Origin of the sequence: Acrocarpospora corrugata, assembly GCF_009687845.1 — a bacterium.
Classification (GTDB): Bacteria; Actinomycetota; Actinomycetes; order Streptosporangiales; family Streptosporangiaceae; genus Acrocarpospora; species Acrocarpospora corrugata.
Map to the genome: position 1 here is coordinate 1 of NZ_BLAD01000051.1, position 57,671 is coordinate 57,671.

At 70.3% G+C, this 57,671-nt stretch carries 47 protein-coding genes (1 of these 47 running past the window's edge); 22 read left to right on the forward strand and 25 right to left on the reverse strand.

Features of this window, described 5'->3' with window-relative positions; genetic code table 11:
• The first annotated feature begins 391 nt into the window (after nt 1-391).
• Nucleotides 392-1,675, forward strand: a complete 1,284-nt coding sequence (locus tag Acor_RS17570) for an FxsB family cyclophane-forming radical SAM/SPASM peptide maturase (protein ID WP_155337752.1) — start codon at nt 392-394, stop codon at nt 1,673-1,675.
• On the opposite strand, the gene fxsT (Acor_RS17575) is transcribed toward Acor_RS17570, so the two are convergent.
• Entirely contained in the window at nt 1,591-4,128 is a 2,538-nt protein-coding gene (gene fxsT, locus Acor_RS17575) for an FxSxx-COOH system tetratricopeptide repeat protein (RefSeq protein WP_155337753.1), read from the reverse strand. The two genes, Acor_RS17570 and fxsT (Acor_RS17575), sit on opposite strands and share 85 nt — an antisense overlap.
• A gap of 389 nt (nt 4,129-4,517) precedes the next feature.
• Between fxsT (Acor_RS17575) and Acor_RS17580 the strand changes: the two genes are divergently transcribed.
• Nucleotides 4,518-6,545 carry a tetratricopeptide repeat protein gene (locus Acor_RS17580; RefSeq protein ID WP_155337754.1) on the forward strand — a complete coding sequence of 676 codons (2,028 nt, stop codon included), beginning with the start codon at nt 4,518-4,520 and terminating at the stop codon, nt 6,543-6,545.
• A 262-nt stretch (nt 6,546-6,807) separates the two neighbouring features.
• A complete protein-coding gene (locus Acor_RS17585; RefSeq protein ID WP_218034343.1) occupies nt 6,808-7,677 on the forward strand; it encodes an alpha/beta fold hydrolase in 870 nt (289 codons plus the stop codon).
• On the opposite strand, the gene fxsT (Acor_RS17590) is transcribed toward Acor_RS17585, so the two are convergent.
• The 6 genes from fxsT (Acor_RS17590) to Acor_RS17615 form a co-directional block, all read right to left on the reverse strand.
• Nucleotides 7,646-11,548 (reverse strand): FxSxx-COOH system tetratricopeptide repeat protein, encoded by a 3,903-nt coding sequence (gene fxsT, locus Acor_RS17590; protein WP_155337756.1) that lies wholly within the window; start codon nt 11,546-11,548, stop codon nt 7,646-7,648. The genes Acor_RS17585 and fxsT (Acor_RS17590) overlap by 32 nt on opposite strands.
• Nucleotides 11,538-12,794: a TIR-like protein FxsC gene (locus tag Acor_RS17595; protein WP_155337757.1), complete on the reverse strand. Its 1,257-nt coding sequence runs from the start codon at nt 12,792-12,794 to the stop codon at nt 11,538-11,540. The genes fxsT (Acor_RS17590) and Acor_RS17595 overlap by 11 nt, the downstream gene beginning before the upstream one ends.
• A gap of 41 nt (nt 12,795-12,835) precedes the next feature.
• On the reverse strand, nt 12,836-13,666 hold the full coding sequence (locus Acor_RS17600; RefSeq protein WP_218034344.1) for an AAC(3) family N-acetyltransferase: 831 nt from the start codon (nt 13,664-13,666) through the stop codon (nt 12,836-12,838).
• Nucleotides 13,663-15,879 carry an FxsB family cyclophane-forming radical SAM/SPASM peptide maturase gene (locus Acor_RS17605; protein ID WP_155337758.1) on the reverse strand — a complete coding sequence of 739 codons (2,217 nt, stop codon included), beginning with the start codon at nt 15,877-15,879 and terminating at the stop codon, nt 13,663-13,665. The genes Acor_RS17600 and Acor_RS17605 overlap by 4 nt, the downstream gene beginning before the upstream one ends.
• Before the next feature lie 510 nt (nt 15,880-16,389).
• A complete protein-coding gene (locus Acor_RS17610; protein WP_155337759.1) occupies nt 16,390-16,869 on the reverse strand; it encodes a hypothetical protein in 480 nt (159 codons plus the stop codon).
• A gap of 24 nt (nt 16,870-16,893) precedes the next feature.
• Nucleotides 16,894-18,159, reverse strand: coding sequence for a M20/M25/M40 family metallo-hydrolase (locus Acor_RS17615; RefSeq protein WP_155337760.1), 1,266 nt, complete (start codon nt 18,157-18,159; stop codon nt 16,894-16,896).
• A gap of 154 nt (nt 18,160-18,313) precedes the next feature.
• Here Acor_RS17615 and Acor_RS17620 point away from each other — a divergent pair, with 154 nt between their 5' ends.
• On the forward strand, nt 18,314-19,411 hold the full coding sequence (locus Acor_RS17620; protein ID WP_155337761.1) for a lipase family protein: 1,098 nt from the start codon (nt 18,314-18,316) through the stop codon (nt 19,409-19,411).
• Here the strand turns inward: Acor_RS17620 and Acor_RS17625 are convergent.
• Entirely contained in the window at nt 19,349-20,464 is a 1,116-nt protein-coding gene (locus Acor_RS17625; protein ID WP_246238705.1) for a DUF5925 domain-containing protein, read from the reverse strand. The two genes, Acor_RS17620 and Acor_RS17625, sit on opposite strands and share 63 nt — an antisense overlap.
• Nucleotides 20,465-20,633: 169 nt before the next feature.
• Here Acor_RS17625 and Acor_RS17630 point away from each other — a divergent pair, with 169 nt between their 5' ends.
• From Acor_RS17630 to meaB, 6 genes are all read left to right on the forward strand, one after another.
• Entirely contained in the window at nt 20,634-21,755 is a 1,122-nt protein-coding gene (locus tag Acor_RS17630; protein WP_155337762.1) for an amidase family protein, read from the forward strand.
• 11 nt (nt 21,756-21,766) lie between these two features.
• Nucleotides 21,767-22,720 (forward strand): S-methyl-5-thioribose-1-phosphate isomerase, encoded by a 954-nt coding sequence (gene mtnA, locus Acor_RS17635; RefSeq protein ID WP_155337763.1) that lies wholly within the window; start codon nt 21,767-21,769, stop codon nt 22,718-22,720.
• Between the two features lie 83 nt (nt 22,721-22,803).
• Nucleotides 22,804-23,574 (forward strand): peptidoglycan recognition protein family protein, encoded by a 771-nt coding sequence (locus Acor_RS17640; RefSeq protein WP_155337764.1) that lies wholly within the window; start codon nt 22,804-22,806, stop codon nt 23,572-23,574.
• Nucleotides 23,575-23,634: 60 nt separating this feature from the next.
• A complete protein-coding gene (locus Acor_RS17645; RefSeq protein ID WP_155337765.1) occupies nt 23,635-25,368 on the forward strand; it encodes a methylmalonyl-CoA mutase subunit beta in 1,734 nt (577 codons plus the stop codon).
• Nucleotides 25,365-27,473: a methylmalonyl-CoA mutase gene (gene scpA / locus Acor_RS17650; RefSeq protein ID WP_155337766.1), complete on the forward strand. Its 2,109-nt coding sequence runs from the start codon at nt 25,365-25,367 to the stop codon at nt 27,471-27,473. Before Acor_RS17645 ends, scpA begins: the two co-directional genes overlap by 4 nt.
• A complete protein-coding gene (meaB, locus tag Acor_RS17655) occupies nt 27,470-28,408 on the forward strand; it encodes a methylmalonyl Co-A mutase-associated GTPase MeaB (protein ID WP_155337767.1) in 939 nt (312 codons plus the stop codon). Before scpA ends, meaB begins: the two co-directional genes overlap by 4 nt.
• 1 nt (nt 28,409) lies before the next feature.
• On the opposite strand, the gene Acor_RS17660 is transcribed toward meaB, so the two are convergent.
• The 4 genes from Acor_RS17660 to Acor_RS17675 are packed head-to-tail and all read right to left on the reverse strand — an operon-like array spanning nt 28,410 to nt 32,643.
• Nucleotides 28,410-29,003, reverse strand: coding sequence for a hypothetical protein (locus Acor_RS17660; protein WP_155337768.1), 594 nt, complete (start codon nt 29,001-29,003; stop codon nt 28,410-28,412).
• Entirely contained in the window at nt 28,990-30,483 is a 1,494-nt protein-coding gene (locus Acor_RS17665; RefSeq protein WP_155337769.1) for a VWA domain-containing protein, read from the reverse strand. Before Acor_RS17665 ends, Acor_RS17660 begins: the two co-directional genes overlap by 14 nt.
• Entirely contained in the window at nt 30,480-31,571 is a 1,092-nt protein-coding gene (locus tag Acor_RS17670; RefSeq protein WP_246238706.1) for a toxic anion resistance protein, read from the reverse strand. Before Acor_RS17670 ends, Acor_RS17665 begins: the two co-directional genes overlap by 4 nt.
• Nucleotides 31,572-31,581: 10 nt before the next feature.
• A complete protein-coding gene (locus Acor_RS17675) occupies nt 31,582-32,643 on the reverse strand; it encodes a hypothetical protein (protein ID WP_155337770.1) in 1,062 nt (353 codons plus the stop codon).
• A 216-nt stretch (nt 32,644-32,859) separates the two neighbouring features.
• On the opposite strand from Acor_RS17675, the gene Acor_RS17680 reads away from it, so the two are divergent.
• Complete coding sequence (locus Acor_RS17680) at nt 32,860-34,821, forward strand: CehA/McbA family metallohydrolase (protein ID WP_155337771.1); 1,962 nt, start codon at nt 32,860-32,862, stop codon at nt 34,819-34,821.
• 76 nt (nt 34,822-34,897) lie between these two features.
• On the forward strand, nt 34,898-35,890 hold the full coding sequence (locus Acor_RS17685; protein ID WP_155337772.1) for an aldo/keto reductase: 993 nt from the start codon (nt 34,898-34,900) through the stop codon (nt 35,888-35,890).
• Here Acor_RS17685 and efeB read toward each other — a convergent pair.
• From efeB to efeU, 3 genes are read right to left on the reverse strand one after another with little or no spacing between them, the layout of a single operon-like run.
• Nucleotides 35,883-37,157 carry an iron uptake transporter deferrochelatase/peroxidase subunit gene (gene efeB / locus Acor_RS17690; protein WP_155337773.1) on the reverse strand — a complete coding sequence of 425 codons (1,275 nt, stop codon included), beginning with the start codon at nt 37,155-37,157 and terminating at the stop codon, nt 35,883-35,885. The genes Acor_RS17685 and efeB overlap by 8 nt on opposite strands.
• A 32-nt stretch (nt 37,158-37,189) precedes the next feature.
• A complete protein-coding gene (gene efeO, locus Acor_RS17695; protein ID WP_155337774.1) occupies nt 37,190-38,335 on the reverse strand; it encodes an iron uptake system protein EfeO in 1,146 nt (381 codons plus the stop codon).
• Between the two features lie 16 nt (nt 38,336-38,351).
• Nucleotides 38,352-39,188, reverse strand: coding sequence for an iron uptake transporter permease EfeU (gene efeU, locus Acor_RS17700; protein ID WP_155337775.1), 837 nt, complete (start codon nt 39,186-39,188; stop codon nt 38,352-38,354).
• A 244-nt stretch (nt 39,189-39,432) separates the two neighbouring features.
• Between efeU and Acor_RS17705 the strand changes: the two genes are divergently transcribed.
• Together Acor_RS17705 and Acor_RS17710 are read left to right on the forward strand one after the other, a co-directional pair.
• Complete coding sequence (locus tag Acor_RS17705) at nt 39,433-41,052, forward strand: ABC-F family ATP-binding cassette domain-containing protein (protein WP_155337776.1); 1,620 nt, start codon at nt 39,433-39,435, stop codon at nt 41,050-41,052.
• Nucleotides 41,049-41,987, forward strand: coding sequence for a hypothetical protein (locus Acor_RS17710; RefSeq protein WP_155337777.1), 939 nt, complete (start codon nt 41,049-41,051; stop codon nt 41,985-41,987). The genes Acor_RS17705 and Acor_RS17710 overlap by 4 nt, the downstream gene beginning before the upstream one ends.
• A gap of 57 nt (nt 41,988-42,044) precedes the next feature.
• On the opposite strand, the gene Acor_RS17715 is transcribed toward Acor_RS17710, so the two are convergent.
• Both Acor_RS17715 and Acor_RS17720 read right to left on the reverse strand, forming a co-directional pair.
• Nucleotides 42,045-42,311 carry a TFIIB-type zinc ribbon-containing protein gene (locus Acor_RS17715; protein WP_155337778.1) on the reverse strand — a complete coding sequence of 89 codons (267 nt, stop codon included), beginning with the start codon at nt 42,309-42,311 and terminating at the stop codon, nt 42,045-42,047.
• A 39-nt stretch (nt 42,312-42,350) separates the two neighbouring features.
• On the reverse strand, nt 42,351-43,172 hold the full coding sequence (locus tag Acor_RS17720) for a phosphotransferase family protein (protein WP_155337779.1): 822 nt from the start codon (nt 43,170-43,172) through the stop codon (nt 42,351-42,353).
• A gap of 55 nt (nt 43,173-43,227) precedes the next feature.
• Here Acor_RS17720 and Acor_RS17725 point away from each other — a divergent pair, with 55 nt between their 5' ends.
• Nucleotides 43,228-44,118, forward strand: coding sequence for a TIGR03619 family F420-dependent LLM class oxidoreductase (locus Acor_RS17725; RefSeq protein ID WP_155337780.1), 891 nt, complete (start codon nt 43,228-43,230; stop codon nt 44,116-44,118).
• Here the strand turns inward: Acor_RS17725 and Acor_RS17730 are convergent.
• Nucleotides 44,115-44,987, reverse strand: coding sequence for an ABC transporter substrate-binding protein (locus tag Acor_RS17730; protein ID WP_246238708.1), 873 nt, complete (start codon nt 44,985-44,987; stop codon nt 44,115-44,117). The genes Acor_RS17725 and Acor_RS17730 overlap by 4 nt on opposite strands.
• 83 nt (nt 44,988-45,070) lie before the next feature.
• Nucleotides 45,071-46,093, reverse strand: coding sequence for an LLM class flavin-dependent oxidoreductase (locus tag Acor_RS17735; protein ID WP_155337782.1), 1,023 nt, complete (start codon nt 46,091-46,093; stop codon nt 45,071-45,073).
• A 55-nt stretch (nt 46,094-46,148) separates the two neighbouring features.
• Between Acor_RS17735 and Acor_RS17740 the strand changes: the two genes are divergently transcribed.
• The 3 genes from Acor_RS17740 to Acor_RS17750 are packed head-to-tail and all read left to right on the forward strand — an operon-like array spanning nt 46,149 to nt 48,025.
• Nucleotides 46,149-46,556, forward strand: coding sequence for a nuclear transport factor 2 family protein (locus tag Acor_RS17740; protein ID WP_155337783.1), 408 nt, complete (start codon nt 46,149-46,151; stop codon nt 46,554-46,556).
• Between the two features lie 20 nt (nt 46,557-46,576).
• On the forward strand, nt 46,577-47,359 hold the full coding sequence (locus tag Acor_RS17745) for an HAD-IIA family hydrolase (protein WP_155337784.1): 783 nt from the start codon (nt 46,577-46,579) through the stop codon (nt 47,357-47,359).
• Between the two features lie 39 nt (nt 47,360-47,398).
• Complete coding sequence (locus Acor_RS17750; RefSeq protein WP_155337785.1) at nt 47,399-48,025, forward strand: hypothetical protein; 627 nt, start codon at nt 47,399-47,401, stop codon at nt 48,023-48,025.
• A gap of 5 nt (nt 48,026-48,030) precedes the next feature.
• On the opposite strand, the gene arfB is transcribed toward Acor_RS17750, so the two are convergent.
• Nucleotides 48,031-48,453, reverse strand: coding sequence for an alternative ribosome rescue aminoacyl-tRNA hydrolase ArfB (gene arfB / locus Acor_RS17755; RefSeq protein WP_155337786.1), 423 nt, complete (start codon nt 48,451-48,453; stop codon nt 48,031-48,033).
• A 116-nt stretch (nt 48,454-48,569) separates the two neighbouring features.
• Between arfB and Acor_RS17760 the strand changes: the two genes are divergently transcribed.
• From Acor_RS17760 to Acor_RS17770, 3 genes are all read left to right on the forward strand, one after another.
• Nucleotides 48,570-49,403 carry a hypothetical protein gene (locus tag Acor_RS17760; RefSeq protein WP_155337787.1) on the forward strand — a complete coding sequence of 278 codons (834 nt, stop codon included), beginning with the start codon at nt 48,570-48,572 and terminating at the stop codon, nt 49,401-49,403.
• A 168-nt stretch (nt 49,404-49,571) separates the two neighbouring features.
• Nucleotides 49,572-51,077 carry an alkaline phosphatase D family protein gene (locus Acor_RS17765; RefSeq protein WP_246238709.1) on the forward strand — a complete coding sequence of 502 codons (1,506 nt, stop codon included), beginning with the start codon at nt 49,572-49,574 and terminating at the stop codon, nt 51,075-51,077.
• A complete protein-coding gene (locus tag Acor_RS17770; protein ID WP_246238710.1) occupies nt 51,074-52,423 on the forward strand; it encodes an FG-GAP-like repeat-containing protein in 1,350 nt (449 codons plus the stop codon). Before Acor_RS17765 ends, Acor_RS17770 begins: the two co-directional genes overlap by 4 nt.
• Here Acor_RS17770 and Acor_RS17775 read toward each other — a convergent pair.
• The 5 genes from Acor_RS17775 to Acor_RS17795 all read right to left on the reverse strand — a co-directional run bounded on the left by Acor_RS17775 (nt 52,408) and on the right by Acor_RS17795 (nt 57,005).
• Nucleotides 52,408-53,769: an MFS transporter gene (locus tag Acor_RS17775; RefSeq protein WP_155337789.1), complete on the reverse strand. Its 1,362-nt coding sequence runs from the start codon at nt 53,767-53,769 to the stop codon at nt 52,408-52,410. The two genes, Acor_RS17770 and Acor_RS17775, sit on opposite strands and share 16 nt — an antisense overlap.
• 41 nt (nt 53,770-53,810) lie before the next feature.
• Nucleotides 53,811-54,401: a TetR/AcrR family transcriptional regulator gene (locus tag Acor_RS17780; RefSeq protein WP_155337790.1), complete on the reverse strand. Its 591-nt coding sequence runs from the start codon at nt 54,399-54,401 to the stop codon at nt 53,811-53,813.
• A gap of 1 nt (nt 54,402) precedes the next feature.
• Complete coding sequence (locus Acor_RS17785) at nt 54,403-55,041, reverse strand: biliverdin-producing heme oxygenase (RefSeq protein WP_155337791.1); 639 nt, start codon at nt 55,039-55,041, stop codon at nt 54,403-54,405.
• Nucleotides 55,042-55,119: 78 nt separating this feature from the next.
• Complete coding sequence (locus tag Acor_RS17790) at nt 55,120-55,761, reverse strand: response regulator (protein ID WP_155337792.1); 642 nt, start codon at nt 55,759-55,761, stop codon at nt 55,120-55,122.
• A complete protein-coding gene (locus Acor_RS17795; RefSeq protein WP_155337793.1) occupies nt 55,758-57,005 on the reverse strand; it encodes a sensor histidine kinase in 1,248 nt (415 codons plus the stop codon). The genes Acor_RS17790 and Acor_RS17795 overlap by 4 nt, the downstream gene beginning before the upstream one ends.
• 177 nt (nt 57,006-57,182) lie before the next feature.
• On the opposite strand from Acor_RS17795, the gene lon reads away from it, so the two are divergent.
• Nucleotides 57,183-57,671 carry the 5' end (the start) of an endopeptidase La gene (gene lon, locus Acor_RS17800; protein ID WP_155337794.1) on the forward strand. Its footprint extends 1,866 nt past the window's final position, so the window shows 489 of its 2,355 coding nt (coding positions 1-489); its start codon is at nt 57,183-57,185; its stop codon lies beyond the right edge, outside the window.

Genomic DNA, 57,671 nt, shown 5'->3' on the forward strand with positions numbered 1-57,671 from the left:
CCTCCACCTGCCGCAACCCCGCCACCCCCGGCGACGCCACCTCCCTGACCGCCCGCGAACTGACGAACGCCCCCGCCACGAGCACCCCGGCCGCCGCCACCGAAAGCCCCGCGGCAACCCGCACCTGCCGCCCCGGAGGCCCCCAGAACCGCACCCAACCTCCCAGAATCCCACCCACCAACCCGCTTAGGGCACCACACGCCCCCACCAGCCGCAAGCCCGGACCGCTCCACGGACCCGGGAATCTTGGCTTAGGGTGAAAATTCGTGAGAGATAAGAATTGGTGCCAAATGCCCTCCCGGAAATTCGGGGGAAGGTATGTAGAGAACGGCAGGGCTAAAGGGGACCGCGATCACGTTAGAGGTTGCCGGGATTGCTCGAAAACTCTGAAATGGGACAGCCGCCCTTTCCGGCTTCCCTCGATGTCGGGGCACTTCTGGCGTCGGGGTGGAAACCCTATGCCTTCCACCAGTTCATCCTGAAGATTCACAGCCGCTGTGACCTGGCCTGCCGCCACTGCTACGTGTACGAAATGGCCGATCAGGGCTGGCGTGACCAACCCCGCCGGATGTCCGAATCGATCGTCGACCGGGTCGCGCTGCGCATCGGCGAGCACGTCATGGCGCACGAGCTCACCGAGGTCGACGTCATCCTGCACGGCGGCGAACCGCTGCTGGCCGGGCCCGGCTTCATCGCGTACGCGGTGCGCGCGATCCGCCGGGCGATGGACACCGGCAGCCGGGTCAACGTCAGCATCCAGACCAACGGGCTCCGCCTCGACGACACCTTCCTGCGCCTGTTCGACCAGCTCGGCATCCGGGTCGGGGTCAGTCTGGACGGGGACGCCCAGGCGCACGACCGGCACCGGCTGTTCCGCGACGGGCGCGGTAGCCACGCCCAGGTGGTGGATTCGCTGCGGGGGCTCGCCAGCGGGCCCTACCACCACCTGTTCAGCGGGCTGCTGTGCACCATCGACGTGCGCAACGACCCGGTCAGGACCTACGAGGCGCTGCTCGCGTTCGACCCGCCCGCGGTGGACTTCCTGCTGCCGCACGGCAACTGGTCGACGCCGCCGCCGTTCCGGGAGGCCGATTCGGCGGCGACGCCGTACGCGGACTGGCTGATGGCCGTCTTCGACCGCTGGTACGGCCCCGCCGAGACCGAGGTCCGGCTGTTCACCGAGATCCTCCGCCTGCTCACCGGCCGCCCGTCCAGGAGCGAGTCGATCGGCCTGTCACCCGCCCTGATGGCCGTGGTCGAGACCGACGGCAGCATCGAGCAGTCCGACATCCTGAAGTCCGCCTACCACGGCGCCGCCGCCACCCGCCTGCACGTGCTCTCGCACCCCTTCGACGCCGCGCTCACCCTCCCGTCGCTGGTCGCCCGGCAGATCGGAAAGGGCGCCCTTTCCGAAACCTGCCACAAATGCGAGATCGTTTCCGTCTGCGGCGGCGGGCTTTACGCCCATCGCTATGACGACAATGCGGGATTTCTTAATCCCAGCGTCTACTGTCCAGATCTCTACCGGCTCATCGTGCATATCGCCGGGGCGCTCGGCGCGGACTTGGCCCGCCTGAGAGGACGCGTCGCTCAGATCGACTGGGGGTCGAAGTCGCAATTGATCCGCACCCCGCGCGCTGCGAGCACCGCGTCCGGGTGTCCGCTGCCGTTCTGAGCCCGGTAGCGGGCCAGGGTGTCCTGCAGAAGTCGGTCGCCTTCCTCGGCGGCGCCCGCCGCGCGCAGGTCGAGCGCCAGGTTGCCGGCGCACGACAGCGTTAGGAAGTGGTCCGCCCCGAATAGGGTGCGGAGCCGTTCCAGGGTCTCCTCGCCGAGCCGGCGGGCCGCCGCGGTCTCGCCCAGCGCCGCCAGGTCCGATTGCAGGTTCACCGCGGAGCTGAGGGTGTAGTCGTGCGGCCATCCCAGCCGGCGCACCAGCGCGTCCACTGCGGCCTGGTTCGTCTCCCGCGCCTTGGCCGGTTCGCCGCGCAGCCGGTGCAGCACGGCAAGGTTGCCGTTGCAGGCGTGCGTGAACGGGTGGTCGCTGTCGTACACCAAGGAGTACTGCGGCACGGTCTCCAGCGCCAGCGCGAACGCCCTGTCCAGGTTACCCAGCATCCGGTACGCGTTTGACCGGCTGACCGCCGCCGCGAGCGTGTCTGGGTGCTGCTCACCGAGTAGTTGCCGGAGCCGGGTGTGGGTGTCCTCGGCCAGCTCCAGCGCGTCCTCCAGGTGGCCCAGGCGGCGCTTCGCGATGGACAGGTCCTTGGCCGCCAGCAGCGTCTGGTGGTGGTCCGGGGACAGCTGCTGCCGGCCGTAGTCGAAGGCGTCCTGGCCGAGGTCGCAGGCCATCTCGTAGTCGCCGCAGAGCCGTACCGCGCGGGACAGGCCGCTGTAGGTGCCGAGCAGCATCCGCGGGCCGACCCCGTGCCGGGCCGTGCTCAGGTCGCGCAGCAGGTTCTGCAGCAGGTCGCGGGAGCGGGCGTAGTCGCTGGTCAGCGAGTAGTCGATGGCCAGGTTGTGGCGGGCCCGGAACACATTGGCCGGGTCAGGATCCATGCATTCCTGGTAGCTGTTCAGCAGCTCCTCGTGCAGCTCGCGGGCTCGGTGGAACTCGCCCCGGCTGATCAGCGTGAGGCCATAGCTGTTGGTGGCCCACAGCGTCTCGGAGTGGCCTAGGCCGAGCACGGCGCGCATCTGGTCCAGGTTCGCGTGGTCGTTCTCGTACGCGGCCGCGTACATGCCCAGCCCGCGCAGGATGTTGCCGAGATGCTTGCGGGCCACCAGCACGTCGGCGTGGGTGGCGCCGTTGCGCTCGGTCCACCGGGCGATGAACTCCTCCACGAACGTGCGGGCCAGGGGGTAGTTGCCCGCCAGGTAGAGGTAGCGGACCGTGTCGAGGGCGAACTCGCGCACGTTCGGCGACTGGCACTCGGCCAGGTTGGAGTGCACGATGTGCGGGACCAGTTCCTCGAAGCTCTTCCAGTTGTTGTTGTCCTCGGCGTCCCGGGGGGCGCTGTGCGCCAGCAGCAGATGCACCTCGTGTCGGATGTCGTGCTGCTCGGCCTCGTTGAGTTCCTCCCGGAGCAGGGTCTGGATCAGCCGGTGCACCGTGATCGTCCGGGTGGCTGAGTCGATCTTGGCGAGGGCGTACCGGCCGAGCACGCTGAGCGCCTTGGTCAGCATCAGCGGGTCGGCCAGGATCGGCGCGATGCGCGGCGTGTCGGTCTGGGTGCCGCGCCGGAACACGTCCCGCGGGATCGGCTCCGGGCCGAAGAACGCGCAGCAGCGGAGCACCTCGATCGCCTCCGGCAGCCGCCGCCGCAGCTCGTGCACGGACAGGCCCCACGCCGCCGCCATGGACTGCGGGTAGCCTTCGGCCTTGTTCGCCGCCATCAGCCGGGTGGTCTGCTCGTCCAGTAACTCGATGTACTCGTCGATGGACATGGCCGTCTCGAACATGAGCGCGCCCGCCTGCTCCAGCGCCAGCGGCAGGTCCCCCAGCTTCTCGGCCAGCGTGTTCGCGGTCTCGTCGCGGATCTCCCGGCGCACCCGGTTCTTCAGGAAGGTCACGCTCTCCTCCCGGTCGAACACGCTGACCTCAAGGGTGGTGCCGTGACTGGTCCACAGCGTGTTCCGGGAGGTGATCAGCACGTGGCCGGAGCCGCGCGGGATGTAGTCCTCCAGGTCCGTCGGCTGGTTCGCGTTGTCGAAGATCACCAGCCAGCGCCGGTACGGCTCGCCGCGCTCCAGCGCCCGCTTGACCGAGGCCGCGGTCTCCTCGATCCCCATGCCGATGCCCGGCGGCAGCCCGAGGTGCGGCGCCAGCGCCGCCATCGAGGCCGGCACCAGCTCACGCTGCTCAGCCGGGACCCAGTAGATGACGTCGTAGTGGCGTCGATAGCGCCACGCGTACTCGATCGCGAGCTGGGTCTTGCCGATACCGCCCTGCCCCTGCAGGGCCTGCGGCTGCGCCTCCGGCACCACCGCGGTGACCTGGCTGATCCCGTCCCGCAATTTCAGCAGGAGATCCTCCCGGCCGGTGAAGTGCGGATTACGCGGGGGAACACGTTCCCAGATGCTGGGTTGCCGATCCGGAGTCGAATGCACCGCGCCACCTGAAAGTTCCATCTGAAACCTCCACCCCTGGAATCTGGGATATAGCCCAATACTAAAGCTTGATTTCGCACTCATGCTGACTACAGAATCCTAAGGAAGCATGGCCGGTTTTCGGGGTGCCAGGCGGGGGAGAACCTGCCCCAAATAGATCAAGTGGTCGCCCTCGATATGTGGTGCGAGGAAAGTGCCGGGACCGGTTCGATCACGAGGTGATGCCGCTACCTGCATTGTGCTGATTGAGGACGATTACCTGGAGTTCGTCGTCAACCTGACTCACGAACGGGCTGCGGAGACCCGCCTGTGCTTCCGTCCACGACCACGCGGCCGCTCCCGTTCGTCGGCTACAGCGTGCAGGACTGGACCTCCGGTGAGCAGCTTTGCGAGCGGATGGGAACGGTCACGTGAATACGGGAACCGGAAAGGCAAGGGTCGACGGTCGGCCCTACGTGGGGCTGCGGGCCTTCCAGCGCGCTGACAGCCACAAGTTCTTCGGCCGCGAGCGGGAGGCGTACGAGGTCGCCACCCGGTGGCAGGCCAATCGGCTGACGATCATGCACGGCCCGTCCGGCGTCGGCAAGACGTCCCTGATCAACGCGGGGGTGCTGCCGCTGCTGGACCCGGACGCGACCGACGCGCTGCCGGTGGGCCGGGTCTCACACGGCTCTGCCTTCCCAGCCGCCGGTTCCGCCCGCGACCCCGCCGCCGCGCTACCGCCGCAACACAACCCGCACGTGTTCGCGCTGCTGTCCACCTGGGCGCCGCATGAGTCGCCGACCCGGCTGGCCCGGCTCACCCTGGCGAGCTTCCTGCGCGGCCGACCGCCCCGGCAGGACGCGTTCGGCGATCCGGTCCTGGTGCTGCTCGTCATCGACCAGGCGGAAGAGTTGTTCGACGACTTCGCGCACCGGCAGCCATACCGGGAGTGGTTCCTGGAGCAGTTACGGGCTGCGCTCCGCGCGGATGAGAACATCCGGCTGCTGCTGTGCATCCGGGACGATCACCTCGCCTCGATCATGCCGTACAGGTCCATGCTGGTCGGGCATAGCCACAGCCGGTTCTGTCTGGATCCGCTCGCCAGGGAGGAGGCCAGACAGGCGATCGAGGGGCCACTGGCCGGAACCGGGCGCAGTTTCACCCCGCCCGCGCTGCGCAAGCTGCTCAACGACCTGTGCGTGGAGCCCGGCGGGCCGCTGCCCGAGCAGGCGCAGGCCGAACCGGTGCAGCTGCAGGTGGCCTGCTCGATGCTCTGGCGGTCGCTCCCGGCCGGGGTCACGAAGATCACCCAGGTGCACGTGGGCGACGTGGCCGCCGCCGACGAGCAGGTGACCGATTTCTGCGAGGAGATGGTCCGCGAGGTCGCCACCGAGCACCTCAATGGCGACCTGCCCCGGCTGACCGGCTGGCTGGCCCGAACCTTCGTCACCGAGCTGGTCACCCGCCAGCGGGTCGACATGGGTGAGACCGTGACGGCCGGGATGGACAACGCGCTCGTCCAGGCGCTGGTCGACCGGGACATCCTGCACGCCGACCGGGGCGGCTGGTGCGAGCTCTCGCACGACCGGCTAATCCACCCCATTCTTAAGGCCGCCGGGCCGATCGATCTGTCCCGCGAGGTCAGGGACCCTGACGACTTCCTGCGCGCGGCCGAACTCGCGCTCCGCGACCGCGACCTGGCGCTGGCCGAGAACCTGGCCGGTGAGGCGCTCCAGCGGGTCGCCGGGGACATCCGGCTGGAGGCCGAGATCCGGACCTTCCTCGGCAACGTGGCCTACCAGGCCGAGGGGTATGACACCGCGATCGAGCGGTACCGCGATGCGGCCCGCCTGTTCGAGATGCTGGGCGCGATCGACGCGGTCGGGCGGCTGCTGGTCGGCATCGGCCGGCTCCGGCTGGCCCAGGGCCGCCCCGGCGAGGCCGTGAACGAACTGGCCGCCGCGATGCGCAGACTCCCGCACGACCGCAGCGTCAAGATCGCGCTGGCCTGGGCGCTCTGGCACGACGGCGCCCCGCAGATGGCCCGGGACATCCTCACCGACGTGCTCGAACAGGAGGGTGGCTCGCTGGACGCGCTGCAGGCGCGTGGCGAGATCCTGGCCGGTATGGGGCTGAGCGCCGCCGCCCTGCGCGACCTCAATCGCGCCGGACCGCTGCAGTGGCCCTCCACCAAGGCCGCGCACGCGCTGGCCGCCACCCGGCTCGCCGCCCACGAGCCGACCGAGACCGCGCAGGAGATTGACAAGGAGATCATGGAGGCGCTCGCCGACGCGCCGGACAGCGGCCCGGTCCAGCTCTACGCCGCCTGGATCAGCGCCGCCGCGGGCAACCGGGAGGCCGCCGTCGCCCACGCCGAGCGCGCACTGTCAGCCCACACTCCGAGCCTGCCCGGCCACCTCGTCCCGGCGGCCCGCAGGCTGACCTCGGCCGCGTAAACGTGGGCGCTTGATTCCGCCGTGATCACGAATGTAGTTGTTTTCGCTAATACGGGCTGTAAATGAAATGCAGCCGTAGCAACGGGGAACGGAGATCGTCGTCCGATATCCGGCAATGCGGTCCCCGGGGTTCTGGGCCTCCGAATCCCAGTATGGCCCAGGTATGGACTCCGGGTGAAATGTGGGAAAACCTCATATAACGGGTGGTGTCGTGGGGAGGCTTCTCTTGTCGCGGATTGTTGTTGCGCCTGATGGTCGAAGCTTGGCAGTCGAGATATGGGGGAAGCCGGACGGGACGCCCGTCTTTCTGCTGCACGGCACCCCGGGGGGCCGGTTTCAGCCCAGGCCGCGGGAGAAGTCGCTGCACATGCTGGGGATCCGGCTGATCAGCTTCGACCGTCCGGGGTACGGGGGGTCGGCCCGGCGGCTCAACCGGACCGTGGGGGATGTCGCGGCCGATGTGGCGGCCATCGCGGACGCGCTCGGGCTGGGGGTCTTCGCGGTCGTCGGCAGGTCGGGTGGGGCGCCGCACGCGCTCGCCTGCGCCGCGCTGCTGCCCGACCGGGTGACCAGGGCGGCCGCGCTGGTCGGTCTCGCGCCGCGGACGGCCGAGGGGCTGGACTGGTTCGAGGGCATGATCGACGCCAATGTCATGGCGTACACGGAGGCGCGGGCGGGGCATCGGGCCATCACCGCCCGGCTGCGGGTGGCCGCCCGGGAGATCAGGGCCGATCCGGGCAGCAAGGTCCGTGGCATCTACGAGCAGGTGCCGGAGTCGGACCGGCGGGTCGTCGGGGACAACGGGATCCGCCGGATGCTGGAGCGCAACTTCGTCGAGGGGCTGCGGGACTCGGTCGACGGCTGGGTGGACGATGTGATGGCCTTCTCCATCGGCTGGGGGTTCGAGGTGTCGGCCATCACGGCCCCCACCCTGCTCTGGCACGGCGAGAACGACGTGTACTCGCCGGTCGGGCACGCGTACTGGCTGGCCGGCCGCATCCCGCACGCGGACGTGTGGATCCAGCGCGGGGCGGCGCACTTCGGGGCGCTGGAGGTGCTGCCCCGGGTGCTGGCCTGGCTGGTGCGCGGGAGCGGTGAGGTCAGATCGGCTGCGGCTCCAAGTCCCGGTTGACGCGGCGCCACTCCCGCAGCGCCAGGCTGCTGGGGTGGTGCTCGCCGAGGCGCGCGCTGACCGCCGCCAGCGCCTCCTTGTGCACCTGGGCCGACTGCGTGGTCTGCCCGAGGGCGCGCAGGGTGATGGCGTAGTTCGCCTGGCAGGCGAGAGTGTCCGGATGGTCCCGCCCGAGGGTGGTGAGCAGGCTGGTCAGGGCCTGCCGCTCCAGCCGCTCCGCGAGTTCGTTGTCGCCCGTGTCCGCCGCGCAGTTGGCCACGTTGATCGTGCACGACAGCGCGAACGGATGGTTGTCGCCGAGCCGGTCCCGCATGGTGGCGAGCGTCTGCTGGCCGAGGTCCAGCGCGCCGGCCAGGTCGCCGGTGCCCCGCCGGTAGGTCATCAGGTTGTTGGCCGCCACCAGCGTGTACGGGTGCTGCTCGCCGAGCCGGGCCCGGTAGCCGTCGAATACCGACGCCGCCAGATCGCGCGCGCTCTCCTTGTCGTCCACCGCCGACAGGCAGCAGGCCAGTTCGAGCGCGGCCGCGCTGGACTCCGGGTGGAATGGGAACAGCCGCTGGTAGTGATCATGGGTGTCCTGGGCCCGCTTCAGCGCCTCCTGCCGGTCGCCGGCCCGCCGCAGCGAGACCGCGATGCTCTTGGCGGCTCGCAGCGCGTCCGGGTAGTCGTCGAACTGCAGCATCGTGTAGCCATGCAGCGTCCGGGTCAGCAGCGCCACGGAATCGGCGAACTCGCCCGCCTCCCGCATGTCCCTGGCCAGGTTCTGCGCGGTGCTCAGCGTGTACGGATGCCCGGGGCCGAACACCTCGCCCATCCGCCGCAGCGTGTCCTCGTCGAGCTCCTTCGCGCTGCGCCAGTCGCCGACCAGCCGGTAGGAGACCGCCAGGTTGTTGGCCGAGTTCAGCGTCCTCGGGTAGTCCTCGCCGTAGGTCTCCTTCCACTGCTCGTGGTTGTTGCGGTCCATCTCCAGCGCCCGGGGGAACTCGCCCAGCGCCCGCAGGTCGGCGGCCAGCCCGCCGGTCGTCATCAGCGTGTGCGGATGGTTCTCCTTCAGCGTCTTGCTCTGCTGGGCCAGCACCCACTCGTCGAGCTTCAGCGCCTCATCGAAGTTGCCCTGCGAGCGGAGCACATTGGCGATGTTGAACAGCATGTGCAGACGCTGCCGCTCCAACTGCCCGAACTTCTCCTCCCAGTAGTCGGCGAGCCGCTGGCCCAGCTGGATCGCGCTGTCGAACTCGCCGCGCTTCCACCAGTAGCGCACGCGCTCGGTGAGCAGCTGCCTGGTCTCCTCCTCCACGCACTTCTCGGCGTCGGAGGGGAGCAGGTGCGGCCAGATCAGGTCGTACTGCTGCCAGTTCTCCGGGTCGTCGACCTCGCCGGTCTGCGGGCGGGCCGCCACCAGGATGTGGTGCACCTGGTGCGAGATGGTCTCGATGTCGTCGGGCGACATCTGGTCTCTGATCACGGTCTGCACCAGCCGGTGGACCTGGATGGTCTTGCTGCCCTGGTCGATCTTCGCCAGCGCGAACCGGCTGATCTCCCGGATGACCCGGCCGAGCACCAGCTTCTCCCCGCGCAGCGAGTCGTCGTAGGGCAGCAGCGCGCGCATCATGTCGTCGCTGTAGATCAGCGACAGCGAGATCGGGTCCGGCGAGAAGTACGCGCAGAGCTGGAGCATCCGCTCGGCGGCGGGTGACCTGCTGCGCAGCTGTTCGAGCGAGACGTTCCAGGTCGCGGCGACCGAGTTCTCGTAGTCCGTGGGCCGGTTCATGGCCAGGATCCTGGGCGCCTGCTTCTGCAGCTGGGTCACGTACTCGGAGGCGGACAGCCCGGTCTCGCTCAGCCAGGCGGCGGCCTGCTCGACCGCCAGTGGCAGGAAGCCGAGTTCCTCCGCGACGCTCAGCGCGTCCACCGGGGCCAGCCTGGGTACGCGGCGGAGCAGGTGCTCCACGCTCTCCTGCTGGCTGAACACGTCGACTTCCAGCGGGGCGGCGATGTTGGACCAGGTCTGGATCCGGGAGGTGACGATGACGTGCCCGCTGCCGCCCGGCAGGAACGGCTTGAGCTCCTCCGGGTCGCCCGCGTTGTCGAAGATCAACAGCCAGCGGGCGTGCGGCTCACCCCGGCGCAGCGCCTCGCGGGCGGCCAGTGCGCCCTCCACCACGCTGTCGCTGACCGGCAGCCCGATCCGCCTGGCCAGCTCCGCCAGCATGGGGTTGATGAGGTCGGGCTGTTCCGCGGGGATCCACCACACCAGGTCGTAGTCGGCCGCGAACCGGTGCGCGTACTCCAGCGCGACCTGGGTCTTGCCGACGCCGCCCATGCCGTACAGCGCCTGCGGGAGCACCACGGCCTGGCTGCTGCCCAGCAACTGGTTGCGTAGCGTCTCCAGGGCCAGGTTCCGGCCGGTGAAGGAGGCGTTGCGGGTGCCGACGCTCCAGATGGACGGCTGGGTGCCCGGGTACCGGGTGCCGAGCTGGGAGAGCTCGATCATGTCGTGGCCGTGCCCGCCGCGCCCCACCGCCCGCAGGACCGCCTCGGCCGCGTCCTCCGGGCCCAGCCGGACCAGGTCGACCGGCGGCCGGTCGGCGATGGGCATGGTCAGCCGCACCGCTTCGGAGACCCGGAGGGCGACCACCTCGGGAGCCATCCCGGTGGACAGGTCGCCGCTCGGCCACTCGTCGCGATGGAATCCGCGCAGGTACGCCGAGGAGAGGATGACGACGGTGCTGGCCGACTCGGGCAGGTCCTGGGTGGGGGATCGGTCGCCGGTGCCGTACCGGGTCTGCGGGGTGACCCGGAAGCCGGCCTGTTCCAGCACGGCCATCACCCAGTCCGCCCACATCCGATCCTCCGGCGCGTAGCTCAGCCGCACGTCGGGATGCTGGGTCGGCTGCCGCCTGGTGAACGCCTCCAGCCACCGCAGCCGGACGCTCTCCTCCATCGGGGGCATGCCCGTGACGGAGGATTCGGTGATGGCGGCGGTGAGCCGCTCGTACGCCGAGAGCAGCGAGCCTGGCGAGCCGGGGCTGTCGCCGAAGGTGGCCAGCGTCTCCTCGAACGCGTAGAACCGCTTGTACGGAACCTCGATGGTGGCCCAGTAGCTTTTCACCGAGTCGCCGGACAGCCCTTTCGGGAAGCCGATGAACTGGTCCCTGGCGTGCATACGCCCCGCGTCGACCTTCTTCTTCTCCCCGTCGTCGACCCGCATCAGCACCGGCAGAATCCGGATCCGCTGATCTGGATACTGCTTGTCGATGATCCGGGCGACTTCGGCGGCGCCGTCGATGCTCTGGTCGCTCATGGTGAAACAGTCGACCAGCACATCCGGCAGCGCGATCGTGCAAATGTCGGCGATATCGCTGAACCCGGTGCGGCTGTCGATCAGCGTGTAGTCGTAGTGGCGGCGCATGTCGGCTTGCAGGGCGTCCAGGAACTGCCCGCCGCCCCGCTCATAGAAAACGTCGAGGTCGAATGTGGACAGCGAGGAATAGTCCCGGTTGCGGCGCCCGGCGGAGAGGAAGTCCAGCGTTCCGTCACCGGGGAAATCCCATTTCTCCAGGGAGACCGCGTGCCGGGTCACCCGGGCGAAGTCCTTGTGCCAGTCCGGCTCGGCATGCGGCGTCGTGGTGGCCCACTGATAGTCCGCGATCATGTCCACCACGCCTTTCGTGGCGGCGATCACGCTCACGTCCAGGAAGGGGTGAAAGAACCGGTGCAGCCCGGGTGATTCCAGGTCCCAGTCGATGACGAGAACACGCCGCCCCTGACTGGCCAGAATCCACGCGGTGTTGGCGAGGGCCATGGTGCGGCCGGTCCCGCCCTTGAACGAATAGAAGGTGATGATCTTGCCATTCAGGTCACTTGCCATCGGAATCCTCCGTCTTCGTCAGTCGCGGTCGGGTGCCAAGCGGGCCACTCGGGCGATGGATGGGCGCCGACTTGAAGTAGCTCTTGGCGGCGCTGCTGAAAATTCTCGGCAGATCACGCTGAAATGCGGCCAGGGAGGTGATGTGGCTGGCGGCGGGCAGTCCGGGCCGTTCCGGAATGGCGTCCAGGAGCAGTTCGCGCAGGACCGTCTCGGCTTCGGCGGTCTGCTCGTCCCGGAGGTTCCAGGGCACGATCGGCAGCGGCCGCCGGTCCAGCCCGCAGACCCGGCGCAGCACCTCCCGCGACTCCGGGTGCTGGACCGCCCACGGGTCCACGACGAGCACGCTGGGGGCGTCGAGCCCGTCGGTCAGATGTTCCAGGTGGCTGTCCAGCGAGCCGACTTCGAGCAGATAACCGTGCCGCAGCGCCAGCTCCATGGCATAGGACGCCAGCGGCCGATGCTCCCCGGATTCGGGAAATGGATTCCACTCCTGCGGGGTCTGGCCATAGGTCGCCGCCTTACGTCCGCTGGGCAGCCGGGACAGATCCGGAGCGACCATGGTCAGGCGCATCCGCGGGGAGGAGGACTTGACCGCCGGTTCCGCGACGAGGTCGTTGAACGCGCTGGTCAGGCTCTGATAGTCGACGGGTTCCGCCACCGGGACGAGATCCTGCTCCGCCACCTTGATGATCCGGCGCGCGAGAGCTTTGATCGCGGTCTCGTAGTGGGTCCGCATCGACCGGGACTTCATGAGCCCGTAGAAGCCCTCCTGGCGATATCGAGGGCCGAACATCTCGTGATCGAACTGTATTTCCTGTGCGCATTTCGGAAGCTGCTCCGGGTCGAGGAGCGGCGCCCACAGAGCCGGGATGATGGCGGTCATCCGGTTGCCGTGATCAGTGGTCGTATGGAGTCGCTGCGCGAAAGCCGTCCATTCCTTCCCGCATTCTGCGCTGTCGAAGTATCGGGGGGAGTACAGCGGGATGAAAACCCGGCAAGTGGCCAATGCGTTGGCGAGCTGTTCCGGCCATCGATCGCCGGACTGAATGCCGCGATCCATGAAACCCGCGTGCGCGGCCTTGAGCTTGGTCTCGTTTAGCACGATCTCGGAAAGATCGAGAAATAGCTTCGCTACCCACCTGTTCGGATCGGGCCCTCGGTTCGAGTCGAGACCGGGGATGTGCGCATAGCTAAGAAAGAAGCAGGGGCCTTGGACCACTGATCGTGAGGTCGGGTTCGGTGGCATCCGCCTCCTTCCTCGCGGGGGCTTTACCGTAGGAACGCAGATTAGTCCGAGGGAGTGCCTGCAAGGAATATTTCGTTCGGATTTCTCCGGTGTAACAACCAATTTGTGGCGAAATCGACCGCTATGGGCATGGCAAAGAACCGGGATTCCGCGTTTCCGACCATGCCGGCACTGACCGTTACGGCCTGTTCGAAATCAGCACCCAACTGTGCGAAATCGCTGTCGTCGAGGACCATGTCCTGATATTCCCACCAGGTCCGACCGTAGCCGAAATCGACGACGCAGCGGTACGTCCGGATGGGAGGGCTGTCCGAATATCGATATTCGGCGAGGTGGAATGCGGTGCAGATGTCGAATCCGACGCCGAGGAGCAGCACCCGCGCGTCCGCCGCGTAGAGCCTCGCGAGCGGTGACTCCTCGCCGTAGTGGCAGGTCGGGGAATGGCCGGCCATGAGTTCCCCGGCTTGCGCGCCGACCGCCGCGAACGACGTCTGCGGGTGCGCGCTCCGGCGGGCTCCCGGTGTCAGGCGCACCTGCTCGGCCACCCGGCCCACGCCGGTGCTGGGCGTCCGCGCCGGGTCGAAGGCGGGCATGGCGGCCTGGTAGCGCGCGACCTCCTCGGCGCTCATGCCCTCGACGGCCTGCCGGTACAGGGGGGAGGTGTCCGAATTGTCGGCCGTGGAGGTGAGGGCGACCAGGGTTCCGGCCGGGCCCAGCAGCGCCCGAATCACCTCGACCAGGGTGGCCGCGCCGCCGGCCACCCTGCCGATCCGGGAGAGCGAGCAGTGCACCAGGACGGTCTGCCCGGAGTCGACCCCGAGCGCGCTCAGATCACGGAGCAGGTCCGCCCCGGTTACCGGTACGGCGGTCACGCCGGGCTGGAACCGGGCCCGCTTTCCCAGCTCGCGACGGTCTCCCGCATCCGGCCGACGAGGCGCTCCCCGAAGGACGTGAGCCGGCCCGAGGAGGCCAGGGTCTCGATCGCCCGCGCGGTGTGCGCCCGCCAGAGAACGTACTGCTCGTGTGCCCTGACCCGCTCCGGGCCGGTGAGCCGGGCGCGCCAGAAGTCGCTGACCGCGATGTGCGCGTAGGTTCCCTGGAGCAGGCCCTCGAGCGGCCTCGGGTCGTCCCGCCAGGGCGCGTGGTAGAGCGTGCTGTCGGATTCGTCGTACAGATCGAACATGTCGAGCATCGCGCCCAGTTTGACGTGCTGGAACTCGTGGATGAGCAGCAGCGCCAAGGTGGCGGGATCGGCGGGCAGGGCGGCGGCGACGGCGCCGAAGGCGTGCCTGGCGGTGGAGGACACATCCTTCCCGGCCGGGGCGGGCGCCAGCGGCATGATCGTGGACAGGCCCGCGCGCAGCCCGGGGGCATACTCGGGGTAGTCGGACTCGATCAGCTGCCAGGCCAGGCTGAAACAGCCGTGCCAGGCGTCGAAGTCCGTCTTCCCGAGCTTCGCCGCGGCCGGCCACTGATGGCAGTCCCGGCTGGGGTCGCGGTCTTCCAGCAGAACAGAGAAGCCGCCCGCGTCGAGCCGGCGAACCTCGGTCAGCGGGGTGGCCGGGCCGTCGATCCAGGTCGATCCGCCCTCGATGACCAGCGTCGCCGAGTCGCCGGTCACATCGTCGAAGGTGCCCACAGTGGGGAGGTGAACGCTGCCGCCGAGGACCTGGACGAGGATTTTGGCGTCGATGCCGGCACGGTAGGCCGCGGCGGCGGCGACGTTGGCCAGGTATCCGCCATGGGTCCGGCTGGCCGCCCAGACCCGGACGTACGGGTGGGCCAGTACGGTGCGCAGGGCGGCAGGATCGGTCCGGTCGGCCTGGACCAGGAGTTCCCAGGCGGCCGCCGGACGCTCCGGCACCGAGGCGATGATCATGCGCTGGATGCTCGCCTGGGAGCGGGCGAGCGCTTCGATGTCCTCGGCGCCGCCGTACCCGGCCGCCAGGGCGTCGAAGGTGGAGGGAGGGAGGCCGTGGTTGGTCATCGTCGTGTGATCCTGGACGTGGGTGATGAGAGCCAGCAGGTCGGCGCAGTAGACGCTGGGGTGGTCGAAGGAGTCCTCGCGGAACCGGTGCGGGTAGAGCCCGCCGCCGCAGCTCCGGACCACCGGGCATTTCTGGCATGTCGCGGAGAGCCCCTGGAGTCCCCGCTGGCGGGCCTGGACGCCAGGGTGCCGCGCCACTTCGTTCAGTGAGCTTCCGGCCAGGTCGAACCCGGTGGCGGGCGCGCCGTCGAAGGCGACTTTCAGGGAGTCGACCTGCTCGTAGCCGCCGTCGGTCTCGATGACGACGAGCGTGCTGGGTTCGAGGCCGATCGCCTCGCTCAGGCTGCTGCGCTCGTGGGTGGTGTTGATGATCGATTCGAACAGGCGGACCGGGATGGGACGGCCGCCCGCGTGCCAGCGATCGAAGATCGCGATCAGCCAGTCGGCGTAGGCCGTGGCGGACGGGCGCGGCGGGGGGTCTTCCCAGGTCGCGTGCGGGAGCAGGAAGTCCACGCGGGGAGGTTCGAGGGAGAGCAAGGCGTCGTACACCTTGATCGGGTCATTGGCGACGTCGATGGTGCAGAGCAGGCCCGCGTAGATCTCCGGACGGGCCCGGAGCAGGGACACCGCTTGAATTACCTGCTGGTAGCTGCTGCGGCCGTTCCTGAAGAGGCGATGGCGGTCATTCGCGATCTTGTCGCCGTCCAGGGAGATTCCGACTTTAACCCCGTTTTCGGTGAAAAGGTCGCAGAACTTCTCGTCAAGGGTGACGCCGTTTGTATGGATGGCAAGATTGAGGTGGCAGAGCCCGTCGAGTTGTTCCCGCAGCAGGGTGACGATCTCGGCCAGCCGGTCATGCCCGGCCAGCAACGGCTCGCCCCCGTGGAGCACGACGTGAATCGTGCTCACGTCGTGCTGTTTCACGTGCTCGGCGATACGCTTTGCGGCTAATATCGCCGTTTCGACGGACATGACATTGGGGCGGCTGCGCCAGGTCTGATCAGCATGTTCGTAGACGTAGCAGTGGTCACAAGCAAGATCGCACCGACTATGAACCTTTAGTACATACTGATCGAATGGCAGGGTTATCCCACTCACGTCGCCCCGATCCGCCGCTATAGAGACGACTGGAAGGCGGCCACGGCGACTCTCGGGTTGTCCGACGCCATCGGGACGATTCGAGCGAGCGTGGAGCGGTGCGATCCCTGAGCCGCGAGCTCCTCAAGCGAAAAATCATGAACATCCATGACCGCTGAGACCAGGTTCGGCGTGTCTGCCTTAGTGATCATCGTATCCATTCCGGTGTAGGCCGCGTCGGCTCCAGGAAGCGCTCGCGCAGAGTACCAAGACCCTACGCACTTTAACGCTTCGCCACTGCCTTGTTGCGGGAAGTGACAGCTTGCTCTCGGTGTCATTTTCCATTGCGCGCTTCCAGGAGCGGGCAATGGGGATGGGAGGGGTGAGTCAAATTGCCATCCGTGATCGACCGAATATCGAGGTGGCAACACTATCTTAAAGGTAAGTAGTTGGTAAGGATGAAAAGCTGCCGCGATTTTGCTCGATTGCGCTTATTGTCCAAATAGTGTGGATTGTGAGTTTAGTCGTTGTTCAGTCCCCCGCGCGGGTGGCGCCATCGGGCCAGAGAATCTTCACGGGGATGGCCCGGCGTAGCGCCGCGTCCACGACCTCGGCGGTCCCGCCCGGCCCCCGGGCCGGTCCGCCGTCCCAGACGGCCACCAGCACGTCGGCGCTCGCCAGCATCACTTCGTTGGCCGCCGCGTAGACGGCCGGGGTGGGCGCGTCATGGGTGAGGCAGCGTACCGGATCCGCCTGATCCAGAAGTCCCTCGAACCGTTCGCGTTCCTCGGAAGGGAGCACGGATCCGTAGCCGCGGACCGGGAGGATGGCCTCCAGCCTTCCGCCCAGGCTCAGGACCGTCTCGGCGAAGATCTGATCTGCCCCCGGCGCCAGGCAGGAGATTCCCACCACGGCGGTTCCGTGGGGCGTGAGCAGACCTTCCATCGCAGCCCGGACCAGATCCTCGGTCTCGGGGGTCAGGTCCCGGTGCCCGGTGACCGCTACCCGCATGGTCTCCACCTTCACCGCGTCGGTTTAGCCGCCAACGAGATGGTTCAGCACCCGTACGCCGAAGTCGAGGCCCGCGACGGGTACACGTTCGTCCACGCCGTGGAACATGCCGAAGTAGTCGAGTTCCGGGGGTAGCAGGAGCGGGGTGAATCCGTAGCCTCGGATGCCGATGCGGGCGAAGGACTTCGCGTCGGTTCCGCCGGTCATCACGTAGGGGACCGGGTGCGCCGCCGGGTCCTCGCGGCGGAGGGCGGCGCACATGTCGTCGAAGAGGCCGTGGACGGGGGCCGTGGGGGCCTCCTCCAGGTTGAGGAACTCGCGGGTGATCTTCGGGCCCATCAGGCGGTCGATGGTGTCCAGGAACTCCTGCTGGGAGCCGGGCAGGAAACGGCCGTCCACGTGCGCCTCCGCCTTGCCGGGGATCGAGTTGACCTTGTAGCCGGCGTTCAGCATGGTCGGGTTGGCGGAGTTGCGGATCACGCCCTTGAACAGGGCCGCCGCGGACGGGGGGAGGCGGCGCAGTTCGGCGTCGAGGGCGTCGAGGTCGATGGGGGTGCCGAGGGCGGTCCCGAGGCCCTGGATGAGGGTGGCGACCGGCGGGGTGAGGTGGATCGGCCAGGTGTAGTCGGCCAGCCGGGTCAGGGCGCGGGCCAGTTCGGCGACCGGGTTGTCGACGGGGGGTTTGGAGCCGTGGCCGGGTACGCCGCGGGCGGTGAGCTTCATCCACGCCGTGCCGCGTTCGGCGACGGCCACCGGGTAGATCCGGGCGCCCTCCGCGGTGACCGTGAACCCGCCCGATTCGCTGATGGCCTCGGTGCAGCCGTCGAAGAGGTCGCGGTGGTTCTCCGCGACGTAGCGGGAGCCGTACGCGCCGGTGGACTCCTCGTCGGCGAGGAAGGCGAGGACGAGGTCGCGGCGGGGGCGGACGCCGCGGCGGGCCAGGTCGCGGACCAGGGCGAGGGTCATCGCCAGGCTGCCCTTCATGTCGACCGCGCCCCGGCCGTGCACGCTGCCGTCGGCGATGTCGCCGGAGAACGGGTGGCGTTTCCATTCGTCCGGGTCGGCGGGGACGACGTCGAGGTGGCCGTGGATCAGAAGGGCGGCGGGGGAGTCGCCGGGGATCCTGGCGATCACATTGGTCCGGCGGGGGGCCGATTCCAGCACGATTGGTTCGACGCCGACCTCGGCCAGCAGGTCGGCCACGTACTCGGCGGCGGGGCGTTCGCCCGGGCCGGGGTTGGTGGTGTCGAAACGGATCAGCTGGGCGCAGATCTCGGCTACCTCGGTCATCGGTCCTCATCCGGGAGTGGGGGCAGTTCGATCTCCAATCGTGTCGGATCGAGGCCGGAAGATGGCTGACGAATGGTCCTGCCGGTGTGGCTCATCACGTTTTAGGTAGGGGTGTACTCATGTGTCGGCAGCCGGTCCGGGCCAGGCTGCCGCCATGGCAGACAATCTGCTCGTATACGTCCCGGGGTTGGACGGCGACCCGTCGCCATGCGACCGGCTGGCCGCGGGGCTGGGGGAGTCGTGGCGGGCCGAGGTGTCCCCGATCCAGGTCCGGCCCTGGAGTAACCGGGCCGCGGGTGAGCTGGCCAGGGAACTGAGCGAATGGATCGCGCGCGTCTGGTGGGAGATGGGCGGGCTCGGGCGTGTCGTCCTGGTGGGGCACAGTGCCGGCGGGCTGCTGATCCGGCACGCGTACCTGATCGCGCATGGTGACGAGGACAGCAGGCAGGCGCGGGCCTGGGCCCGGCGGGTGAGCAGGATCGTGCTGCTGGCCGCGCCCAACCGGGGGTTCGACGCGCGGCGATGGTCGGTCACCGGGCGGACGCTCTCGGAGCTGCGGCGCGGCGCGCCGTACCTGACGGATCTGCGGCTGCGCTGGCTGGACCATTTCGACCGGGGGGAGCGGACCCAGGTCGTGCAGCTGCTCGGCACCCGCGACCCGCTGGTCACCCGGGACGACAGCCTGGACGTCGAGCAGTTCCCCGGCGGACGGCACGTCACCGTCCCCGGCGCCGGCCACGACACGCTGACCGGCGCCCACCGGCTGATCTGGGCGGCGGTGGCCGGGCCGTTCCGGGCGACCACGCCGATCCTGGCGGTCGAACCCCGGACGGTGGTGTTCCTGACCCGCTCCCGGGACCGGAACTGGCACGCCCTGCGGCGGGCCCTGGCCGGGCGCGCGGAGGTCAGGACCGTGGCGGCGCACGGATTCCTCGACGAGTACGGCCAGGCCTACGCGCGGCACCGGCACGGCGGCATGCACTTCGCGGGGCACGGCCGGGGCGCGCGGATGCTCGGCCAGGCCCTCGCGGAGGTGCCCGCCATGCTGTTCGGGAACGTCTACCTGGCCGAATCCACGCTGCCGGCCGGTTTTCCGTGGAGCCGGGCCATCGACAGGGAGCAGGCCGGGCGGATCCGCGACGACGGCGAGCTGACCGGTGGCCAGGTCGCCGGCGTCGCGGACTATCTGCTAGAGGTACAGCCCGATGCCGCCGACCGGCTCGGGCTCGGGGGCCGGGCGGCCAGAGCGTAGGGCGAACAGTTCGGCCAGGGTTGCCCCGGACGGGCCGATGCCCGTGCTGGTGCCCAGCCAGGCCGTGGCCTGCTCGGTGTCCATCCGGCCCACCTCGATCTGGGCCAGGCAGCGGCCCGGCCGGACCACGGCGGGGTGCAGGCGGGCCAGGTCCTCGTTCGTGGTGATCGCCACCAGCACGTCCCGTCCCTGGCCGAGCAGGCCGTCGGTGAGGTTGAGCAACCGGGACAGGCCCTGCCCGGTGGACGCCTTGGCCTCGGCGTGGATCAGTTCGTCGCAGTCCTCCAGGACGAGCAGCCGCCACTTGCCCTCGCCGTGGTCGGGGCACTCGCACCCGACCGCGACCTCCATCAGGTAGCCGGGGTCGTTGAACAGGCGCTCGGGGTCGAGCACGCAGTCGACCTGGCACCAGGTGGACCACTCCCGGGCGAGCGTGCGCAGCAGGGTGGTCTTGCCGGTGCCGGGCGGGCCGTGCAGCAGCAGCAGGCGGCCGTTCACGTCGTCGGGGCGCACGGCCATCAGCTGGTCGAGCCGCCCGGTCGCGGCGCGCGGATAGTTCGGCCGCACCGACTCCCACGGAGAGGTCGTGATCTTCTTGCCGGAGCGCCGGCGGCCGTGCTCGCTCATCCACCAGAAGCCCATGGAGACCACGTCCGCGTCCTTCGGCGTCTCCTCCTCGGCGTCCTTGACGACCTCGGCCATGACCGCGACGGCCAGCTCCTCGCTGACCGCCGTCACCGCGACGGTGGCCGACTGGTTGGTGTAGCGCACCACCCGCAGCGTCCACCCGTCGCCGCCGAACAGCCGGGCGTCCGGGCCGTCCACCGCGGACGCGGAACGCAGCAGCCGCCCGCGGGCCACGGTGAGCGGGGCGTCGGCGCGGATCCGGTCCAAAGTGACCGTGCGCGCCCACGGCTGCTCGCCGGTGGCGAACGGGGACAGCGCCAGCGCGTCGATCACGTCGGCGGGGCTGTCACTGTCGTCGATCCACACTTTCATCGCCAGTGGATCGGGCGGGGTGGCGAACTGAACCTCCTTAACCACGTTACTCATACCCTCATGATCCTCACCTGGGACGATGATTGTCGACGCATTTTCCGCCTAAGGCCGGGAGCACGTGTAACCTCCTCGAAACTCTGGCACACCGGGTGTGAAATTGGGCTGGCATAGGAGTGGGGAGTAGCCGTAACCGGAACATCGACCTGGCCACTTTGGAGGATAAGTGGGGATCGATCCGTTCGTGTTGTGGGGAACTCCGCCGGAATCGCCCGGTGGAGCGGGGCCGCTCGCCGGGGTCCGGCTGGCCGTCAAGGACGTCTTCGACGTCGCCGGCACGCCCACCGGCGCGGGGCATCCGCGCTGGCTGGAGAGACAGGAACCGGCCGCGGCTGACGCGGCGGCGGTGGCCAGGCTGCGGGCGGCGGGAGCCGTGCTGGCGGGGAAGACGCACACCGACGAGCTGGCCTACAGCCTGGGCGGGACGAACGCGCACTACGGCGCGCCCGATAATCCGGCCGCTCCCGGGCATGTCTGCGGCGGGTCGTCCAGCGGCTCCGCGGCGGCGGTCGCCGCCGGGCGCGCCGATCTCGGGCTGGGCACCGACACCGCAGGCTCCATCCGGGTGCCGGCCTCCTACACCGGCCTGTACGGCTTCCGCCCCACCCACGCCCGCGCCCCACGCGAAGGCATGCTCCCGCTCGCCCCCGCCTTCGACGTCCCCGGCCTGCTCACCCGCGACCTCACCCTGCTCCGCGCGGCGGCCGGCGCGCTCCTGGACGGCGAGGGCGGCGGCCGGGCCACCCGGCTCTGCGTGCCCCCCGACCTGTGGTCCGACCTGTCCCCCCGGGTCGGCGCGGCCCTCGCGCCCGCCATCGCCCGGCTGGGCCTCCCGGTGCACCGCACCCCGCTCGGCCACGACGTCACCGACGCGTTCGCGATCGCGCAGGCGGCCCAGGCGTGGCAGAGCCACGGCGACTGGATCATCAGGGAACGCCCGGAGTTCGGCCCCGGCGTCGCCGCCAGGTTCGCGCGGGCGGAGTCGCTCACCGGCGAGGAGGTCGCCCTCGCCCGCAAGGCGCTGGACGAGGCGGCCGACCGGCTCCGGGTGCTGCTCGGCGACGGCGGCGTGCTCGTGCTGCCCACCGCGCCCGGCGTGGCCCCCGCGTTCGGCCGCCCGGAGAACCGGCGGCCGGCGACCCTGCGGCTGACCTGCCTGGCCCCGCTCTCCGGCACCCCCGCGCTCAGCCTGCCCGCCGGGCTGCTGGACGGGCGGCCGCTCGGCCTGACCCTGATGGTCGCCCGGGGGTGCGACGAGGTGCTCTTCGACCTGGCGGCCCGCGTCTAGGCTGACCAGATATGAGAACGATTGACTGGATCGACGAGGCGATCGTGCTCGTCGACCAGACCCGGTTGCCCGGCGATCTGACGTACCTGCGGATCACCACCGTCGCGGAGCTGATCGACGCGATCAAGCGGCTGGCGGTCCGGGGCGCGCCGGCGCTCGGCGTCGCGGGCGCGCTGGGGGTCGCGCTCGCGGCGCGGACCGGCGAGCCGATCGGGCCGCTCCGGGAGGCCCGGCCGACGGCCGTCAACCTGGCGTGGGGGGTCGACCAGGCGGCGGCGGCCCCCGACCCGCTGGCCAGGGCGCTGCGGATCAGGGACGAGGACATCGCGGCCTGCCTGGCCATGGGCGTGCTCGGCGCGGACCTGCTGGCCGGCCACGGCGCCACCCGGGTGATGACGGTCTGCAACACCGGCGGCCTGGCCGCGGTGGAACGCGGCACCGCGCTCGGCGTCATCCAGACCATGCACGAGCGCGGCACGCTCCGCGAGGCGCTCGCCCTGGAGACCAGGCCGCTGCTGCAGGGCGCCAGGCTGACCGCCTGGGAACTGGCCAGGATGGGCGCGCCGCACCGCCTGATCGTCGACTCGGCCGGGCCCTTCCTGCTGGCCAGGGGCGCGGCCGACGCCGTGCTCATCGGCGCGGACCGGATCGCCGCCAACGGCGACACCGCCAACAAGATCGGCTCGTACGCCCTCGCCCTGGGCGCCCGCAGAGCCGGGGTGCCGTTCCTGGTCATCGCCCCCGAGACCACGATCGACCTGGCCACCCCCGGCGGCGACGTGATCACCATCGAGGACCGCGGCCCCGCCGAGGTCCTCTCCATCGGCGGCGTACGGCTCGCGCCCGAGGGCGCCGGCGCGCTCAACCCGGCCTTCGACGTCACCCCCGCCGACCTGATCACCGCCATCGTCACCGACCGCCGGGTGATTCGCCTGGATCGCGGCGAGACGCCGGATCACGCATAGTCGATGCCGATTCGGGCATTCGGGCACTGCGGTGGAGCGTTCCCCAATACGCTCGGATATTGACACCAGAACGGGAGATCTTCGTGGCTATCGACCTCGTGACCCGCAGTACCTGGGGCGCGCGAGCCCCGAAGGGCTCCTATTCGCCGCTCAGTTCGACGCGCGGCGTGAAGGTGCACTACACGGGCGGGCGAGTGGATCCGGCCATCATCGACGACCACGCCAAATGCGTGGCAATGGTGAAATCAATTCAGGATTTTCACATGGATGGAAATGGCTGGATTGACATCGGCTACTCGATGGTGGTTTGCCCGCATCGGAAGGTTTTCGTGGGGCGTGGGGCCAAGCACGTGCCCGCCGCCAACGGGGCCGGGCTCAACTCCGGTCACTACGCGGTGCTCGGGCTGGTCGGGAACGCCGGGCTGGTGGAGCCCACCGACGAGATCCTGCACGGGATCCTGGACGCGATCGAGTACCTGCGGGCCGAGGGCGGCGCGGGCCGGGAGATCCAGGGGCACCGGGACGGCTACGCCACCGACTGCCCCGGCGGACCGCTCTACGCCTGGGTGCGGCGCGGCGCGCCGCGGCCGGGTGGCGGCGACCCGCCGCCGGTGGTCCCCGGCACGCCGAAGTGGCCCGGGCGGCTGCTCAGATTCCCGCCGGTGATGCGCGGGGACGACGTCAAGGCCTGGCAGGCCCAGATGAAGCTGATCGGCTTCGAGCTCGACGCGGACGGGGCTTACGGGCAGCGTTCGCGGGACGTCTGCAAGACCTTCCAGCGGCGAGTAGATCTTCCTGACGACGGCATCGTGGGCCGTCTGACCTGGGAGGCTTCGTTCACGGCTAAGCCGTGACGCGCCGATAGGGGCCCCCAGGGGCGCGAATGGGGTCTCTGTCGGCTTAGCATCCGGTGCATGACGGTGTCACCACTGGACCTCGCCGCAGAGTTCCCGCCGGGTTCCCGCGAGCGGTGGCGCGAGCTCGCCCTCGGCGTGCTGCGCAAATCGGGCTTCGAAGGCGATGATCCGGAGGCCGCGCTCTCCTCCGTGACCTACGACGGGATCACCGTCGAGCCCCTGTACGACCGGCTTCCCGCCGCGCCCCGGGTGCTGCGCGCCGAGAGCTCCTGGGACGTCAGGCAGCGGCACGCGCACCCGGATCCCGCCGTGACCAGGGAGGCGATCCAGGCCGACCTGGAGAACGGCGTCACCTCGCTCTGGCTGGACCTGACCTCACTCGACCCGGCCGCGCTGCCGGCCGTGCTCGACGGGGTCTTCCTCGACCTCGCGCCGGTCGTGCTGGACGCGGGGCCGCGCACCGAGGAGGCGGCCCGGATCTTCCTGGCGATCGCCGCCGGCACCGCGCTGGCGGGCGGCAACCTGGGCGCGGGCCCGCTCCACCCGGGGCTGCCCGACCTGGTACGGCGCTGCGTCGCCGAACAGCCCGCCGTGCTGGCGGTGACCGTGGACGCGCTGCCGTACCACGACGCGGGCGGCGGCGACGCGGCCGAGCTGGGCTGCTCGATCGCGGCCGGCGTGGCCGCGCTGCGCACCCTCACCGACGCCGGGATCTCCGCCGGGCAGGCGTTCGCGCAACTGGAGTTCCGGTACGCGGCCAGCGCCGACCAGTTCCTCACCATCGCCAAGTTCCGGGCCGCCCGCCGCCTGTGGTCGCGGGTCGCCGAGGTCTGCGGCGTGCCGGAGGCCGTGCAGCGGCAGCACGCGGTGACCTCGTCGGCGATGATGACCGCCCGCGACCCGTGGGTGAACATGCTGCGCACCACGCTGGCCTGCTTCGGCGCGGGCGTCGGCGGCGCGGACGCGGTGACCGTGCAGCCGTTCGACGCCGCGCTCGGCCTGCCCGACGGCTTCGCCCGCCGGATCGCCCGCAACACCCAGGCCCTGCTGGTCGAGGAGGCCGGGGTGGCCCGGGTGATCGACCCGGCGGGCGGCTCCTGGTACGTGGAGAACCTCACCGCCGCCCTCGCCGAACGGGCCTGGACCTGGTTCCAGGAGATCGAGCGGGCGGGCGGCTACGCGGCGGCGCTGGAGACCCTGATCCCCGGGCGCCTGGCCACGGCGCGGGCGGCGCGGGCGCGGGAAATCGCCCGCAGGAAGAGCCCGGTCACCGGCGTCAGCGAGTTCCCCAACCTGGGCGAGCGCGCCGTCGTCCGCGAACCGGGACCCGGCTTGCCGGCCTCCCCCGGCCGGGTGCGGTACGCGGCCGAGTACGAGGCGCTCCGCGACCACGCCGACGCCCAGCCGGAGCGCCCGCTGGTGTTCCTGGCCACCATCGGCCCGGTCGCCGTGCACACCGCGCGCGCCTCGTTCGCGGCCAACCTGTTCGCCGCCGGCGGCATCGCCACCGTCACCAGCGGCCCCGGCACCGACGCGGCCGCCCTGGCGGAGGCCTTCCGCGACGCGGGCACGCCGGTCGCCTGCCTCTGCTCCAGCGACCGCCTGTACGGCGAGCACGCCGAAACCGTCGCGGCCGCGCTCCGCGCCGCGGGGGCGGAGCGGATCTGGCTGGCGGGCAAGGGCGATCACCCCGGCGTGGACGGCAACATCCGGGCCGGCGGCGACGCCCTCGACGTGCTGAGAACGACTTTCGCCGACCTGGGCATCGCACCGAAGGGGGACGCCCGATGAGCATTCCCAATTTCTCCGAAATCGGGCTCGGAATCGGGAAGGACCGCGTGGCCGTCCCAAGCGCCGAACCGTGGGACACCCCCGAGGGCATCGCCGTGAAACCCCTCTACGACGCCGGCGACCTCCCCGGCTACCTGCCGACCTATCCGGGGCTGGCGCCGTTCCTGCGCGGGCCGTACCCGACCATGTACGTCAACCAGCCCTGGACCATCCGCCAGTACGCCGGATTCTCCACCGCCGCGGAGTCCAACGCCTTCTACCGCCGCAACCTGGCCGCCGGGCAGAAGGGCCTGTCGGTCGCCTTCGACCTGGCCACCCACCGCGGCTACGACTCCGACCACCCGAGGGTGGCCGGCGACGTCGGCATGGCGGGCGTGGCCATCGACTCCATCTACGACATGCGCCAGCTCTTCGACGGCATCCCGCTGGACCGCATGTCCGTCTCGATGACCATGAACGGCGCCGTTCTGCCCATCCTGGCCCTGTTCATCGTGGCCGCCGAGGAGCAGGGCGTCGCGCCGGAGCAGCTGCAGGGGACCATCCAGAACGACATCCTCAAGGAGTTCATGGTCCGCAACACCTACATCTACCCGCCCGGCCCGTCGATGCGGATCATCTCCGACATCTTCGAGTACAGCGCCGCCCGGATGCCCAAGTTCAACTCGATCTCCATCTCCGGGTACCACATCCAGGAGGCCGGGGCCACACTCGACCTGGAGCTCGCCTACACCCTCGCCGACGGCGTCGAATACCTGCGGGCGGGCGTCGCCGCGGGCATGGACGTGGACGCGTTCGCGCCCCGCCTGTCGTTCTTCTGGTGCATCGGCATGAACTTCTTCATGGAGGTCGCCAAGCTGCGCGCGGCCCGGCTGCTCTGGGCCGAGCTGGTCCGCGGCTTCGGCGCCCGCAACCCGAAGTCGCTGTCGCTGCGCACCCACTCGCAGACCTCCGGCTGGTCGCTGACCGCCCAGGACGTCTTCAACAACGTGGTACGCACCTGCGTGGAGGCGATGGCCGCAACCCAGGGCCACACCCAGTCGCTGCACACCAACGCGCTGGACGAGGCGCTCGCGCTGCCCACCGACTTCTCCGCCAGGATCGCCCGCAACACCCAGCTGCTGCTCCAGCAGGAGTCCGGCACCACCCGGGTGATCGACCCGTGGGGCGGCTCCTACTACGTCGAACGCCTCACCGCCGAGCTGGCCGAGCGCGCCTGGGCGCACATCAGGGAGGTCGAGGAGTTCGGCGGGATGGCCCGCGCCATCGACAAGGGCCTGCCCAAGCTGCGGATCGAGGAGGCGGCGGCCCGCACCCAGGCCAGGATCGACTCCGGCCGCCAGCCGGTGATCGGCGTGAACCGTTACCGGCCGGAGGCGGACGAGCCGATCGAGGTGCTCAAGGTGGACAACACCTCGGTCCGCGACCAGCAGCTGGCCAAGCTGCGCCGCCTGCGTGAGGAGCGCTCGCCCGACCGGGTCGCCGCCGCCCTGGAGGCCCTCGGCAAGGGCGCCGCGGGGAACGGCAACCTGCTGGAGCTGGCGGTCGAGGCGGCCAGGGCGATGGCCACCGTGGGGGAGATCTCGGACGCGCTGGAGAAGGTGTTCGGCCGGCACGAGGCGCAGATTCGCACCATCACCGGCGTCTACCGGGAGGAGGCGGGGTCCGGCATGGACGAGGTGCGCGCCGCCTGCGACGCGTTCGCCGGGGCGGAGGGCCGCCGCCCCCGCATCCTGGTCGCCAAGATGGGCCAGGACGGCCACGACCGCGGCCAGAAGGTGATCGCCACCGGCTTCGCCGACCTCGGCTTCGACGTGGACGTCGGCCCGCTGTTCCAGACGCCGGAGGAGGTCGCCAGGCAGGCGGTCGAGGCCGACGTGCACATCGTCGGCGTCTCCTCGCTCGCGGCCGGGCACCTCACCCTGGTGCCGGCCCTGAAGAAGGCCCTGGACGAGCTCGGCGCGGGCGACATCATGATCGCCGTCGGCGGCGTGATCCCGCCAGGCGACTTCGACGAGCTCCGCGCCGCCGGCGCCGCCGCGATCTTCCCGCCCGGCACGGTCATCGCGGAGGCAGCCCTGGACCTGCTGCGACAGCTGCGCGGATGAGCTGGCGGGAATACGCGGAGGGCGTGCTGTCCGGCTCCCGCCGGGGCATCGCGCGGGCCATCACCCTGGTCGAGTCCACCCGGCCCGACCACCGGGAGCTGGCCCAGCAGCTCCTGGCCGAGCTGACCCCGTACGCCGGGAAGGCGCGCAGGGTCGGCGTCAGCGGCGTGCCCGGCGTCGGCAAGTCCACCTTCATCGAAGCGCTGGGCACCCACCTCACCGGCCTGGAAAATCAGGTCGCGGTGCTCGCGGTCGATCCTTCGTCGACCCGCTCCGGCGGCAGCATTCTGGGCGACAAGACGCGGATGGCCCGCCTCTCGGTCGACCCCAGGGCGTTCATCCGCCCGTCCCCGACGGCGGGCACCCTCGGCGGCGTCGCCAAGGCCACCCGCGAGGCGATGGTGGTGGTGGAGGCGGCCGGTTACGACACCGTCCTGGTGGAGACCGTCGGCGTCGGCCAGTCCGAGACCGCCGTCGCCGAGATGGTGGACACTTTCCTGCTGCTCACCCTGGCCCGCACGGGCGATCAGCTCCAGGGCATCAAGAAAGGGGTGCTCGAACTCGCCGACGTGATCGCCGTGAACAAGGCCGACGGCGACCACGAGCTCTCCGCCAGCCGGGCCGCCCGCGAACTCGGCGGCGCGCTGCGGCTGATCCGCTCGGAAACCCCCGTGCTCACCTGCAGCGGCCTCACCGGCGCGGGCCTGCAGGATCTGTGGGCGCACGTGCTGCGCCATCAGGAGAACACCGACCTGGTCGCGAAACGCCGCCGCCAGGCGGTTGACTGGACCTGGGCGATGGTCCGCGAACGGGTGCTCGCCGACCTCGGGGACCGCACCCGCGCGCAGGCCGCGCGGATCGAGGCTCAGGTCCTGGACGGCACCCTGACCCCCGCCCAGGCCGCCGACCTCCTCTACGGCATGAATACGGCCTGAGCTAAAGGTCTAGTTCGGAGCCGCCGAAGCGGTCCCGCAGGAAGCGGCTCTGGGCGCGGAGGGCCTGTTCGTCGCCCTGGTAGACGGCGTCGGCGACGCGGCCGAGGCCGGTGCGGAGCAGGTCGAGCTGGGCGAGGAGTTCGGCGTGGGCGGCCTGTCGGCGGGATGGTGGCAGGTTGGCGTAGCCGTTCAGGCTGGTCGGGAGGTAGTCCAGGATCGACTGGGAGACGATGTGCAGCTGGTCGGGGGCGGTGGTGAGGACCTCGGCGCGGTCCAGGACCTCGATGAGCATGCCGCCCAGTTCGCCGACGCGGGCGACCACGTCGGCGGGGAACGCGCCGGGCACCCGGGCCAGCAGGGCGTCCAGTTCGGCGCGGAGCCCGGCCGTCTCCACCTCGGCGTGCGAGATGACCACGCGGGTGCGGTCGGCGGGGGCGAGCAGGGCGCCGATGCCGTACAGGCCGGCGACGACGACCGGCCAGAGCGCGCCTGCGACGCCCGCGAAGACCAGGCCGACGCCGATCAGCGCCAGGATCGAGCCGGCGATGTTCTTGGTGGAGCCCAGGTAGGCCAGCACCCGGTTACTGATACCCACGGATTTCCTTGAACGCGGCGGCCAGCGAGCCGGAGCGGGCGTCGAAGACCGCGCCGCCGGTGAGTTCGGCGATCCTGGTCATCTCGGCGACGTCGCTGTCGCCGAACAGGACGACGAAGGTGGGGACTGTGCGCTGCCCCTCGGGGAGCGCGCGGTAGAAGGCGCCGAACTCCTCGGCGCCGGAGCCGTCGGTGTTCTCGCCGTCCGTCATCAGCACGATCGAGGTGTAGTGCCCGGCCTCCACCGGTTCCTGGTACGCCGTGCGGAGCGCGTCGAAGATGGCGGTGCCGCCTTCGGCCTGGAGGTTCTCGGCGAACGACCGGATCTCGCCCAGGGCCTGCTCGGGGTCGCGTTCCGGCAGGGTGAACACCCGCGGCGGCCGCGGGGCGCTGTTGAAGGGGATCATGGTGACGGTCTCGCGGTTGCGGAACCGGGAGAACGTGCCGGACGCCGAGGTGTCCGCGCCGGTCAGGGTCACCAGGGCGGCCCGCAGGGCGGCGATCCTGTCGCCCTCCATCGAACCGGAGGTGTCCAGCACGAACCGGGCCCTGGCCGGGACCCGCACGTCGTTCAGGTAGGCGCCGATCAGCTCGTCGGCGGCCGACCGCTTGTTCGGGAACGGCAGCTCCAGCAGGGGTTCGGCCGAGCCGAGGCCGGGCACGATCGGCCGCCGGAACGTGGTGTCCATGATCTTGCGCTGCACGTCGGGGGTGCGCAGCCAGGCGGCGAGCTCGTCGTAGGCGGTCTTGCGCGGCGAGGCGGCCAGCAGGGTCAGCGGGTAGTCGGCCGAGACGACGCCGTCGGTCGGGTAGATCAGGGTGAGCTTCATGCCGCGCAGCACCGACTCGTAGTTGATCAGGCCGTCCACGCCGGGGGTCCGGGCGTAAGCGTCGGCGAGCCAGCCGGACGAGCCCGAGGTCAGCCGCTGCGCGGAGAAGAACCCCTTCAGTTTCGGGGTGACCGCGTCGATCTGCTCCGCGCTGAGCGCCTCGTCGGCGTCCGACAGCGCCGCCGCCACGCCCACCAGCGCGGAGAAGCCGGAGTTGGAGGAGGCCGGGTTGGTCATGCCGAAGGTGAACTTGCCCGCGCTGGCGGCGGCGGCGATGTCGGACCAGGACGGGGGAGTGGTGTCCCAGCCCAGTTCGGTGGCCTTGGCGGGGTTCAGGCCGAGCACGACCGGGGAAACCATGATCTTGGTCTGGGTGGACAGGCGCTCCCGGGCGCCGTCGATCAGCGACAGGTAGCGGTTGGAGGAGAACCAGATCGCGTCGTACTGGCCGGCGCCGCCGCTGGCGACCTGCTCGGCGCCGTCCAGGGTGCCGGTGTAGGTGAGCTCGACGTTCAGCCCGGACTCCTTGAGCAGCGGCTCCAGGTCCTTGACCTCGCTGCCGGCCAGGATCTTGAGGGTGTCCTCCTCGCCGGAGCAGGCGCCGGTCGCCAGCAGGGCGAAGACCAGGAGCAGCCGGGCCAGGCGGGTCATCCCCTGCTCCTGGCCAGATACGTCTGGGCGTGTTCCAGTTCCACGGTGAGGCTGGACACGGTGGTCGCCATGTTCTCGGTGGCCTGCGCCCGGAAGGTGTCGATCATGTCGATGGTGGCGTAGATGTTGTCGAAGGCGCGGCGGAGCGAGTCCAGGTCGACCGTGGTGGAGGCGCTCTGGGTCTGGATCTCGGCCGCCTGGGTGCGCAGCAGTTCGCTGGTGGCCACGATCAGGTCGGAGGTGGTCTGGTTGAGTGCGGTGATCTGGTCCAGGACGAGCTTCTGGCCGGCCAGGGCCTGGGCCACCGTGACGGCGGTGCGCAGCGCCGCGATCGTGGTGGTGGTGGCGCGGTCGACACCTTTGATGAGTTCCAGGTTGTTCTTCCGCACCAGGTCGAGGGCCAAGTAGCCCTGCGCGGAGACGGCCAGCTGGGTGAGCAGGTCCTGGTGTTTCTGGCGGACGCCGTACAGGGCGTCGGAGCGGAGGGCGACGGCGTGTTCCTCGTCGGCGGTGAGCAGGTGGCGTTCCAGTTCGGCGTCCAGGGCGGCGGCGAGGGTGGCGTACTCCTGGAGTTTGAGCATCGACTCCCAGAGGACGCGGCGTTCGCCGTCGATCGCGGCGTTGTCCTTCAGCAGTTCGTCCTGGCCGGATTTGAGGGCGCGGACGATGTCGTCCAGGTGCTTCTGCGCGCTCTGAAATTTCGCGAAATAGTCGCGTAAACCGGCGGGGATGAGGCCGAGGAACTTGCGCGCCCCGGTGGCCTGGCGGGGGTCCAGGTCGACGATCGTGCGGCGCAGCGCGACCAGCTGGCCGGGCACCGGGCCGGTCGCCGCCGCCACCGGGCGCTTCAGCATGCGGTTGGCGACCTGGGCGGAGGAGCGGATGTCGGTGTCGCCCATGGCGGTGATGCCCGCGACCTTCTTGGTGAACTCCGGCGCGCGCGGGTCCAGCGCGGCCAGTTCCGCGGCGAAGGCCCGGGCGCGTTCGGTCAGTTCGTCGCCGCGCTCGGCCGGGATCGGCAGCATCGAGGCGGCCTTCTCGACGGGCACCGGCGGGACCGGATCCGGCGGGGTCAGTACAAGGTCCAACAGAGGATCCTCACGGCTTGAGGTAGCGCTCCTCGATCAACGAGATGAGCTGCTCCAAGTGGTCATATGTCGGTGGCTCGACCACGTTGACCAGGTTCGTGGTTAGCGGGGTGTTCTTGGCGAGATCGGCGAAGACCTGGGGGTTCGCGGTGCGGAAGCCGTACCGGGCGGCCAGGGCGGCGAACTCGGGGTCCTCGGTGAGCAGGCGGCCGACCCGGGTGGCCGGCTCGTCGAAGGGGACCAGGGTGTGCTTGCTGAGCACGGTCGGCGAGGGGTACAGCAGCCGCATCTCCGGGCGGATCGCGCCGTCGGCGGCGAACAGGCGGGCCGCGTACTGCGCCTCGTAGATCACGACCATCGGCGTCTTGCCCATGCCCACGGCCAGATAGTCCTCGAAGGGCGCCTCGGTGGTCGACTCGGAGTACCCCTGGTCGAGGAAGAGCGGCGCCACCGCCTCGGCTGCCTTCGCGGTCTGGTCCGCCGACTTGACCACGTCGTCGCCGTTGGCGACGTAGCTGGTCATCGCCAGGTACATGGCGGCCGAGTTGGAGGTACGGACGTCCGTCGTGGTCAGCAGCACCCGCTTACGCGCCCGATAAGTGGACCCCGGCAGGGCGTCCCACCGGGTCCCCTGCGCCACCAGATCCAGATATTTCCGGACGTCGAGGGTTTCGCCGGTCACGACGCCCGCCTGCGTCAGGGTGGCCACGATCGGCTCGAAGGTCGCCACGCTCATCGGCGAATAGAACGGGGAGAACGTCACGGTCGCGCCGCGATCCTTCTTGATCTTCTCGGCGGCCGGCACGCTCGACGGGAACGCGAACGCGTACTTGGCCAGGTCCACAGAACCGGCGATCTCCCGCGACCCGGCCGTGTCCACCTCGACCCGCAGCCCGTGCTTCTCGAAGGCGGCCTTGACCTGCGGATCGTCGAAGAACGGTTTCTTCTCCGACCCGATCACCCCGCGTACCACGGTGAGCTCGGAGCCTTCCCGGTTCCCCAGCACCAGGGCCGCGACGACCGCCCCACCGAGCAGGAGCGCCAATACGGCGCCGATCCAGCGTCTAGTCATCTCATCCAGAATTATGTGAGTCGCACAGTTTGCCCGGTGCGTCCGATAGCGAGAATTCAGCGGGTGTTCATTTGTGAGTAATTAGGAGGGGAGTCCACCCTGAGACTGCCTGTTTATCCCACCTGGGCGAAGAGAACTCCACCAGAACGCACGATTGCATTTTTTGGGTTCCTGGCCAGATGTGATGCTTTCGTTTCCGACTACGGGGAGGCGAAGATGCATCACGATCCGATGTTGCCGCCGGTGGTGGCGCGGGCGCTGGGGGAGTACCGGACGCTGCTGGCCGAACATGGCATCACCTGGGGCGAACCACCGCTGGGCTATGTACGCATGATGAGCTTCCTCCGGTTCCCGGATGAGGCGTATGAGATGTCCAAAGAGCCGGACCTGGACCGGGCGTTCCGGGACGCGCTGCGCGGGCGCACCACGCCGGACGGCCTGACCGTCCTCCGGCTGACCCGCACCGGGCTGCGCCTGGAGGCCCGCCCGCTGGCCGTGCTCTCGGCGCACCCGCTGCCGGGCGTGCTGCTGATCGACTCCGGCCGCGACGGCGCCACGCCGGTGGTCGTGGACGGGGAGCCGTACGAGATCCCGGCCGGCGGGGCCCGGCTGATCGAGATCACCACCGCCAGCGCGGTCGCCGTGGCGGGGGAGGAGGTCGACCTGTCGGTGCTGACCAGGGCCGCAGTCCCGGCCAGGCTGCGGCTGCGGGCCGGCTTCCCGTGCCGGTGGAGCGTCACCACCACCGACGGCCAGGGCTGGTACCCGGAGGGCGCCGACCGCCGCCGCGACTACCACGGCGAGCCCTTCTTCCACGGCGACGACCTGATCGTGGAGGTCCCGTCGGAACCGCTCACCGTACGGGTCGGCCGCGGCATGGAGTACGGCACCGCCGAAGCCGAGGTGCACCCCGCGCCCTGGCTGGAGACCACGGTCGACCTCGCGCCGAGCCGCATCTACGACGCGGCCGCCCGCGGCTGGTACGGCGCCGACCTGCACGTCCACCTCAACTGGGCCGGCGACATCGTCGCCACCCCCGCCGCGGCCGCCGCCATGCAGCACGGCGAGGACCTGCACGTGCTCAACCTGGTGGCCGGCAACGTGTCCGGCGAGCGGGTCTACGACAAGGAGGCGCTGCAGCACTGGGCCGGCCGTGACCTGCCCTGGTCGGACGCCTCGCACGTGGCCCGGATGGGCGTGGAGTACCGCAACGACCTGCTCGGCCACGTGCACGCGTTCGGCCTGGCCGCGCCGCCGTCCGTCTACCACACCGGCTTCCTCGGCCAGGCCGACTGGCCGCCCAACGGCACGGCCTGCGGCGAGCTGAAGGAGCTGCAGGCCGTGCTCGGCTACGCGCACCCCTTCCACCGCCCGATCGCGGAGCCCAGCGAGATCACCGGCACAGGCGAGCGCAACTGCGACGCGCGCGCCCTGGTCGTGGACGCGGCCCTCGGCCTGGTGGACGGGCTGGAGCTGCTGCACTTCTCCGAGATCTCCGGCACGGTGAGCGTCTACCGCCGCCTGATCGGCGCGGGCAACCGCCTGGCCGCCCTGGCCGGGACCGACACCATGCTCTCCTTCACCCGGCAGGACACCGTCTCCAGCCCGCCCGGCTGGGAACGCGTCTACGCCCGACTCGGCGGACCCCTCTCCGCCGAGTCCTTCGCCGGCGCGGTCCGGCAGGGCCGTACCTTCGCCACCACCGGGCCCTGGCTGGAGCTGGCCGTCACCGACGAGCACACCGGCGCAGTCCACGACGTCGGCGACACCCTGCACCTGCAGCCAGGAGACCGGGTCACCATCACCGCCCGCACCATCGGCCCCGAGGTGGAACGGCTCGAACTGCACACCGCGGGCGGCGTACTCGCGGCCGGGCCCGGCGGTGAGCTGTCGGCCACCTTCGACGTCCTGGAGCCCACCTACGTGGTCGCCGCGGCCTCCGGCGGACGCCATCCCCGCTCGCTGCACCGCGAGGTCTACGCCCACACCAGCCCGATCTACCTGGACGTCGCCGGCCGGCACGTGGCCCGCGCCGAGGACGTCCGGTGGTGTCTGGAGTGGCTCAACTTACTGGCGGGCACGGTACGCGACCATGCCCGGCTGGACTCCGCCGACCAGCTCCGCGACCATCTGGACCTGATCGAGAAGGCGGTGACCATCTACCGTTCCCGGCTTTAGCGTTTGACCTGGAGCGTGCTCCAGAACCCAGACTTCCTCCCAGCGCCCGATCCGCGGGCGCGGGAGAGGAATCCGGATGAGATACCGCACGATCGGCACCGACCCGGACACCCGCCGCGAGGTGAGCGTGCTCAGTCTCGGCGCCATGCTGTTCGGGACGGCCACCGACGAGCCCACGTCGATGGCCATCCTCGACCGTTACGTCGAGGCAGGCGGCACGTTCGTCGACACCTCCGACAACTACGCGTTCTGGATGAACGGCGGCCAGGGCGGCGAGAGCGAGGAGCTCCTGGGCCGCTGGCGGCGCAGCCGGGGCGTCGGCGACGAGATCGTCATCGCCACCAAGCTGGGGGCCCGCCCGCTGGCCCCCGGCACCAGCTACCTGGACAACGCCGAGGGCCTGTCCGCCAAGGTGATCAGGGAGTCGGCGGAGCGGAGCAGGGAACGCCTCGGGATGGACCGGCTGCACGTCCTGTACGCGCACATCGAGGACAACACGGTCCCGCTCAGGGAGACCGTGGAAGGCTTCGCCGAACTGGTCGCCGAGGGCGCCGTCGGCCTGCTGGGGGTGAGTAACCACTGGACCTGGCGGATCGAGCGCGCCCGCAACCTCGCGGCGGCGGCAGGACTGCCCGGCTACGAACTGCTCCAGTACCAGCACAGCTACCTGCGCCGCAGGACGGACCGCCCCACCCCGCTGTCTGCGGACGGCGACCCGGCCGCGACCAGCGGGGACCTGCTCAGCTACGTCCGCGAGAACCCGGAGCTGACTCTGGTGGCGTACACCCCGCTGCTCAGCGGCGGCTACGTCCGGGCGGACAAGCCGCTCGACCCGGCGTACGGGCTGCCCGCCAAGCAGCCGCGCCTGGCCGCGCTCGCGGAGGTGGCCGGGGAGACCGGGGCGACCGTCAACCAGGTCGTGCTGTCCTGGCTGATCGGCGGCCAGGTGCCGGTGCTGCCGCTGATCGGCGTCTCCTCGGTGGCGCAGCTGGACGAGGCGCTGGCAGCGGTCGAGCTGGACCTGACCGCGGACCAGCGGGCCCGCCTGGACGCGGCCGGCGTCAGCTGAACAGGGCCCGGCCCCAGTAGTCGCCGGCGTCCCGGACGCCCGGCGGGACCGCGAACAGGCCGCTGGAGACGTGCTTGATGTACTCGTTGAGCACGTCCTGGCGGGCCAGCGCCAGCTGCACGGGGACGAACTGGCGATGCGCGTCCCGCTGGTAGGAGATGAAGAACAACCCGGCGTCCAGGCGCCCGAGGCCGTCGGAGCCGTCCACGAAGTTGTAGCCGCGCCGGAGCATGCGCACTCCGCCGTGGCTGGACGGGTGCGCCAGCCGGACGTGGGCGACGTCGGCGATCAGGGATTCGCCGTCGGGGCCCTTACGGGTGAAGTCGGGTTCGTCGAACTCCTTCGCGCTGCCGTGGGCGGCCCCCTCGCCCTTGGTGCGGCCGATGATGGCCTCCTGCTCGGCCAGCGAGGTCCGGTCCCAGGTCTCGATGTGCATCCGGATCTTCCGGGTGACCAGGTAGCTCCCGCCGGTCAGCCAGTCCGCGCCATCATCAGCGCCATCATCAGCGCCGTCCTCGGCGGCCACCCAAAGGTGGTCGCCGAGCATGGCGGTGTCCTCCAGCTTCAGGTTGGCGGTGCCGTCCTTGAAGCCCATCAGGTTGCGCGGCGTGGCCTGGGCCCGCGAAGTGGAGGAGGTACGGCCGAAGCCGAGCTGCGAGTAGCGCACCGAGACCCGGCCGAACCCGATCCTGGCCAGGTTGCGGATCGCGTGCACGGCCACCTGCGGGTCGTGCGCGCACGCCTGCACGCACAGGTCGCCGCCGGACAGCTCAGGCAGCAGCGCGTCGCCGGGGAACTTCGGCAGGTCGGCCAGGGCCTTCGGCTTCCGTCCCGCCAGCCCGAACCGCTCGTCGAACAGCGTCGGCCCGAACCCGATCGTCAGGGTCAGGCCGGAGGCGGGCAGGCCGAGGGCCTCGCCGGTGTCGTCCGGCGGGGCCTCGGGCACGCCGCCGACCGCGCCGAACGCCCCGGCCTCCTGGCCCTGGGTCATCCGGGCGGCGGCGGCCGTCCACGACTGGAGCAGGTCGACGAGCTCGGCGCGGTCCTTGGTGGTCACGTCGAAGGCGACGAAGTGCAGGCGGTCCTGGGCGGGCGTGACGATCCCGGCCTGGTGCTCGCCGTAGAACGGCACCGCGTCGGAAGTGGCCGCCGCGTGCGTGGTGGCGTCCTCCCCCGGCAGGGACCGTACGGCCAGCGTGCCCGCGCCGGCGGCGGCCACTCCGGCCGCGCCGAGCCCGAACAGCTTTCTACGGCTGATTCCCGACATTTCGCCTCTCCAATGGATGTGCCGCGTGCGACTTACTGGGCGACCAGCGCGGCGATCTTACTGACCGGCTCGGCCAGCGCGTTGATCGTGTCCGAGAGGACCTTCAGCTCGTCCTTGGACAGTTCGGTGTGCAGCTTCCAGCCGTCGCCCTTCCTGTGCGCCTCAAGCGCGGTCTCGGCGGCGGCGAACTTCTCGTCCAGGGTCTTCACCAGGGCCGCGTCCCGCGCTTCGAGCACCGGGCGGAGCGCCTGCACGGCCGCCTGCGAACCCTCCAGGTTGGCCGCGAAGTCCCACAGGTCGGTGTGCGAGTAACGGTCCTCCTCGCCGGTGATCTTCCCGGTGGCCACCTCGTCGAGCAGTTCCTTCGCGCCGTTGCCCAGCTGCAACGGGGACAGCTTCTCCGCGTTCGCCTTCTCCACGATCAGCTTCACGTCGCTCATCAGCTGGTCGGCGATCGGCCCGGAGCCGCTGACGTCCTTGGTCTGCCAGAGGTCCTTCTCCAGGCGGTGGTAGCCGGTGAACTCCATGCCCTCCTCGATGACCTCCTCGCGGCCGTCGATCTTGGGGTCCAGGTCGCCGAAGATCTCGGCCACCGGCTCGATCCGCTCCCAGTAGGTCCGCGCCACCGGGAACAGCGCCTTGGCCTTCTCCTGGTCGCCCGCCTTGACCGCGTCCACGAACTCCTGCGTCTTGACCAGCAGCGCGTCGGTCTGGCTCTTCACGTACCGCTGGTAGCTGGCGGTGGCCTCGGCCAGCTGGGCGTCGTCGGTGAGCGGCTTGTGCTCGCCGGTCACCTTGAGCGGGCCGCGGATGCCCTTGCCGATCATGCCGGGCTTGCAGGCCGTCTCGTACGTCCCGGCCGGCAGTTCGATCACCAGGTCGCGGGTGAGGCCGGGGACGATGTTCTCCACCTCGCCCATGACCCGGTCGCCCGGGGCGTACACGTAGAACTCGGTGACCTTGCTGCCGGCGTTGGTGATCGAGAACGTCGAGGTGCCGGCCGCGAGCTCGGCCGAGCCGACCTGGCAGGCGGTGTCGTTGGCGGCCACCGCCACCTTCCCGTTCCCGGCCGGGGCCGAACCGCTCGCGCCGCCCGCGGCGGTCGGCGCGGGGTCGGTGCCGCCACAGGCGGTGAGGGTGGCCAGAGTCAGGGCACCGAGGAGAAGGGTCTTGCGCATGAGTGCACTCCAGTTGTTACGAGACGGACTCGGCGGCGACCTTGGGCGGGCCGGCCGTCGCGGCGGGACGGAGGAAGAGGAACAGCACCGGCAGCACGTAGACCACCCAGGCGACGACCTCCAGCACGGTCGGCGCGGCGGTGATGTTGAACATGCCGCCGAGCAGCGCCGAGTACCAGGCGCCGGGGTCCAGGACGCCGCTGATGTCGAAGGCGAGGTTGTTCAGGCCGGGCAGGATGGCGGCTTCCTGGAGGTCGTGCACGCCGTACTTGAGGATGCCGCCGGCGACCAGGATGAGCAGCAGGCCGGTCCAGGTGAAGAACTTGGTGAGGTTGACCCGGATCGCGCTGGCGTAGATGCCCCAGCCGATCAGGATCGAGGTGAGCACGCCCAGGCTGATCCCGATCAGCGGGGTGGCGGTGGTCGAGGCGCCCTGGGCCGAGGCGAAGAACAGCAGCGAGGTCTCCAGGCCCTCCCTGACCACCGACAGGAACGCCATCACGGCCACCGCGACCGAGCCGACCTGGAGCGCGTCGCCGAGCTTGGCGCGCAGGTCGGAGGCGATCTTGCGGGCCGCGCCGCGCATCCAGAAGATCATCCAGGTGACGAAGACGGTCGCGGCGATGGAGGCCACCGCCTCGAACAGCTCCTGCTGCTCGAAGGCCAGGTGGGCGGCGGTGAAGGAGAGTAGCGCGCCGAACGCGATCGACAGCGCGACGGCGGCGGCGACTCCCGTCCAGACCAGGGACAGCTTGTCCCGCCGGTCGCTCTTGACGAGGAAGGCCACCAGGATCGAGACCACGAGAGTGGCTTCCAAGCCTTCCCGGAGACCGATGAGGTAACTGGCGAGCATGATCACTTCCACAGGTGAGGCTAGCCTAATTTAGGCGAGCTTTACCTTACCCATAAGGATGCGCGGCCACGCGGGCAGGGGGCGGTATTTAATTCGTTTGGTACGCGGGGATGGGGCACGTAATGTGGTCCGCGTCCTACTGCCGTCCCCCTGGAGCATCCGTTGAGGATCTGAGGTTCGACGCCGCGTCTGATCGTCGGCGTCCACGTGTGTTCGTACACGACCTCATAGGGACGGCTTTCTCATGTTGACGATTCATGATCTTTCTTTTGCGTGGGCCGACGGGACTCCGGTGCTGGACGGGGTCGATCTCGCGTTCGGGCCGGGGCGTACCGGTCTGGTCGGGGTCAACGGGTCGGGGAAGTCCACGCTGATGCGGCTGATGGCCGGGGAACTGACGCCGGGCCGGGGCCGCGTGCACGCCGGCGGGGCCGTCGGGTACCTGCCGCAGAACCTGCCGCTGGGGGTGGCCAGGACGGTCTCCGACCTGCTCGGGATCACCCCGGCGCGGGAGGCGCTGCACGCGATCGAGCGGGGCGAGGTGTCGGAGGCCGCCTACGCGGACGTCGTCTGGGACGTCGAGGAGCGGGCGCGCGCGGAGCTCGACCGGCTGGGGCTGCCGGAGGTGGGTCTGGACCGGACCGTGGCGGCGCTGTCGGGCGGCGAGGCCGTCCTGGTCGGGCTGGCCGCGCAGTTCCTGCGCGAGCCGGACGTGCTGCTGCTGGACGAGCCCACCAACAACCTCGACCGGGAGGCGCGGCGGCGGCTCTGCGACGCCGTGGTGGCCTGGCGGGGCACGCTCGTGGTGATCAGCCATGACCGGACGCTGCTCGGGCTGGTGGACCAGATCGTCGAGCTGCCGTCGGGGCGGGTGTTCGGCGGGAACTTCGCGGCGTACGAGGAGATCCTGGCCGTGGAGCGGTCCGCGGCGGACCGCGCGGTGCGGACCGCCGAGGGGGATCTCAAGCGGCAGCGGCGGCAGCTGGCCGAGGCGCGGGTCAAGCTGGACCGGCGGGCCAGCTACGGCCGGAAGATGAACGAGACCAACAACGAGCCGAAGATCCTGATGGGGAAGCGGCAGCGGCAGGCGCAGGAGACCGCGGGCCGGCATCGCAACCTGCACGAGGAGAAGGTCGAGCAGGCCCGCGAGCGCCTGACCGAGGCGGAGCAGGGGGTCCGCGACGAGGCCGAGATCCGGGTCGCCCTGCCCGCGACGACGGTCCCCGCCGGCCGGATCGTCCTGTCCATCCCGCTCGGCCCGCTGACCGCCACAGACCACGATATTTCCGAAATTTCGGTCGATAGTGTGACCTCGGGGCGGGAGCTGGAGCGGCTCGTCGTCAAAGGGCCGGAGCGGATCGCGCTGGTCGGGCCGAACGGGTCGGGGAAGACGACGCTGCTGGGGAAGATCGCGGCCCACACCCGGGCCGCCGGATCCTCCGACGGGGTCTTCGTGCCGATGCGATATCTCCCGCAACGCCTGGACATCCTCGACGACGAGCTGAGCGTGCTCGACAACGTCCGGGCGGTCGCGCCCGAGATATCGGTCAACGACATCCGGGCCGGCCTGGCGCGTTTCCTCTTCCGCGGCGCCCGGGTCGGCCAGCCCGCCGGCACCCTGTCCGGCGGCGAGCGGTTCCGCGCCGTCCTGGCCGCGCTGCTGCTCGCCGGACCGCAACTCCTGCTCCTGGACGAGCCGACGAACAACCTCGACCTGGCCAGCGTGCGGCAACTCGGCCAGGCGCTGTCGGCCTACCGGGGCGCGCTGATCGTCGCCAGCCACGATCTCCCGTTCCTGGAGTCGATCAGGCCGACTCGCCGGATTGACACCTCAGGACTTGTCAGTAAACAGTTGGACGGGTGATCACTCCCCGGTTCCTCGCCGTCGCCGCGGCGGCGGTCACGCTCACCGCCTGCACCTCGGATCCCGGGACGCCGGCGAACCCCGGCGCCGCGCCCGGCACCGCCGCGGGCTCGCCGTCGCCGTCCGGCCTCAGCCCCGCCGCGTACCGGACCAGCCTGGACGAGGCGGGCGGCGCGGTGAACGCCGCGCTGAAGGACCTGGCCAAGGCCAAGACCCCCAAGACGCTGGGGGACCGGCTGACCCGGGCCGAGACGGCGGTCGCCGCGGCCCTGTCCCAGCTCCAGCCGCTCCAGCCACCCGTCGACATCACCACCGAGCACGCCGACTACCTGGCCGCGCTGCGCGGCATGGAGACCACCCTCGGCGACTTACAGACCGGCGTGGACGAGGGCGGGCTGTGCACGGCCACCGCGGTGCTGGCCAGGCTCGGCAAGTCCGACGACTTCGGCGCGCTCAAGGAGGCGGGCGTCGACCTGGCCTCGCTCGGCGACTACCCGGGCGGCAAGGTCACCGTCAAACCGCCCAAGGAGCAGAACCGGCGGCAGCCGAACGGGAAGGTGCTGCGCTCGGCCGTACGCGGCGGGCGGAGCAAGCTGATCGTGAAGAACGGCGGCGGGCAGGACGCGGTGCTCACCATGATGCTCGGCAAGCGCAAGGCCGTCTCGGTCTACGTGCGCAAGAAGAGCCGGGCCACCGTGCCGAACATCAAGGACGGCAGCTACCGGGTGTTCTTCGCGACCGGGATCGACTACGACAGCAAGAAGCGGCGGTTCAACCGGACCTGCGCGTTCGAGCGGTTCGACGACCCGGTCAGGTTCCGGACCACCTTCAGCGGCAGCTCGATCCGGTGGAGCGACTGGACGCTCACCCTCAACAAGGTGACAGGCGGCAACGCGCCGTCCAGCCGGGTCGACCCGGACGACTTCCCGATCTGACCCCGCCCAATGGAAAGCCGCGGTCCCGGCGGGACCGCGGCTGGAAGGCTTAGCCGGTCAGCTGGAGAAGAGCGCGTTGACCCAGCTCTTCCGGTGGCCGTGGTGGTAGCCGTGGCCGCCGTGGTGGCCGCCGCCCCAGGCCGGGCCGGCAGCGGGGGGCGGGGGAGCCGCGTAGTTCTGCTGCGCCCACTGGTTCTCCATGCGGGAGAGGGTCTCCAGCTCGCCATAGTCGAGGAAGATTCCGCGGCAGCCGTCGCACTGCTCGATGTGGACGCCGTTACGGTCAAAAGTCCGCATGTTCCCGCGGCACTTGGGGCACTGCATTGAGCGTCATCTCCTTAAGAGGCGTTTAACCATTCCACCCTATGACGGAGCCGGTGTGGCCATAATCCTCTCGCAGGAGGAGATCAGAGCCTCCGCCGCCTCGTCAAGGGCGGTGTTGTCGCGGCGCGCGGTGGCCATTGCCGTGGCGGCCAGTTGGACCGTCAACGCGCGGGCCGGCCCGTCGAGTTCCCGCCACGGATCCTCGGGCGAGACGGCGGTCCCCCCGGCGGCCAGGTAGGAGCCGAGAAACCGGTCCCATTCATCCGGCGAGACCAGCCCGGACGCGAACCAGGCGGCCGGCCGGGCGAGGTCCCAGACGGGGTCGCCGTACCCGAGGTCGTCGGGGTCGATCAGCAGCCACGCGCCATCCAAGCGGATCAGCTGCCCCAGATGCCAGTCGCCATGCGTCAGGCCGTGCCCGCGCTGCCGCAGGTCCAGCGTCCGGTACGCCAGCCGGGGCAGATCGCCCGGTTCGAGCCGTCCGACGGCCCGGGTGACCCGCTCAGGCCCGCGCATCGGCGGCAGCCCCGGCGGGACGGGCTGGGCGTGCAGCCGGGCCAGCAGCCGCCCGCCCTCCTCCCACGGCGGGGCCTCCAGGTCGTCGGGGGTGACCGGCTGCCCGGCGGGCCAGATGGTGACAATCCTGTCCCCGGCCCGGTCGATGCCGAGCGGCTCCAGCAGCAGCCCGGGTAAGCGCACGTTCAGCCGGGCCCGCAGGTCGGCCTCGTCGGTGCCCGCCGGGTGCGCCTTCACCACGACGTCGCCCACCCGGATCACCAGCACCCGGGTGTCCTTCAGGACGGTCGGCGGGCCCTCGCGGCCGGACAGCCGGACGAGGTGGGCGAGCAGGTCGGGGGGCACCGGGACAATCTACCCGGCGGCCGGGCCGTGGGCGGCGGCCTCTAATGTTGCCGGTATGAGGATTGGGTTCGGGGTGCCGGTGTCGGGGACGTGGGCGACGCCAGGGAACATGGTCCAGGTCGCGACCCGCGCGGAGGAACTGGGCTACCACGAGGTCTGGACGTTCCAGCGGCTGCTCTATCCGGTGGGGCACGCGATGGGCGCCACCTACCGGAGCGTGCAGGACCCGATCGTCACACTTTCGTACGTCGCGGGGGTCACCAGCACGATCCAGCTGGGCGTGGCCGTGCTCAACCTGCCGTTCTACTCGCCTGCCATGCTGGCCAAGCAGCTCGCCACCCTGCAGAGCGTCTCCGGCGGACGCCTGGACGTGGGCCTGGGCCTCGGCTGGGTGGAGGAGGAGTTCGCCGCCTCCGCGGTCCCGATGGAGCGCCGGGGCAAGCGCGCCGAGGAGTATGTCCAGCTGCTCCGCAAACTCTGGACCGAGGACCCGGTCGAGTATCGGGGCGAGTTCTACGCCCTGCCGCCCGTGCACCAGGACCCGAAGCCGCCGACCGTCCCGCCGATCCTGATGGGCGGGGCCGCGCCGGCCGCGCTGCGCCGGGCGGGCCGGCTGGCCGACGGCTGGATCAGCTCCAGCCGGATGGACCTCTCCAAGATCCACGAGCAGATCGCGGTGGTGAAGGAGTCGGCGAGCGAGGCCGGGCGCGACCCGGAGGCGCTGCGTTTCATCTGCCGTGGCGTGACCCGTCCCGGCTCCGACGGCTCGGCGCTGCTGGCCGGTTCGTACGAGAAGATCCGGCAGGACGTCGCGGACCTGGCCGCCCAGGGCGTGACCGAGGTCTTCCACGACCTCAACTTCAACCCCGAGATCGGTTCGCCGGACGCCGATCCCGCCTCGTCGATGCGCCTGGCCGAGGAGGCGCTGGAGGCGCTCAAGCCCTAGTCCTGGGCGCCGTTGATCTTCGGGTCGGCGATGGCGCCCTGCTGGACGCCCCACTTGGTGAGGATCGCCTGGTAGGTGCCGTCGGCCATGGTCTGCTTGAGGGCGGCCAGGATCGCGTCCTGGAGGCGGTCGGCGTCCTTGCCGAGGGCGTAGCCGTACGGGGCGGGGTCGTGGGGGGTGCCGAGGGTGCGCAGTTTGCCGCCGGTCTGTTTGACCGCGAAGCCGATGACGGGGGTGTCGGCCAGCATCGCGTCGGTCCTGCCGGCGACCAGGTCGGCGTTGACCTCGGTCTGCTGTTCGCGGGTGAGACTCAGGATGGCGGGTTTTCCGGCGTGGACGCAGGCGTCGCTGAGGGCGGCGACCTCGCCCACCTGTGCCGTTCCTCGCCGGACTCCGACGGTCAGGCCGCAGGGGTTGCCCGGGTCGGCCTTTTCCGGATTGCCTTCACGGGTGGCCCACGCGGTTCCCGAATCGTAGTAAGTCACGAAATCGACGACCTGCTCGCGTTCTTTGTTGTCCGTCAGCGAAGAGACGCCCATTTCGTATTTCCGGGATTGCACCCCGGGGATTATGGTGTCGATTCCGGCATTCTGGAATTCGGGTCTGAGGCCGAGTTTCCGGGCGATCGCGGCGGCGAGTTCGATGTCCCAGCCGACGGCCCGCCGGGTGTCGGGGTCCACGGACTCGTTGGGCGGATGTGAGGCGTCCGTGCCCATCAGCAGGACCCCGTCGATCCGCACCCAGTCCGGCACCAGGGCGGCCGGTCCGCTCGGTACCGCCAGCATCCGGCTGCGCTCCACGTTGCTCACGGCGTTGTACTGGCCGCCGTATCCGCACCCGGCGAGCCCGACGCCAAGCAAGACGATCACCGGAATTTTCGCGCGCGAAAGCATATATCCCCCCGAAAAGATTTCCCGGCCGGCGAGAAACCTGATTTGGGGCGGCCCCTACCCTAGGGAGTCATCTCATATGCCCGCGCGATCAGTTCGTAGGACCGGATCCGCGTCTCCGTCCCGTGCACCATCGTGGTGAGCATGAGCTCGTCCGCGCCCGTGCGCTTCCGCAGCTCCTCCAGCCCGGTCCTGACCTGCTCAGGGTCGCCGTAGACGACATCCGCGAGCCGCCCGTACACGAACTCGGTCTCCGCCGCAGAATACGGATACGCGGCGGCCTCCTCCGGCGTCGGGAACCGGCTCGGCCGCCCGAGCCGCATCCGCAGGAACGCCAGCGCCCCCGGCATCGCCTGCCGCAGCGCCTCCTCCTCGCTCGCCGCCGCCAGCGCGGACACGCCGATCATCGCGTACGGCTCCGCGAGCACCTCCGACGGCCGGAACGACTCGCGGTAGAGCTCCAGCGCGGGCTCGGTGTTGGCCGCGCTGAAGTGGTGCGCGAACGCGAAAGGCAACCCCAGCAGCCCCGCCAGCCGCGCGCTGAACCCGCTGGACCCCAGCAGCCAGATCGGCGGCCGGTCGTCCCCGCGCGGGATCGCCTGCACCCGGGCGTTGGTGCCGTCCAGGAACGCGGTCAGCGCGGCGACCTCCTGCGGGAACTCGTCGGGGTCGACGTTGGCGCTGCGGCGCAGCGCCTGCGCGGTGACCATGTCGGTGCCGGGCGCCCGGCCAAGGCCCAGGTCGATCCGCCCGGGATGCAGCGCGTGCAGCGTGCCGAACTGCTCGGCGACGACCAGCGGCGCGTGGTTGGGCAGCATGACCCCGCCGGATCCGACCCGGATCGTGCTCGTCGACGCCGCCAGGTGGGCGATGATCACCGCGGGGGAGGAACTGGCCACCCCCGGCATGCCGTGGTGCTCGGCCACCCAGATCCGGTGGTATCCCCACTCCTCCGCACGTCTGGCCAGCTCGGTCGCGCCCCGCAACGCCTCGGCCGGAGTGCTCCCCTCGCCGACCGTGGCCAGTTCGAGCACCGACAACGGAACCTCGGCCGCACCCCGCGCGACGCCGCGAATGTTCTCCATAACGGGGCATAACCGGAGAGCTGCTCCGGATATTTCGCCGTGGTTAGATTCCTCCATGGACGAAATTGCCCAAGTGCTTGCTCGGTATACCTACGCGATCGACACGGGCGACTGGGATCGCCTCGACGAGGTGTTCACCGAGGACGCGGTGCTCGACTACACCTCGGCGGGCGGCATCAAGGGCTCCCGCGCCGAGGCCAAGGCCTGGCTGGCCGAGGTGCTCGGCGCCTGGCCGGGACGGCTGCACCTGATCGGGGCCGCGTCCGTCGAGATCACCGGCGACGAGGCCGTGGTCGTCGCGTCGTTCACCGACACGCTCTCGCCGTCCCGGCAGATGATCTTGGCGGGCACGCCGGGTCTCATTCAGGGCGGTGGCTACTATCACCACCGGCTGCGCCGTACCGAACTGGGGTGGCGGAGCCGGGAACTGGTCGAGGAGCAGGCCTGGCGGACGATCACCTGAGGACCTGCGATGCTTGGGTAATGATTGAGCGCAAGCCCATCGACTGCTGGCTGTCGGACATGGACGGCGTCCTGGTCCACGAGGGCAAGCCCGTGCCCGGCGCCGACGACTTCATCAAGAAGCTCAGCGATTCCGGCAAACGTTTCCTCGTGCTCACCAACAACTCCATCTACACCCCCCGCGACCTCTCGGTCCGGCTCCGCGTGGCCGGGCTCAACGTGCCGCCTGAGGCGATCTGGACCTCCGCGATGGCCACCGCCGACTTCCTGTCCGGGCAGCGCCCGGAGGGCTCGGCGTACGTGATCGGCGAGTCGGGCCTGACCACGGCCCTGCACGAGGCCGGTTACATCCTCACCGATTTGGACCCCGACTACGTCGTCCTGGGCGAGACCAGGACCTACAGTTTCTCCCACATCACCCGCGCGATCCGCCTGATCGAGAACGGCGCGCGTTTCATCGCCACCAACCCCGACGCGGTCGGCCCCTCCCACGAGGGCAACCTGCCGGCCTGCGGCGCGGTCGCCGCGATGATCACCAAGGCCACGGGGGTCGAGCCGTACTTCGTCGGGAAGCCGAATCCGATGATGATGCGCAGCGCGCTCAACCGGATCGAAGGGCACAGCGAGAGCACGGCCATGATCGGCGACCGGATGGACACCGACATCGTCTGCGGCATGGAGGCCGGGCTGCACACCATCCTGGTCCTCACCGGCGTCACCCAGCGCGAGCAGATCGACCGATTCCCGTTCCGGCCGTCGCAGATCGTGTCCTCGGTGGCCGACCTGATCGATCTCGTCGAGTAGCTGCCATGCCCTGTCAGGATCCCGTGCGAGGCTGAGGGGATGAATCACCTCTACTTGGAGAACGGCCCCAAGAAGGTCTTCGCGTGCTCCATCGACTGGCCCGGCTGGTGCCGTATCGGCAACTCCGAGGACTTGGCGATCGAGGCGTTTCTCGAATACGAGCCGCGTTACCGGGTCATCGCCGAACGCGCCGGGCTGGCGTTCGACCCGGGTGAGGCGGTGGTGACCGAGCATGTCAAAGGTGACAGGACAACCGATTTCGGTGCGCCGCACGCTATTCCGCCCAGTGACTTCACCGCGGTGGCGGCGGCCGAAGCCGAGCGTGCGGCCGCGCTGCTGCGTGCCGCCTGGGACGAGCTTGACGACTACGCCGCCGTCGCTCCGGAATCTCTGCGCAAGGGGCCCCGGGGCGGCGGCCGGGACCGGACCAAGATGCTCGACCACGTCACCGCGGCCGAGCGCGCCTATGCCCGGAAGATCGGGCTGAAGCACAAGCCGCTCAAGTCCCCCGCCGATCTGGCCGCCATGCGGGCCGACATCGCCGAAACCGTCGCGCTGCCGTCCGAGGGCGGCGCGGAACACGGCTGGCCGGTCCGGTACACCACCCGGCGCATCATCTGGCACGTCCTGGACCATCTCTGGGAGATGCAGGACCGCTCGGACTGACCGGTTCAGTCCTCGGGGCGGCGCAGGCGCTTGAGGTTGGAACGGCGCTTCTTGTCCGCCAGGCGGTGCTCGACCGCGCCTCTGGACGGCTTGGTGGCGCGGCGTTTGCGGGGCGGCGGCGCGACGGCCTCGCGGAGCAGCTGGGCCAGGCGCATCTCGGCGGCCTCCCGGTTGCGCAGCTGCGAGCGGTACTCGGAGGCGGCGATGGTGATCGCGCCGTCGACCAGGCGGGGAGCCAGGCGGATGAGGGCCCTGGCCTTCAGGGCCGGGGTCAGCGCGGTGGTCTCGGCCACGCTGAAGGTGAGCTCGGCCCGGCTGTCGGTAGTGTTGACACCCTGCCCGCCGGGGCCGGAGGAGCGCGAGAAACGCCAGTTCAGCTCGGCCTCCGGCACGGTGATGGAAGCCGTGACGATCAGCGGTCCTGGCATTGGGCTCTCCTCCTCTCGGTGCTCGCCCCAGGGTATCCGGGCTGCATACCCACTGATCAACGTATTTATCGGGGTATCGGGTGACGGGATCCTGGCGGCTCGGGCAAAGTGGGCGCGTGACGATTGTGGGCGTGCACGGGATCGGGAAATATCACTATTTCGAGGAGGCGGGCCGGTCGCCGAGCGGCGCGGCCGAGGTGATGCGGGGAAAGTGGAACACCTACCTGCACAAGGGCCTGGGCACCGGGCGGTCGTACTCAGGGGAGCAATACCTGGCCGAGATCGCGTATTACGCGCATCACCTCCGGAAAGGCGAGCCGAAGCCGCCCAAGAAGATGGCCCCCGCCGAGAAGATGATTTTCGCCGACTGGACCAAGCAGCTCAACGGGCGGTTCGCGGCGGCGGCCGGGGAGTCGCTGACCGGGATCGCGCACCGGATGGCCGAATGGCTGCTCGGGCGGCTGGGGGAGGGCGCGGTCCGGTTCGCCGAGGACTTCTGCCCCGAAGTGGCGACTTATCTGGGCGGCGGCGATCCGCGCACCAAGTCACGGGACGCGGTCGCCGACACCATCCGGCGGCGCAAACCCACGGTCGTGCTCGCCCACTCCCTCGGCAGCGTCGTCACCTACGAGGCGTTCTGGGCGCACAAAGACCTCAGGACCGACCTGCTGATCACCCTGGGCAGCCCGCTCGGCATGCGAAACGTCGTCTTCGAGCGGCTCGCCCCGGTTCCGGTCTCCGGGCGCGGCGCCCGCCCGCCCGGCGTGGCCCGCTGGATCAACGTCGCCGACAAGGACGACATCGCCGCCATCCCGCCGGGCCTGCGCCCGGCCTTCGACGGGATCGAGCGTGACATCTCCTGCAATATCGACTGGCTGGACTTTCACACCGTACGTAACTACCTCGGCAGCGGGGCGGTCACCGATCTGGTGAAGACCCACCTCCGCTGAACACGTTTCTGTCGCTGACTCGACGTCACTCGTTCGGCGTGCGTTCAATTACGGTGGGTAATCCAGTTGTCTGTTCACTTATGGTTTCTTCGCAGGTCAGCGGGCTAACGCGTATTCGACAACCGGGTCGTCTTTCCTGTTAGTGTGCAGGGAAAAGCGTCACGCAGAGTGTTCCTGTCCAGTGTGGCCGCCGGCGGGCTCCTGCTGACCGGAGCCGGATACGCGCCCACTCGATCCCTTCGTCAGGACCCGTTCGGCGCCGGTGTCGCCTCGGGTGACCCGTCGGCCGACGGCTTCGTGTTATGGACCCGGCTGGTCCTCGATCCGCTCGGGCTGAACGGCCGGGGCGGGATGCCGTCCAGGGACTACGACGTGCAGTGGCAGGTGGCCACGGACGAGCGGTTCGCCGACATCGTCCGTACCGGCACCGAGACGGCGTCGTGGCGGGCCGCGCACAGTGTGCACGTCGAGCCGGCGGGGCTTCAGGCCGGGCGGGAGTACTTCTACCGGTTCAGGACCGACGGGCACGTGTCGCCGGTGGGGCGGACCCGGACGTCGCCGGCCGGAATGTCCGCGCTGTCGTTCGCGATCGCCGCCTGCGCGCACTATGAGCACGGCTACTACACGGCGTACAAACGCCTCGCCGAGCAGGAACCCGAGCTGGTCGTGCATCTCGGGGACTACATGTACGAATACCAGCCCGACGGATACACCGCCCCCGGCGGGAACATCCGGCAGCACTCCGGCGGGCACAAGTGCGCCACCCTCGCCGACTACCGGATGCGGCACGCCCAGTACAAGAGCGACCCCGACCTGCAGGCCGCGCACGCGGTCGCGCCCTGGCTGGTCGCCTTCGACGACCACGAGATCGAGAACAACTGGGCCGGCTCCAAGTCCAGCAGCGGCGCGCCCGCCTTCGAGCGCCGCCGCGCCAACGCGTTCCAGGCCTACTACGAGAACATGCCGCTGCGCCGCTCCAGCATCCCGCACGGCGCCGCCATCAAGATCAACAGACGGGTGACGTGGGGCGGGCTGGCCCAGTTCCACCTGCTCGACACCCGCCAGTTCCGCGACGACCAGGCCTGCGAGGACGGCGTGCGGATGGGCTGCGACGACCGCCTCGACGCGGGCCGCACCCTCCTCGGCGCGGACCAGCACCGCTGGCTGCTGGACGGCCTGGGGCGCTCGGGGGCCCGCTGGAACCTGATCGGCCAGCAGATCATCATGGCCCAGAAGGACTTCAAGCTCGGCCCCGGCAACGAGGTCAACCTCGACTCCTGGGACGGCTACGCGGCCGAGCGCACCTCGCTGCTCAAGGGCCTGCGCGGCGTCGCCAACCCGGTCGTGCTCACCGGCGACGCGCACATGCACCACGCCGCCGAGCTCTACGCCGACCCCGGCGACCCGGACACCAAGGCCGCCGTGGAGCTGGTCACCTCCTCGATCGCCAGCGACGGCGACGGCTACCGCGACACCGAGCGCACCGCCGCGACCCTCGCCGAGAATCCGCACATCTCCTACATCGACCAGCGGCGCGGCTACATCATGGCCCGGCTCACCCAGGACGAGCTCATCGCCGACTTCCGCACCCTCGACTACATCAGTCGCCGCGGCGCGCCCGCCCGCACCTCGGCCCGCTTCACCATCCCCTCGGATGAGCGGAGTCTGGTGTGAATGCCCTGCTCGCGGCCCTGCTGCTGCCGATGCTGCCGATGGCGCCGACGTCGGCGGCGGCCTGCCCCGGCGTCGCGGCCGACTACAACGGCGACGGCCGGCCCGACCTGGCGGTGGCCATGCCGTACGCGACGGTGGGCGGCCACCTCCGGGCCGGCTCGGTCGCCCTGTTCACCGGCACCGGCGGCGGCTTCCGCAAGGGCCCGGTGATCTCCCAGGACAGCGCGGGCATCCCCGGCGAAGCCGAGCGCGGCGACGCGTTCGGCTCGGCCCTGGCCTCCGGCGACTTCAACGGCGACGGCTGCGCCGACCTGGCCGTCGGCGCGTCCGAGGAGTTCGTCGGCCGCGAGCCGGTCAACGGCGCCGACGGCCACGGCATGGTCCACCTCCTGTACGGCTCCCGCACAGGACTCCACCACGGCAAGGTCCTGGACCTGCCGGAACACGGCAGCGACCGGTTCGGGGCCGCCCTCGCGGCCGGTGACCTGGACGGCGACGGCGACGACGAACTGGCCATCGGCGCCCCCGGCTACCAGGGCGGCGGCGCGGTCGTGATCCACGGCGCCAAAATCAAAATGATCAAGAATTCCGGCACCTCGACCGACCAGTTCGGGGCCGCCCTCGCCACCGGCGACTTCGACGGCGACGGCACCGCGGAACTCGCCATCGGCGCGCCGGGCGACAACCTGACCAAGAAGGCGGAAGGCTCGGTGACCGTCCTGGCGAACGGCCGCCGGACCCTGTACAGCCAGGACAGCCCTTGGGTGAAGGGCTTCGCGGAGAGCTGGGACGGCTTCGGCTCGGCCCTGGCCGCCGCCGACTTCAACGGCGACGGCCGCGACGATCTGGCCATCGGCGTCCCCGGCGAGGGCCTGTCGATCTACGCGCGGGCGATGGAGTACGGCGAGGGCACCGTCCACGTGATCTACGGCTCCGGCGGCGGCCTGAAGACCTCCACCACCGAGGGCTGGACCCAGAACAGCCTCGTCGGCATCCCCCGCATGTACGACCGTTTCGGCGCGGCCCTCGCCGCCGGCGACCTCAACGGCGACGGAGACGCCGAACTCGCGGTGGGCATTCCCGGCGAGAACGCCGTCCAGGTTCTCGCGGGCACCAAGTCCGGCGGCCTCACCAAGAACCACAACCTGCTCATCCCCGGCCCGAAGACCAGCGAGTTCGGCGCGGCCCTCACCATCGTGGGCGGCAACCTGGTCGTGGGCGCCCCCATGCTCGGCGAGATCACCCTCTTCCGCGGCCACCGCAAGATCGGCTCCTACCCCGGCGTCACCAAGAAGGGCGTGCGCCTGGGCAAAGGCCCCGGTCTGTACGGCTACAGCTTGATCTGAATCGCGACCAGCGAAATCAGCGCCGAGATGCCCATCAGCACCGCACAAATGATCATCGCCAGCTGGAACCCCGGCGACAGCACCGCCGGATTGTCATAGGACTCTCCGGTGAGCCCGACGATCGGGGGGATCGCCGCGACCGCGAGCAGGCTGCCCGTCCGCGCGACCGCGTTGTTGATGCCGCTCGCGATCCCCGCGTGCCGGTCGTCCGCGCTGGCCAGCACGGTCGCGGTCAGCGGCGCCACGGCCGCCGACAGCCCGAGCCCGAACACCGTCGCCGCCGGCAGCACCCCCGTCAGATAGCTGGTCCCCGCGTCGATCCTGCTCATCATCAGAAACCCCACCCCGCAGGTCAGGATCCCGGCCGTCATCGGGATCCTCGGCCCGATCCGGCGGGCCAGCTCACCGGCCCTGGCGGAGAGCAGCAGCATCAGCACCGTCACCGGCAGCATGGCCGAACCCGCCGCGATCGGGGTGAACCCCGCCGTCACCTGAAGCTGCAGGACCAGCAGGAAGAACACCACGCCCATCGCCGCGTACATGAACAGCGTGACCACGTTCACCGAGGTGAACGTCCGCGACCTGAAGATGTCCACCGGGATCAGCGGGTTCCGGCGGGAGCGTTCGACCAGCACGAACACCACCAGCAGCACGAACCCGCCGATCATCGGCAGGTTCAGCTCCTCGATCAGGCCGTAGGTGATCCCCGCCAGCGCGAGCGCCGCCAGCGCGGAGCCGAGCAGGTCGAAGTCGCCCGACGCGCTCTCGTCCCGGCTCTCCGGCACGTGCCGCATCGCCACCGCGACCACCAGCGCCGCCAGTGGCAGGTTGATCAGGAAGATCCAGCGCCAGCCGGCCGCCTCCACGATCCACCCGCCCAGCAGCGGCCCGATCGCGGCGGCCGTGCCGCCCAGCCCCGACCAGAGGCCGATCGCCCTGGGCCGGTCCGCGCGGGCGAAACTGGCCTGGATGATCGCCAGCGACCCCGGCGTGAGCAGCGCCCCGCCGACGCCCTGGAGCGCCCGCGCCAGGATCAGGGTCTCGATGTTCGGCGCGAGCCCGCATAATGCCGACGCCACCGCGAACCAGACCACGCCGATCAGGAAGACCTTGCGGCGGCCGTACCGGTCGCCGAGCGAGCCGCCCAGCAGGATCAGCCCGGCCAGCGTCAGCGTGTACGCGTTGATCGTCCACTGCAGCCCGGCCACATCGGCCTCAAGGTCGGTGCCCAGCGCCCGCAGCGCCACGTTGACCACGGTGCCGTCCAGCATCGCGATCCCCGACCCGAGCACGGTCGTGAACACGATCCACCGCCCGGCCCCCGACCTCAACTGCACAGGATTCATAGAGCCATCCTCAGCCCTCCCGGGCCCTGCTCAGGACGGGCCTACGTCAGGGCGCGCAGGATGAAGCCGCCGGTGAACTCCTCGGCCTCTTCGGCCGTGAGGGAGCCGTCGAGCAGGGGGAGGCGTTGCGCGCCCAGGATGGCGAGAATGATCCGGGCCGTCGCGGTGACGTCGGACGGGCGGAACTCGCCGGTGGCCACGCCCGCTTCGATGATCTCGCAGAGGATGCTCTGCATGGGCGCGACGTGGGCGGCGAGGCGCTGGTAGGCGTCGGGGCCGAGGGTGACCGACAGGTCGGCAGCGCCGGGGTGCGGGTGCGCGAGCAGGCCGGTCAGCTGGAGGCGGACGAAGGCGCGGAGCCGGGCCGACGGGGAGGCGTCGGCGGGCAGGTCGCGGTGGTAGCTCTCGACGAAGTACTGGGTGACGCGTTCGGTGAAGCCCAGCAGCAGGGCGGCCTTGTCGGGGAAGTAGTTGTAGAGGACCGTGCGGGTGATGCCCGCCTCGGCCGCCACGTCGGTCATCGAGATCGCGTCGATGCCCTGACGGCGGGACAGCCGCGCCACCGCCTCCAGGATGCGTTCCTGGGTCTGGGCGCGGTGCTCGCCGATCGTCGCGGCCGAGATCCGGGGCACGTCAGGCCGCTGTCCTGGCGAGTCGGCCGAGGTCGCCGAGGACCTCGGTGTTGAGCTGGTAGGCGAGCTTGGTCTCCCGGATGATCCGCTGCTGCTCGGCCTCGTCGACGTCGAGCGCGTCCAGGCGGCGGCGGTACTCGTCCTTGAACCGGGGCAGGCTGCCGATGTCGAAGTAGTAGAAGTCCACGCCGCCCCCGCCCTTCTCGTACCCGTAGATCTTCTGCAGTTCCATCCGGATGAACTGCCCGCCGGACAGGTCACCGAGGTATCGAGTGTAGTGGTGGGCGATATATCCGCCGGGCCAGTCGGCCACCTGGTTGATCCGGGCGACCAGGGTCCTGGTCGGCTTGCTGGGCTCGATCCGGTCGGCCCAGCCGGCTCCGAAGATCGTGGTCAGGTCGCGGACCAGGGCCTCCTCCCGGTAGAGCTCCGGGAACACGAAGGCGCCCGCGACCGGATGATCGGCGAGTGTCCGCGCGGCCCCGTCCAGCGCCAGATAGGCGAAGTAGTGCTGCGCCACCATCTCGCCGTACGCCTCGGGACTGAGCCGTCCGGACATCAGGCTCTTCAGATAGCCGTCGTCCTCGGCGGACCCGTGATCGCCCCAGGTCGCCGCCCGCAGAACCTCTGAAAAGCCCATCTGATCTCCTTTAAGGGTTGTTCATGACGAAGTGTCACAAAAAACCGGCGGGCTCGTCAACGGGTTGACGACAGTGTGTCATGAACCTGGCCGCACCAGCCCGATCTCGTACGCGTGCACGATGGCCTGCGCCCGATCGCGTAACCCCAGCTTGGCCAGAATCCGCCCGATATGCGTCTTGACCGTCTGCTCGGACAGCACCAGCTCCTGGGCGATCTCCCGGTTCGACAGCCCCTGCGCGATCAGCGTGAGCACCTCCGTCTCCCGTTCGGTCAGGCGCTCCACCCGCCGCAGCCCGCCCGGCCGGGGCAGCCGGGTGAACTCGGCGATCAGCCGCCGCGTCACCCGGGGCGACAGCAGCGCCTCCCCGGCCGCGACCACCCTGACCGCCTCGGCCAGCTGCGCCGCGGACGCGTCCTTCAGCAGGAACCCGCTGGCGCCCGCGCGGAGCGCCGCGTAGAGGTACTCGTCGAGGTCGAAGGTGGTGAGGATGAGCACCCGCGCGGTGCTGATCCGGGCGGTGGCGGCGATGCCGTCCATGCCCGGCATCCGGATGTCCATCAGCACCACGTCGGGTTTCAGCTGCTCGGTCTGGAAAACCGCCTCCGCCCCGTCCGCGGCTTCGCCGACGACCTCGATGTCCGGCTGGGCGTTCAGGAACGCGGCGAAACCGGCCCGGACCATGCCCTGGTCGTCGGCGATCAGCACCCGGATCGTCACGGTTCCTCCGTGAGCGGCAGGGTGGCCTCGACCAGGTAGCCGCCCCCGGGCGCCGGCCCCGCGCTCAGCGAACCGCCCAGCATCGCCGCCCGCTCCCGCATCCCGATCAGCCCCTGCCCCTCGCCCGACCCCAGCCCGGTACGGCTGCCGCACCCGTTGGCGACCACCACCGTCAGCTCGGTCGCGGACCGGGACACTTCCACCCGTACCCAACTTCCGGGAGCGTGCCGCATCGCGTTGCTGAGCGACTCCTGCACGATCCGGTACGCCGAGAGCCCCACCGCCGGCGGCACCTCGGGCACCTCGCCGGTCAGCGTCACGGTGAGCCCCGCGCTCCGGGCGTTGGCCGCCAGCTCCGCCAGCCGATCCAGGCCGGGCTGCGGCGCGGTGTCGAGTCCGCCGCCCTCGTCCCGCAGCACGCCCAGCACCCGCCGCATCTCCCGTAACGCCTCCAGCGACAGCTCGCGGATCCCCGCCAGCCCCGCCTCCAGCCGGTCCCGGTCCCCGCCCGCCTGGAGCGGCACGGCCTCGGCCTGGATGGCGATCACCGACACGTGGTGCGCGATCACGTCGTGCAGCTCCCTGGCGATCCTGGCCCGCTCCGCCAGCAGCGCGCGGGCGTCGTGCTCCACGGCCAGCTCCCCGCTGGCCTGCCTGCGCCGCCGGACGTTGTACCCGAGCGCCAGCACCCCCGCCACCACCGGCGGCCCGGAAACCATCAGCTCGACGTTCTCCGGCACGAACAGGATTGCCACCGCCGACAGGATCCCGACCCCGGCCGAGGTCGGCCCCGGGCACCGGGTCGCCACGGTGTAGAGGCAGATCACGTACGCGACGACCGCCCCGGGCGTGAGCGGCGCCCACCCGACCTGCAGCACGATCGGCGCGGCCGGCACGGCGGCCACGGTCGCGTACCGCCAGGCCCACAACGGCCAGCGGCGCAGCAGCAGCGGCGAGGCCGCCGCGAACGCGGCCAGCGCCAGCAGGCCGTCGTGCACGCGTTCCGAGCTGGACGTCCACTCGCGGACGAGATCCCCGCCCATGATCGAGAACCTGCCTCCGTCCGGCACGCTCACCTCGTCCGCGAGCAGGATGGCGAAGGTGAAGTAGAACAGGATCAGGAAGAGCCCGGCGTCGGTCGCGAAGGCCCGCCAGGGTTTCACCGGCGGGCCCGGATCGGGCCGGCCGAGGGCGAGGGCGTCGAGCAGTCCCCGCGGCAGCCGTACCAACTGATTAAGAATCATGACCTCACGCTAGAAATCAGCCTTTGTCCCCACATCACACCGTGGTGCCATGTTTCGCGTCACCCCGCAGGGTCTGATTACACGATTACGCTCGCTCACAGCGAACACGCGCAGATCTGGGAACACGGTGGCACTCCTGTTAGTTGAGCGTGCATAACTCAACCTTTGGGAGTACGCATGACTGAGATCCTTCCGGTCCTGCCGCTGGACGACGAGGTCGTCCTGCCCGGCATGGTCGTCCCCCTCGATCTGTCCGACTCCGAGGTGCGCGCGGCGATCGAGGCGGCCCAGGCCACCGGCGCCAAGAAGCCGCATGTCCTGCTGGTCCCCCGGATCGACGGCCACTACGGCGCCGTGGGCGTGACCGCGGTCGTGGAGCAGGTCGGGCGGCTGCCCGGGGGCGAGCCCGCCGCCGTCGTGCGCGGAGTGAGCCGGGCCAGGGTCGGCACCGGCACCACCGGTCCCGGCGCGGCCCTGTGGGTGCAGGCCACCGTCGTCGAGCCGGTCGAGTCCGACGCCGAGACGTTGATGAAGGAATACAAGGCGCTCACCACCACCATCCTGCAGAAGCGCGGCGCCTGGCAGGTCGTGGACGCGGTGAACGCGATCAAGGACGCGTCCGAGCTGGCCGACAGCTCCGGCTACGCGCCCTGGCTGTCCACCTCG

Bases quoted from the DNA above. Each gene is read 5' to 3' on its own strand.
- mtnA (WP_155337763.1), top strand. From the start codon at position 21,767: ATGAGAACGATTGACTGGATCGACGAGGCGATCGTGCTCGTCGACCAG.
- Acor_RS17750 (WP_155337785.1), top strand. From the start codon at position 47,399: ATGAATCACCTCTACTTGGAGAACGGCCCCAAGAAGGTCTTCGCGTGC.
- efeO (WP_155337774.1), bottom strand. From the start codon at position 38,335: ATGCGCAAGACCCTTCTCCTCGGTGCCCTGACTCTGGCCACCCTCACC.
- Acor_RS17795 (WP_155337793.1), bottom strand. From the start codon at position 57,005: ATGATTCTTAATCAGTTGGTACGGCTGCCGCGGGGACTGCTCGACGCC.
- Acor_RS17715 (WP_155337778.1), bottom strand. From the start codon at position 42,311: ATGCAGTGCCCCAAGTGCCGCGGGAACATGCGGACTTTTGACCGTAAC.
- Acor_RS17610 (WP_155337759.1), bottom strand. From the start codon at position 16,869: ATGCGGGTAGCGGTCACCGGGCACCGGGACCTGACCCCCGAGACCGAG.
- Acor_RS17745 (WP_155337784.1), top strand. From the start codon at position 46,577: ATGATTGAGCGCAAGCCCATCGACTGCTGGCTGTCGGACATGGACGGC.
- Acor_RS17725 (WP_155337780.1), top strand. From the start codon at position 43,228: ATGAGGATTGGGTTCGGGGTGCCGGTGTCGGGGACGTGGGCGACGCCA.
- Acor_RS17570 (WP_155337752.1), top strand. From the start codon at position 392: ATGGGACAGCCGCCCTTTCCGGCTTCCCTCGATGTCGGGGCACTTCTG.
- Acor_RS17735 (WP_155337782.1), bottom strand. From the start codon at position 46,093: ATGGAGAACATTCGCGGCGTCGCGCGGGGTGCGGCCGAGGTTCCGTTG.
- Acor_RS17595 (WP_155337757.1), bottom strand. From the start codon at position 12,794: ATGCCACCGAACCCGACCTCACGATCAGTGGTCCAAGGCCCCTGCTTC.
- Acor_RS17645 (WP_155337765.1), top strand. From the start codon at position 23,635: ATGACGGTGTCACCACTGGACCTCGCCGCAGAGTTCCCGCCGGGTTCC.
- Acor_RS17685 (WP_155337772.1), top strand. From the start codon at position 34,898: ATGAGATACCGCACGATCGGCACCGACCCGGACACCCGCCGCGAGGTG.
- Acor_RS17625 (WP_246238705.1), bottom strand. From the start codon at position 20,464: ATGAGTAACGTGGTTAAGGAGGTTCAGTTCGCCACCCCGCCCGATCCA.
- Acor_RS17680 (WP_155337771.1), top strand. From the start codon at position 32,860: ATGCATCACGATCCGATGTTGCCGCCGGTGGTGGCGCGGGCGCTGGGG.
- Acor_RS17675 (WP_155337770.1), bottom strand. From the start codon at position 32,643: ATGACTAGACGCTGGATCGGCGCCGTATTGGCGCTCCTGCTCGGTGGG.
- fxsT (WP_155337753.1), bottom strand. From the start codon at position 4,128: ATGGAACTTTCAGGTGGCGCGGTGCATTCGACTCCGGATCGGCAACCC.
- fxsT (WP_155337756.1), bottom strand. From the start codon at position 11,548: ATGGCAAGTGACCTGAATGGCAAGATCATCACCTTCTATTCGTTCAAG.
- Acor_RS17665 (WP_155337769.1), bottom strand. From the start codon at position 30,483: ATGACCCGCCTGGCCCGGCTGCTCCTGGTCTTCGCCCTGCTGGCGACC.
- efeB (WP_155337773.1), bottom strand. From the start codon at position 37,157: ATGTCGGGAATCAGCCGTAGAAAGCTGTTCGGGCTCGGCGCGGCCGGA.
- arfB (WP_155337786.1), bottom strand. From the start codon at position 48,453: ATGCCAGGACCGCTGATCGTCACGGCTTCCATCACCGTGCCGGAGGCC.
- meaB (WP_155337767.1), top strand. From the start codon at position 27,470: ATGAGCTGGCGGGAATACGCGGAGGGCGTGCTGTCCGGCTCCCGCCGG.
- Acor_RS17615 (WP_155337760.1), bottom strand. From the start codon at position 18,159: ATGACCGAGGTAGCCGAGATCTGCGCCCAGCTGATCCGTTTCGACACC.
- Acor_RS17740 (WP_155337783.1), top strand. From the start codon at position 46,149: ATGGACGAAATTGCCCAAGTGCTTGCTCGGTATACCTACGCGATCGAC.
- Acor_RS17620 (WP_155337761.1), top strand. From the start codon at position 18,314: ATGGCAGACAATCTGCTCGTATACGTCCCGGGGTTGGACGGCGACCCG.
- Acor_RS17775 (WP_155337789.1), bottom strand. From the start codon at position 53,769: ATGAATCCTGTGCAGTTGAGGTCGGGGGCCGGGCGGTGGATCGTGTTC.
- scpA (WP_155337766.1), top strand. From the start codon at position 25,365: ATGAGCATTCCCAATTTCTCCGAAATCGGGCTCGGAATCGGGAAGGAC.
- Acor_RS17705 (WP_155337776.1), top strand. From the start codon at position 39,433: ATGTTGACGATTCATGATCTTTCTTTTGCGTGGGCCGACGGGACTCCG.
- Acor_RS17785 (WP_155337791.1), bottom strand. From the start codon at position 55,041: ATGGGCTTTTCAGAGGTTCTGCGGGCGGCGACCTGGGGCGATCACGGG.
- efeU (WP_155337775.1), bottom strand. From the start codon at position 39,188: ATGCTCGCCAGTTACCTCATCGGTCTCCGGGAAGGCTTGGAAGCCACT.